The 54,706-nt window shown below is 73.4% G+C and carries 61 protein-coding genes and 1 pseudogene (2 of these 62 running past the window's edge); 32 read left to right on the top strand and 30 right to left on the bottom strand.

Annotated features, from left to right (window positions below):
• From ABD832_RS20515 to ABD832_RS20505, 3 genes are all read left to right on the top strand, one after another.
• Positions 1-1,407 carry the 3' portion of a DUF1349 domain-containing protein gene (locus tag ABD832_RS20515; protein ID WP_344897773.1) on the top strand. 123 nt of this gene lie to the left of the window's left edge, so only the last 1,407 of its 1,530 coding nucleotides appear in the window; its start codon lies off the left edge, out of view; its stop codon occupies positions 1,405-1,407.
• 253 nt (positions 1,408-1,660) lie between these two features.
• Entirely contained in the window at positions 1,661-2,275 is a 615-nt protein-coding gene (locus ABD832_RS20510; RefSeq protein WP_344897770.1) for an acyl-CoA-like ligand-binding transcription factor, read from the top strand.
• Positions 2,276-2,385: 110 nt separating this feature from the next.
• The gene (locus ABD832_RS20505) at positions 2,386-3,954 is read left to right on the top strand and encodes an MDR family MFS transporter (RefSeq protein ID WP_344897768.1); all 1,569 of its coding nucleotides are present in this window, start codon (positions 2,386-2,388) and stop codon (positions 3,952-3,954) included.
• Between the two features lie 15 nt (positions 3,955-3,969).
• Here ABD832_RS20505 and ABD832_RS20500 read toward each other — a convergent pair whose 3' ends face one another.
• The gene (locus ABD832_RS20500) at positions 3,970-4,416 is read right to left on the bottom strand and encodes a hypothetical protein (RefSeq protein ID WP_344897765.1); all 447 of its coding nucleotides are present in this window, start codon (positions 4,414-4,416) and stop codon (positions 3,970-3,972) included.
• 407 nt (positions 4,417-4,823) lie between these two features.
• Entirely contained in the window at positions 4,824-5,099 is a 276-nt protein-coding gene (locus tag ABD832_RS20495) for a hypothetical protein (protein WP_344897762.1), read from the bottom strand.
• Between ABD832_RS20495 and ABD832_RS42195 the strand changes: the two are divergent.
• Positions 4,981-5,226 (top strand): annotated as a pseudogene (locus ABD832_RS42195) (phosphatase PAP2 family protein); the annotation flags it as partial. The gene ABD832_RS20495 and the pseudogene ABD832_RS42195 overlap by 119 nt on opposite strands.
• Positions 5,227-5,313: 87 nt before the next feature.
• Here ABD832_RS42195 and ABD832_RS20490 read toward each other — a convergent pair.
• Positions 5,314-5,985, bottom strand: coding sequence for a response regulator (locus ABD832_RS20490; RefSeq protein WP_344897759.1), 672 nt, complete (start codon positions 5,983-5,985; stop codon positions 5,314-5,316).
• Positions 5,982-7,388, bottom strand: a complete 1,407-nt coding sequence (locus tag ABD832_RS20485) for a sensor histidine kinase (RefSeq protein ID WP_344897756.1) — start codon at positions 7,386-7,388, stop codon at positions 5,982-5,984. Before ABD832_RS20485 ends, ABD832_RS20490 begins: the two co-directional genes overlap by 4 nt.
• Before the next feature lie 290 nt (positions 7,389-7,678).
• On the opposite strand from ABD832_RS20485, the gene ABD832_RS20480 reads away from it, so the two are divergent.
• From ABD832_RS20480 to ABD832_RS20470, 3 genes are read left to right on the top strand one after another with little or no spacing between them, the layout of a single operon-like run.
• On the top strand, positions 7,679-8,005 hold the full coding sequence (locus ABD832_RS20480) for a PadR family transcriptional regulator (protein WP_344897753.1): 327 nt from the start codon (positions 7,679-7,681) through the stop codon (positions 8,003-8,005).
• Complete coding sequence (locus ABD832_RS20475) at positions 8,002-8,358, top strand: DUF1048 domain-containing protein (protein WP_344897750.1); 357 nt, start codon at positions 8,002-8,004, stop codon at positions 8,356-8,358. Before ABD832_RS20480 ends, ABD832_RS20475 begins: the two co-directional genes overlap by 4 nt.
• Before the next feature lies 1 nt (position 8,359).
• A complete protein-coding gene (locus tag ABD832_RS20470) occupies positions 8,360-8,686 on the top strand; it encodes a DUF1048 domain-containing protein (RefSeq protein ID WP_344897747.1) in 327 nt (108 codons plus the stop codon).
• On the opposite strand, the gene ABD832_RS20465 is transcribed toward ABD832_RS20470, so the two are convergent.
• Both ABD832_RS20465 and ABD832_RS20460 read right to left on the bottom strand, forming a co-directional pair.
• Positions 8,641-9,237 (bottom strand): MarR family winged helix-turn-helix transcriptional regulator, encoded by a 597-nt coding sequence (locus tag ABD832_RS20465; protein WP_344897744.1) that lies wholly within the window; start codon positions 9,235-9,237, stop codon positions 8,641-8,643. The genes ABD832_RS20470 and ABD832_RS20465 overlap by 46 nt on opposite strands.
• 97 nt (positions 9,238-9,334) lie before the next feature.
• Complete coding sequence (locus ABD832_RS20460) at positions 9,335-9,781, bottom strand: pyridoxamine 5'-phosphate oxidase family protein (RefSeq protein ID WP_344897741.1); 447 nt, start codon at positions 9,779-9,781, stop codon at positions 9,335-9,337.
• A 298-nt stretch (positions 9,782-10,079) separates the two neighbouring features.
• On the opposite strand from ABD832_RS20460, the gene ABD832_RS20455 reads away from it, so the two are divergent.
• A complete protein-coding gene (locus ABD832_RS20455) occupies positions 10,080-10,409 on the top strand; it encodes a hypothetical protein (RefSeq protein WP_344897738.1) in 330 nt (109 codons plus the stop codon).
• A gap of 9 nt (positions 10,410-10,418) precedes the next feature.
• Here the strand turns inward: ABD832_RS20455 and ABD832_RS20450 are convergent, their stop codons facing one another.
• The 3 genes from ABD832_RS20450 to ABD832_RS20440 form a co-directional block, all read right to left on the bottom strand.
• On the bottom strand, positions 10,419-11,564 hold the full coding sequence (locus ABD832_RS20450; protein ID WP_344897735.1) for an RNA polymerase sigma factor: 1,146 nt from the start codon (positions 11,562-11,564) through the stop codon (positions 10,419-10,421).
• A gap of 6 nt (positions 11,565-11,570) precedes the next feature.
• Positions 11,571-11,978: a YciI family protein gene (locus ABD832_RS20445; protein WP_344897820.1), complete on the bottom strand. Its 408-nt coding sequence runs from the start codon at positions 11,976-11,978 to the stop codon at positions 11,571-11,573.
• A gap of 378 nt (positions 11,979-12,356) precedes the next feature.
• The gene (locus ABD832_RS20440) at positions 12,357-13,301 is read right to left on the bottom strand and encodes an alpha/beta fold hydrolase (RefSeq protein ID WP_344897732.1); all 945 of its coding nucleotides are present in this window, start codon (positions 13,299-13,301) and stop codon (positions 12,357-12,359) included.
• A 185-nt stretch (positions 13,302-13,486) separates the two neighbouring features.
• Between ABD832_RS20440 and ABD832_RS20435 the strand changes: the two genes are divergently transcribed.
• From ABD832_RS20435 to ABD832_RS20425, 3 genes are all read left to right on the top strand, one after another.
• The gene (locus tag ABD832_RS20435) at positions 13,487-14,434 is read left to right on the top strand and encodes a helix-turn-helix transcriptional regulator (RefSeq protein ID WP_344897729.1); all 948 of its coding nucleotides are present in this window, start codon (positions 13,487-13,489) and stop codon (positions 14,432-14,434) included.
• 101 nt (positions 14,435-14,535) lie between these two features.
• On the top strand, positions 14,536-15,042 hold the full coding sequence (locus ABD832_RS20430; protein WP_344897726.1) for a GNAT family N-acetyltransferase: 507 nt from the start codon (positions 14,536-14,538) through the stop codon (positions 15,040-15,042).
• A gap of 247 nt (positions 15,043-15,289) precedes the next feature.
• Entirely contained in the window at positions 15,290-15,832 is a 543-nt protein-coding gene (locus ABD832_RS20425; protein ID WP_344897723.1) for a DUF4396 domain-containing protein, read from the top strand.
• 37 nt (positions 15,833-15,869) lie between these two features.
• Here the strand turns inward: ABD832_RS20425 and rox are convergent, their stop codons facing one another.
• Complete coding sequence (gene rox / locus ABD832_RS20420) at positions 15,870-17,327, bottom strand: rifampin monooxygenase (protein WP_344897720.1); 1,458 nt, start codon at positions 17,325-17,327, stop codon at positions 15,870-15,872.
• Positions 17,328-17,809: 482 nt separating this feature from the next.
• On the opposite strand from rox, the gene ABD832_RS20415 reads away from it, so the two are divergent.
• Positions 17,810-18,532 (top strand): VOC family protein, encoded by a 723-nt coding sequence (locus ABD832_RS20415; protein WP_344897717.1) that lies wholly within the window; start codon positions 17,810-17,812, stop codon positions 18,530-18,532.
• Positions 18,533-18,552: 20 nt separating this feature from the next.
• Here the strand turns inward: ABD832_RS20415 and ABD832_RS20410 are convergent, their stop codons facing one another.
• Complete coding sequence (locus ABD832_RS20410; protein WP_344897714.1) at positions 18,553-19,479, bottom strand: zinc-binding dehydrogenase; 927 nt, start codon at positions 19,477-19,479, stop codon at positions 18,553-18,555.
• A gap of 123 nt (positions 19,480-19,602) precedes the next feature.
• Between ABD832_RS20410 and ABD832_RS20405 the strand changes: the two genes are divergently transcribed.
• Positions 19,603-20,199, top strand: coding sequence for a TetR/AcrR family transcriptional regulator (locus tag ABD832_RS20405; protein WP_344897711.1), 597 nt, complete (start codon positions 19,603-19,605; stop codon positions 20,197-20,199).
• 185 nt (positions 20,200-20,384) lie between these two features.
• Here ABD832_RS20405 and ABD832_RS20400 read toward each other — a convergent pair whose 3' ends face one another.
• The 4 genes from ABD832_RS20400 to ABD832_RS20385 form a co-directional block, all read right to left on the bottom strand.
• Positions 20,385-21,125, bottom strand: coding sequence for an NPP1 family protein (locus ABD832_RS20400; protein ID WP_344897708.1), 741 nt, complete (start codon positions 21,123-21,125; stop codon positions 20,385-20,387).
• A 397-nt stretch (positions 21,126-21,522) separates the two neighbouring features.
• Positions 21,523-22,275 carry a hypothetical protein gene (locus tag ABD832_RS20395; RefSeq protein WP_344897705.1) on the bottom strand — a complete coding sequence of 251 codons (753 nt, stop codon included), beginning with the start codon at positions 22,273-22,275 and terminating at the stop codon, positions 21,523-21,525.
• Positions 22,272-23,189: an ATP-binding cassette domain-containing protein gene (locus tag ABD832_RS20390; protein ID WP_344897702.1), complete on the bottom strand. Its 918-nt coding sequence runs from the start codon at positions 23,187-23,189 to the stop codon at positions 22,272-22,274. The genes ABD832_RS20395 and ABD832_RS20390 overlap by 4 nt, the downstream gene beginning before the upstream one ends.
• Positions 23,186-24,652, bottom strand: a complete 1,467-nt coding sequence (locus ABD832_RS20385; protein WP_344897699.1) for an alpha/beta fold hydrolase — start codon at positions 24,650-24,652, stop codon at positions 23,186-23,188. The genes ABD832_RS20390 and ABD832_RS20385 overlap by 4 nt, the downstream gene beginning before the upstream one ends.
• 167 nt (positions 24,653-24,819) lie before the next feature.
• Between ABD832_RS20385 and ABD832_RS20380 the strand changes: the two genes are divergently transcribed.
• The 4 genes from ABD832_RS20380 to ABD832_RS20365 all read left to right on the top strand — a co-directional run bounded on the left by ABD832_RS20380 (position 24,820) and on the right by ABD832_RS20365 (position 29,663).
• Positions 24,820-25,938, top strand: a complete 1,119-nt coding sequence (locus ABD832_RS20380; protein WP_344897696.1) for a sensor histidine kinase — start codon at positions 24,820-24,822, stop codon at positions 25,936-25,938.
• Entirely contained in the window at positions 25,935-26,573 is a 639-nt protein-coding gene (locus ABD832_RS20375) for a response regulator (protein ID WP_344897693.1), read from the top strand. The genes ABD832_RS20380 and ABD832_RS20375 overlap by 4 nt, the downstream gene beginning before the upstream one ends.
• An 85-nt stretch (positions 26,574-26,658) precedes the next feature.
• A complete protein-coding gene (locus ABD832_RS20370) occupies positions 26,659-27,210 on the top strand; it encodes a PadR family transcriptional regulator (RefSeq protein WP_344897690.1) in 552 nt (183 codons plus the stop codon).
• Entirely contained in the window at positions 27,207-29,663 is a 2,457-nt protein-coding gene (locus ABD832_RS20365) for an excinuclease ABC subunit UvrA (RefSeq protein ID WP_344897687.1), read from the top strand. The genes ABD832_RS20370 and ABD832_RS20365 overlap by 4 nt, the downstream gene beginning before the upstream one ends.
• 17 nt (positions 29,664-29,680) lie before the next feature.
• On the opposite strand, the gene ABD832_RS20360 is transcribed toward ABD832_RS20365, so the two are convergent.
• Genes ABD832_RS20360 through ABD832_RS20350 form a run of 3 tightly spaced genes read right to left on the bottom strand, consistent with a single transcriptional unit; the run spans position 29,681 to position 32,017 of the window.
• Complete coding sequence (locus tag ABD832_RS20360) at positions 29,681-30,244, bottom strand: DUF1707 SHOCT-like domain-containing protein (RefSeq protein WP_344897684.1); 564 nt, start codon at positions 30,242-30,244, stop codon at positions 29,681-29,683.
• Positions 30,245-30,260: 16 nt separating this feature from the next.
• Positions 30,261-31,076 carry an ABC transporter permease gene (locus ABD832_RS20355; RefSeq protein ID WP_344897681.1) on the bottom strand — a complete coding sequence of 272 codons (816 nt, stop codon included), beginning with the start codon at positions 31,074-31,076 and terminating at the stop codon, positions 30,261-30,263.
• Complete coding sequence (locus tag ABD832_RS20350; RefSeq protein ID WP_344897678.1) at positions 31,073-32,017, bottom strand: ATP-binding cassette domain-containing protein; 945 nt, start codon at positions 32,015-32,017, stop codon at positions 31,073-31,075. The genes ABD832_RS20355 and ABD832_RS20350 overlap by 4 nt, the downstream gene beginning before the upstream one ends.
• Positions 32,018-32,102: 85 nt before the next feature.
• Here ABD832_RS20350 and ABD832_RS20345 point away from each other — a divergent pair, with 85 nt between their 5' ends.
• Genes ABD832_RS20345 through ABD832_RS20335 form a run of 3 tightly spaced genes read left to right on the top strand, consistent with a single transcriptional unit; the run spans position 32,103 to position 34,511 of the window.
• Positions 32,103-32,915 carry a TetR/AcrR family transcriptional regulator gene (locus ABD832_RS20345; RefSeq protein WP_344897675.1) on the top strand — a complete coding sequence of 271 codons (813 nt, stop codon included), beginning with the start codon at positions 32,103-32,105 and terminating at the stop codon, positions 32,913-32,915.
• A gap of 59 nt (positions 32,916-32,974) precedes the next feature.
• Positions 32,975-33,910 carry a LysR family transcriptional regulator gene (locus ABD832_RS20340; protein ID WP_344897672.1) on the top strand — a complete coding sequence of 312 codons (936 nt, stop codon included), beginning with the start codon at positions 32,975-32,977 and terminating at the stop codon, positions 33,908-33,910.
• A 58-nt stretch (positions 33,911-33,968) separates the two neighbouring features.
• Positions 33,969-34,511 carry a DapH/DapD/GlmU-related protein gene (locus ABD832_RS20335; protein ID WP_344897669.1) on the top strand — a complete coding sequence of 181 codons (543 nt, stop codon included), beginning with the start codon at positions 33,969-33,971 and terminating at the stop codon, positions 34,509-34,511.
• Positions 34,512-34,577: 66 nt separating this feature from the next.
• Here ABD832_RS20335 and ABD832_RS20330 read toward each other — a convergent pair whose 3' ends face one another.
• The 9 genes from ABD832_RS20330 to rpmG all read right to left on the bottom strand — a co-directional run bounded on the left by ABD832_RS20330 (position 34,578) and on the right by rpmG (position 39,890).
• Entirely contained in the window at positions 34,578-35,255 is a 678-nt protein-coding gene (locus ABD832_RS20330) for a response regulator (protein ID WP_344897666.1), read from the bottom strand.
• A 66-nt stretch (positions 35,256-35,321) separates the two neighbouring features.
• A complete protein-coding gene (locus tag ABD832_RS20325; protein ID WP_344897663.1) occupies positions 35,322-36,626 on the bottom strand; it encodes a sensor histidine kinase in 1,305 nt (434 codons plus the stop codon).
• Positions 36,627-36,672: 46 nt separating this feature from the next.
• The gene (locus ABD832_RS20320) at positions 36,673-37,458 is read right to left on the bottom strand and encodes an ABC transporter permease (RefSeq protein ID WP_344897660.1); all 786 of its coding nucleotides are present in this window, start codon (positions 37,456-37,458) and stop codon (positions 36,673-36,675) included.
• A 161-nt stretch (positions 37,459-37,619) separates the two neighbouring features.
• Positions 37,620-38,537 (bottom strand): ABC transporter ATP-binding protein, encoded by a 918-nt coding sequence (locus ABD832_RS20315; protein WP_344897657.1) that lies wholly within the window; start codon positions 38,535-38,537, stop codon positions 37,620-37,622.
• 232 nt (positions 38,538-38,769) lie between these two features.
• Positions 38,770-38,937, bottom strand: a complete 168-nt coding sequence (rpmF, locus tag ABD832_RS20310) for a 50S ribosomal protein L32 (RefSeq protein WP_344897654.1) — start codon at positions 38,935-38,937, stop codon at positions 38,770-38,772.
• A 3-nt stretch (positions 38,938-38,940) separates the two neighbouring features.
• A complete protein-coding gene (gene rpsN, locus ABD832_RS20305) occupies positions 38,941-39,240 on the bottom strand; it encodes a 30S ribosomal protein S14 (protein WP_344897651.1) in 300 nt (99 codons plus the stop codon).
• On the bottom strand, positions 39,240-39,476 hold the full coding sequence (rpmB, locus tag ABD832_RS20300; protein ID WP_344897647.1) for a 50S ribosomal protein L28: 237 nt from the start codon (positions 39,474-39,476) through the stop codon (positions 39,240-39,242). The genes rpsN and rpmB overlap by 1 nt, the downstream gene beginning before the upstream one ends.
• Entirely contained in the window at positions 39,476-39,721 is a 246-nt protein-coding gene (locus ABD832_RS20295; RefSeq protein WP_344897644.1) for a type B 50S ribosomal protein L31, read from the bottom strand. The genes rpmB and ABD832_RS20295 overlap by 1 nt, the downstream gene beginning before the upstream one ends.
• A gap of 4 nt (positions 39,722-39,725) precedes the next feature.
• Complete coding sequence (gene rpmG / locus ABD832_RS20290) at positions 39,726-39,890, bottom strand: 50S ribosomal protein L33 (RefSeq protein WP_344897641.1); 165 nt, start codon at positions 39,888-39,890, stop codon at positions 39,726-39,728.
• Between the two features lie 120 nt (positions 39,891-40,010).
• On the opposite strand from rpmG, the gene ABD832_RS20285 reads away from it, so the two are divergent.
• The 11 genes from ABD832_RS20285 (at position 40,011) to ABD832_RS20235 (ending at position 51,282) form a co-directional block, all read left to right on the top strand.
• Positions 40,011-41,162 carry a CobW family GTP-binding protein gene (locus tag ABD832_RS20285; protein ID WP_344897638.1) on the top strand — a complete coding sequence of 384 codons (1,152 nt, stop codon included), beginning with the start codon at positions 40,011-40,013 and terminating at the stop codon, positions 41,160-41,162.
• Positions 41,159-41,383 (top strand): 30S ribosomal protein S18, encoded by a 225-nt coding sequence (gene rpsR, locus ABD832_RS20280; RefSeq protein ID WP_344897635.1) that lies wholly within the window; start codon positions 41,159-41,161, stop codon positions 41,381-41,383. The genes ABD832_RS20285 and rpsR overlap by 4 nt, the downstream gene beginning before the upstream one ends.
• A gap of 143 nt (positions 41,384-41,526) precedes the next feature.
• Positions 41,527-41,988, top strand: a complete 462-nt coding sequence (locus tag ABD832_RS20275; RefSeq protein ID WP_344897632.1) for a hypothetical protein — start codon at positions 41,527-41,529, stop codon at positions 41,986-41,988.
• Between the two features lie 3 nt (positions 41,989-41,991).
• Positions 41,992-42,387, top strand: coding sequence for a nuclear transport factor 2 family protein (locus ABD832_RS20270; RefSeq protein ID WP_344897629.1), 396 nt, complete (start codon positions 41,992-41,994; stop codon positions 42,385-42,387).
• On the top strand, positions 42,365-42,922 hold the full coding sequence (locus ABD832_RS20265; protein ID WP_344897626.1) for a CGNR zinc finger domain-containing protein: 558 nt from the start codon (positions 42,365-42,367) through the stop codon (positions 42,920-42,922). The genes ABD832_RS20270 and ABD832_RS20265 overlap by 23 nt, the downstream gene beginning before the upstream one ends.
• A 216-nt stretch (positions 42,923-43,138) precedes the next feature.
• Positions 43,139-43,906 (top strand): DeoR/GlpR family DNA-binding transcription regulator, encoded by a 768-nt coding sequence (locus ABD832_RS20260; protein ID WP_344897623.1) that lies wholly within the window; start codon positions 43,139-43,141, stop codon positions 43,904-43,906.
• 126 nt (positions 43,907-44,032) lie between these two features.
• Positions 44,033-45,634 (top strand): amino acid permease, encoded by a 1,602-nt coding sequence (locus tag ABD832_RS20255; protein WP_344897620.1) that lies wholly within the window; start codon positions 44,033-44,035, stop codon positions 45,632-45,634.
• Positions 45,631-47,064 carry an FGGY family carbohydrate kinase gene (locus tag ABD832_RS20250; RefSeq protein WP_344897617.1) on the top strand — a complete coding sequence of 478 codons (1,434 nt, stop codon included), beginning with the start codon at positions 45,631-45,633 and terminating at the stop codon, positions 47,062-47,064. The genes ABD832_RS20255 and ABD832_RS20250 overlap by 4 nt, the downstream gene beginning before the upstream one ends.
• Complete coding sequence (locus ABD832_RS20245) at positions 47,061-48,545, top strand: NAD(P)/FAD-dependent oxidoreductase (RefSeq protein ID WP_344897614.1); 1,485 nt, start codon at positions 47,061-47,063, stop codon at positions 48,543-48,545. Before ABD832_RS20250 ends, ABD832_RS20245 begins: the two co-directional genes overlap by 4 nt.
• Positions 48,542-49,810 (top strand): NAD(P)/FAD-dependent oxidoreductase, encoded by a 1,269-nt coding sequence (locus tag ABD832_RS20240; protein ID WP_344897611.1) that lies wholly within the window; start codon positions 48,542-48,544, stop codon positions 49,808-49,810. The genes ABD832_RS20245 and ABD832_RS20240 overlap by 4 nt, the downstream gene beginning before the upstream one ends.
• Positions 49,811-49,902: 92 nt before the next feature.
• A complete protein-coding gene (locus ABD832_RS20235) occupies positions 49,903-51,282 on the top strand; it encodes a sensor histidine kinase (RefSeq protein WP_344897608.1) in 1,380 nt (459 codons plus the stop codon).
• Positions 51,283-51,291: 9 nt separating this feature from the next.
• Here ABD832_RS20235 and ABD832_RS20230 read toward each other — a convergent pair whose 3' ends face one another.
• Both ABD832_RS20230 and ABD832_RS20225 read right to left on the bottom strand, forming a co-directional pair.
• Positions 51,292-51,954: a response regulator gene (locus ABD832_RS20230; RefSeq protein ID WP_344897605.1), complete on the bottom strand. Its 663-nt coding sequence runs from the start codon at positions 51,952-51,954 to the stop codon at positions 51,292-51,294.
• A complete protein-coding gene (locus tag ABD832_RS20225; RefSeq protein WP_344897602.1) occupies positions 51,951-53,078 on the bottom strand; it encodes a sensor histidine kinase in 1,128 nt (375 codons plus the stop codon). The genes ABD832_RS20230 and ABD832_RS20225 overlap by 4 nt, the downstream gene beginning before the upstream one ends.
• Positions 53,079-53,294: 216 nt before the next feature.
• Between ABD832_RS20225 and ABD832_RS20220 the strand changes: the two genes are divergently transcribed.
• A complete protein-coding gene (locus ABD832_RS20220) occupies positions 53,295-53,744 on the top strand; it encodes a DUF6223 family protein (protein WP_344897599.1) in 450 nt (149 codons plus the stop codon).
• Positions 53,745-53,886: 142 nt separating this feature from the next.
• Here the strand turns inward: ABD832_RS20220 and ABD832_RS20215 are convergent, their stop codons facing one another.
• Positions 53,887-54,706, bottom strand: the 3' portion of a protein-coding gene (locus ABD832_RS20215) for a PucR family transcriptional regulator (RefSeq protein ID WP_344897596.1). Its footprint extends 215 nt past the window's final position; the window shows 820 of its 1,035 coding nt (coding positions 216-1,035); its start codon lies off the right edge, out of view; the stop codon is at positions 53,887-53,889.

The raw sequence follows: 54,706 nt of genomic DNA, 5'->3' as shown, positions 1-54,706 counted from the left end.
TCCGTGCTGATCACCGTCTCGATCGGGCTGCTGATCGCCGGAGGCGCCCGCAGCACCTGCGTGACCTCGAAGGGCGAGGGCGTCTGCCCCGCGCCGCTGACCGGGCCCGACGGCACGGCGGTGAGGGACAGGTACTACTTCGTGCACCAGCCGCTCACCGGGAACGGCGTCATCACCGCCCGGGTGTCGGACATGACCGGGCAGATGCGGCTGCCGGACGCCGTCCCCGGGGTGCGCAACGTCAAGGAGGGGGTGGTGCCGTGGGCCAAGGCCGGGCTCCTGGTCCGGCAGAGCCTCACGCAGGGCACACCGTACGCCGCCGTCATGATCACCGGTGGTCACGGCGTGCGGATGCAGCACAACTTCGTCCACGACGTGGCGGGCGGTCCCGTACGAGGGCCCGTGTGGCTGCGGCTGACCAGGACGGGCGACACCGTCACCGGCCACGAGTCACCCGACGGCAGGCGCTGGACCGAGGTCGGCACGGTCACGCTGCCCGGCCTGCCCCGGACGGTCGAGATCGGGATGTTCACCACCTCGCCGGGGGTGCTGTGGCAGACGGCGAAGGCCTTCGCCCAGGCCACGGCCACCTTCGACCGGATCGAGCTGCGGGGCGCGAACGGTTCGTGGCGGCGTGACGACGTCGGCGTCTCCCTGGGCCCCGACGGCAGGACCCCGCATCACCCGGGCGGGGTCGCCGAGTCCGGTGACAGGCTCGTCGTGACCGGGAGCGGTGACATCGGGCCCGCCACGGTGGAGGGCGGTCTGCGCGCCGACCTCATGCTGGCCGGTGGGGCCCTGGGGCTGGTCCCGGTGCTCGTGGCGATGGTCTCGTTCATCGCGGCGGGACACCCGCGCGGACCGGCCGGGACCGGCCCGGAGGCCGGGTCGCGTCCGGCGCGCCTGCCGGCGGCCAAGGTCGTGGTGGCCGGTGCGGTCGCGTTCGTGACGGGGCTGGTGGCCTCGGGGGTCGTGGTCCCCGTCGGCCTGGCGCTGTTGCGCGCCAACCGGAACCCGGTCCAGCCGATCACCATGGGTACCGGGCTGCGGGTGGTCATCGGTCATGCGGCGCTGACCGCGGCCGTCGCCGTGCTGGCCCTGGGCCTGGCCGCGCTGGCCGGGCGGCGCGTCGTGGCCGCCGGGCTGGCCGTCGCCCTGGTCGTCGTGCCCCACCTGGTCGCGGCCGCGGGCCTGGCGCCATGGCTGCCGGCGGTCACCCCGGCCGCCGGGTTCGCGATCACGCAGAGCGTTCCCTCGTTCGCGCACGTGGACGTGAACCGGTCACTGCTCGGCGGTCACCACCCGCTCCCGCCCTGGGCGGGCCTGGCCGTGACCTGCGCGTACGCCGCCCTCATCCTGGTCCTCGGCGCGGCGGCGGCCGCGCGCCGCGGGAGGGCGTCCCGCTAGGTCCGGCTCCGCCGAGGGCGGCGAGACCGGTGAGCTTCGGCCCGGGCTGGAGGCCGGGCACGAGTCGATCGTGCTGCTCGCCATGATCGAGGGCCTGGCCTCCGACATCCTGTTCGGCGTGCGCGACCCCGGCCAGGCCATGGCGAGCGTGCTCTACCACCTGGACGGACTGGCCCGTCCGCACATGTGATCCACGACACTTCATAATATGAAACATTGCAGAATATGAAAGTTCTTCCCTACTGTTGGCACCGTGACCACCGCAGAGAGCGCCTACGAGCTCGGCCGTAGGGATCGGAAGAAGCTCGAGACCCGCGCGGCCCTGGAGCACGCCGCCCTCACGCTGGTGGCAGAGCGCGGTCTGGCGGGTGTCACGGTGGAGGACATTGCCGAGGCGGTGGACCTCTCCTCGCGGACGTTCTTCAACTACTTCCCGTCCAAGGAGGACGCGCTCGTCGGCGCGGGCCCGGCGTCCGCCGACGAGCTGCGCGAGAAGCTGGACGCGGTGCCCGCGGATGTGCCCGTCCTGGAGGCGCTGCGCCTGGTGTGGCGGGCCGAGGCCGAGTGCGTCCAGAAAGAGCGCGAGCGGTGGCTGCTGCGGCTGAAGGTGTTCGAGCAGAACCCGTCGCTGCTGCCCCGGCTGGTCGCGGGCGGCACCGAGACCGAGCGCGTCGTCTCGGCCGCCGTCGCGCGCCGGACGGGGGTGGAACCCGGTACGAGCGGCTACCCCGAGCTGGTCACCGCGGTGACCTTGGCGGCCTTCCGGGTGGCGATGATGCGCTGGAGCGCCGCGGACGGCCGCCCGGCGCTGGCCGACCTGGTCGACGACGCCTTCGCCCGGCTCGCCGCCGGACTGCCCGATCCGTGACCGTCCCGGTGACCGCCCGGGTCACCGTCCCGCTCCCACCGTCCCGCTCCGATCATCCCGCTCCGGCCGTCCCGCCGACGCCGGTCCCCACCTGAGAAAATCGAGGAAAGATGACATCCACCAGCGCGCAGCCCGAGTCCGTGGCCGCGGCGCCCGCCTCCAGGAGAAAGGTCCTGCAGGCACTGTCGGGGCTGATGGTGGGCATGTTCGTGTCCATCCTGGCCTCGACCGTCGTGGCCAACGCCCTGCCCCGCATCATCACCGACCTGCGGGGCTCGCAGACCGTCTACACCTGGATCGTCACCTCGGAGCTGCTGGCCATGACGGCCACGGTGCCGCTCTGGGGCAAGATGGCCGACCTCTACAGCAAGAAGCTGCTGATCCAGCTCTCGCTGGGACTGTTCGTGGTGGGCTCGCTGATCGCGGGCCTCACGCCGAACGTGGAGATCCTCATCGTCAGCCGCGTCGTGCAGGGCATCGGCGCCGGAGGCATGACCGCGCTCGCGATGATCGTGATGGCGGCCCTGATCCCGCCGCGTGAGCTGGGCCGCTACGCCGGCATCTTCGGTGCGGTGTTCGGTGTCGGAACGGTGGCGGGCCCGCTCATCGGCGGCCTGCTCGTGGACACCTCCTGGCTCGGCTGGCGCTGGTGCTTCCTCATCGGCGTGCCGTTCACGATCCTGGCCATCGTCCTGCTGCAGCGCACGCTCGACCTGCCGGTGGTCCGCAGGGACGTCAAGGTCGACTACCTGGGCGCCCTGCTGATCACGGTGGGCGTGTCCACGCTGCTGATCTGGTCGTCGCTGGCGGGCAACCAGTTCGAGTGGGGCTCCTGGTGGACCGTCGTCCTGGTGGGCGCCGCCGTGGTCGTCCTCGCGCTGGCCGTCCGGGTGGAGTCGCGCGCGGCCGAGCCGATCATCCCCCTGTACATCCTCAGGAACCGCACCGTCGCCCTGGCCACCGTGGCCAGCGCCCTGGTCGGCGTGGCCATGTTCGGCGGCACGGTCTTCCTGTCGCAGTACTTCCAGGTGGCGCTCGGCAAGTCGCCGACGATCGCCGGCCTGATGAGCCTGCCGATGGTGTTCGGCCTGCTGATCTCCTCCACCGTGGCCGGCCAGCTCATCACCAAGTGGGGCCGGTGGAAGGGCTTCCTGGTGGCCGGCGGCGTCGTCATGCTCGCCGGGATGGGCCTGCTCAGCACCATCGACGGCCAGACCGGCACGCTGCTGCTCGGGATCTACATGGCGGTGCTCGGCGTCGGCGTCGGCATGCTCATGCAGAACCTGGTCCTCGCCGCCCAGAACGACGTGCCCGCCCATGACCTGGGGGTCACCACCTCGGTGCTGACCTTCTTCCGCAGCATGGGCGGTGCCGTCGGCGTCAGCGCCCTGGGAGCGGTGCTGGCCGCGCGGATCACCACGCTCATGACGGAGAAGCTCGGCCCGATGGCCACCGCGGGCGGCGGCGACGCCGTACCCGACATCTCCGCACTGCCCGCTCCCGTCGTCCGCGTCGTCCAGGACGTGTACGCGACCGCCACCGCCGACCTGTTCCTCATCGGCGTGCCGCTCACCGCGCTCGCGCTGCTGGCGGTCCTGTTCATCAAGGAGAAGCCGCTCAACACGCTGTCGGGCGAGGAGAGGCTGGCCCGGGAGCAGGCCGCGTCCGCCGGTCACTGAGCGGGAGGGCGTCCCTCACCCCTCCGCGGCCCTGGCGACCGCGGCGGCGTGCTCGTCGGCCGTCATGCCACGGTCCGGGAAGTTCCGGTTGAGGTCGTACTGGTCGTCGGCCCACCGCCGGTAGTCCCGCCGGACGGTCGTCTCGTCGGAGTCGGTGACGCGGGCGACGTCGGCCCAGGTGACCCCGGCCAGCAGCGCGTGGTGGACGTTGGAGGGGTGGCGCACGGTGCGCGCGATGCTCTCCGCCAGCGCCAGCAGCTCGATGTGCTCGGCCACGGTGAGCGCGGGCCGGTCCCCGGCCCCGTGCCGGGCGGGATCGTAGATCCCCCGGGCCACCAGCTCGATCCGGGCGCGGGACGAGGCGTCCCTGGCGGCCAGCTCGTCGTAGCGCTCCAGCTGCCGGCCGACGGGCATGTCGTAGCGGGCGTCGCGCCAGGTCGTGCCGTGCTCGGGCGTGGTCATGACGGTCTCTCCGGGGGGGCGGGGCGGCGGCCGGGACCTCCGGAGCCCCGGCGACGGCCCGGTCGGGCGCGTCGCCGGCCCTCCGGCCGGGCCGGCAGGGTGAGGATATCCCAGCGTCCCCCCGTACGCGTACCGACGCCACGGGGCCGCGTCGCCGACGTGTCAACCCCGACGTTCGCTTGGTCCCGGATCCGACGTCCGGCAGAGGCGCGGGGGTGGGGTCCGCTCCTACGGTCCTGACCCATGACGACCGATCTGCGGAACGACGTCCGCACGAGGATGCTGTGGCCGGCCGCCCTGCTGGCCGCGGGAGCGGCCGCGGTGGGCCTGCTGTCCCCCGGCGGGCTGGGCACGCCCGAGCCGGTACGGGTCACCACCGGCGCCTCCGCCGAGGCGTACCGGTGGGTTCACGAGGCGATGGGCGGCGTGCCCGGGTGGCTGGAGGTCGCCTCCGGCGGCCCGCTGGTGCTGCTCGGGCTGATCCTCGCCCTGACGTGCTGGAACGCGGTGCGGCGGCGGGAGGCGTACGGCGTCGCGGGAACGATCGTGACCGGCGCCGGCACCGTGGCCGCGTACGCGCTCAGCGAGGCGCTGAAGCTGGCCGTGGACGAGGAGCGGCCGTGCCGGGCGGTGACGGCGATCGCGGGCTGCCCCTCGCCGGGAGACTGGTCGTTCCCCAGCAACCACGCCACCCTGGCCGCCGGGATCGCGGCCGGGCTGGGCGTGTTGCGGCCGAGGCTGGCCGTCCTGACCGTGCCGGTGGCCGTGGCGGCGGGGGCGCTGCGCGTGCTGGCGGGCGCCCACTACCCGCACGACGTGCTGGCGGGAGCCGTCCTCGGCGCCTGCGTCGCGGTGGCGGCGCTCCTGGCGATCACCCCGGCCGTGGCGCGCCCGGTGTCAGCGCTGCTCGGCGACGACGCCCGCCTCGTGCGCCACGACGGCCGCCGCCGCCCGGTTGTCCACGCCCAGCCGCGTCAGGATCGAGCTGACGTGCGCCTTGACGGTGCCCTCGGCGACCCCCAGCCGGCGCGCGATCTGCCCGTTGGACAGGCCGGTCCCCAGGAACCCCAGCACCTCGCGTTCCCTGGCGGTCAGCGTGTCGACCCGGGCGCGGGCGGCGCGGCGGCGGCCGGCCAGGGCCCCGGCGTCACCGGCGGCGAGGTGCGCGACCACCCGGGCCGCGACCCTCGGTGACAGGTACGCCGCGCCGTCGGCCACCGCCCGGACGCCCGCGATCAGTTCCTCCGGGTCACCGGACTTGACCAGGAACCCCGCCGCTCCCCCGCCGAGCGCCCGCAGGATGTAGTCGTCCTCGCCGAACGTGGTCAGGATCACCACACCGGTGGCGGGAACCGTCCTGCGGATCTCGGCCGACGCCTCGATGCCGTCGCCTCCCGGCATGCGGACGTCGAGCACGGCCACGTCGGGGCGGTGCCGCCGGGCCAGGTCCACGGCCTCGCGGCCGCCGGCGGCCTCGGCCACGACGGCGATGCCGGGGTCGGTGGACAGGATCGCCCGCACCCCGGCCCGGATCATGGGCTCGTCGTCGGCGACGAGCACCCGGATCATCTCTCCACCAGGGTGTCGGAGGACACCAGCAGGCCGCCGCGGAAGCACAGGCGGTAGGCGTCCCCGTACCGGTCGTCGAGGAGGTCGGCGGTCATCGCGTAATACTCGCACGTCGCCCCCTGCCCGGCCGGCTCGGGAACGTCCGGGCGGCGCCCGGCCTGCCGTTCCGGCAGCAGGCGCGCCAGCTCCGAGCGCGGCCGGCCGAGGTGCAGGGCGGCGTGGTCCTGCGGCGACAGCACCGACCAGCGGGCGGTCCGCGCCTCCCACAGGCGCAGGCCGCCGCCGATCAGCGCGGCCGTCACGAGGGGCAGCAGGAGGGCGGAGGCGACCGTACGGCGCACGGTGCCGCGGGCCCGCCGGTGCTCCCGCGGCACGGCGGCGTCCCCGGGGAGGCCCGCGGGCACGGCCCGGTCGCGCGGGAGGCGGGCCGAGACGGTGAAGCCCCCGCCGGCAGGACCGTGGGCGAGGATCCCGCCGGCCAGCCGGACGCGTTCGTCCAGCCCGATGAGCCCTCGGCCGCCCGAGGCGACGACCGGGGCGGGACCGGCCGGGGGCCCGTTCTCCACCTCGACCCGCGTCTCCGCCCCGGTGTGCCGTACCCGCACCGACACCGGCGCGCCGGGCGCGTGCCTGGCCGCGTTGGTCAGCGCCTCCTGGACGACGCGGTACGCCGCGCGTCCGGCCACCGGCGCCAGGCCGTCCGCGGTGCCCTCGACGCGCAGGGTGACCGCGAGCCCCGCCGCCGAGGCCCGCTCGACCAGCTCGGTCACGTCCGTGCCCGACGGCCGGACCGGCCCGTCCTCCTCCCGCAGGAGACCGACGACCTCGCCCAGCCGCTCCACGGCCGTCCCGGCCCGCTCCCTGATGTCCTGCGCGCTCGCCCGGTGCTCAGGCGCCAGGCCGGGGGCGAGTTTCAACGCCCCGGCCGACAGCGCGATCAGGCTGAGCTCGTGGCCCAGGACGTCGTGCATGTCCTGGGCGATCCGGGTCCGCTCGCGCAGCCGCGCCTGCTCGGCGACCAGCCGCTGCTCGCGTTCCAGATGCGCGGCCCGCTCCCAGCCCGCCCGTACGAGCGCACGGTACTGCCGGAGGAAACGCCCGGCGAACCAGGCCGTCATGGCGGCGGCCACCACCGCCACGAACCCGTCCCCCAGCGCCGTCCACGCCGGGACCGCGCAGACCGCGAGCACACCGGCCGACACCACCGCGACCAGCGCGAACGCCGCGTTCCTGGCAGGTCCGGGACGCGTCCCGGCCAGGAACGCGGCCGGCACGGCCAGTACCGCCCACCACGGGGTGGCGAGGCCCAGACCGGCGCCTGCCGCGGCCAGCCCGAGCGGCCATCCCGCCGAGACCGCAGGCCACCACCCGTCGCCGTCGCCGTCTGCGCTTCCGACCGGCATCACGGACGTTCTCCCCATGCAACCGCACAATAGGAGAAGACCCTTCGACACTCATATCGGACAGGCCACCCCCTCGTGCGGACGAGCCCCGCCGGGTCGTCGTGTCCGAGCGGGGACATGGGCCGCGTCCGGCCTGCACCACGACGTCCCCTCCGGCAGGCACTCCCCGCCCCCCCGCGCCCGGCACGCGCCGATGACCCGGGCCGCCCGCGGGACACGACCTGCTACTCGGTGATACTGTATAGTGGTACTCGGTGCCACCGGATACCGGGAGAGCGAAGAGGACCACGATGGACGACCTGACGGAGATGCTGAAGGGCACGCTCGAGGGCTGCGTACTGGAGATCATCGGCAGCGAGGAGACCTACGGGTACGCCATCACGCGCCGGCTGAACGAGCTCGGCTTCGCCGACGTCGTCGAGGGGACGGTGTACACCATCCTGCTGCGACTGGAGAGGAACGGGCTCGTCCAGGTGACGAAACGACCGTCCGAGCTCGGCCCGCCGCGCAAGTTCTACGTGCTCAACGACGCGGGACGCGACAAGCTCGCGACGTTCTGGGCGAAATGGGAGTACATCACATCGCGGCTCGAGAAGCTCAGGGAGGGCGGGAGATGAACGTCTGGGAGACCATCACGGGCAGCGATCTCACCAGGGAGTGGAAGGCGTTCGAGGTCCGGGCCCAGGCGTTGCCGGCCGGCCACCGGGCGGCGTGGGAGGAGATCAAGGGTCACCTCTCCCCCTACGCGGACTTCACCGGCCGGAACCTGATGCCGATCCTCGACAACGCCCTCGGGCTGCTCGAGGAGACGGCGGCCGACGGGCAGAGCGTTCACGAGGTGCTGGGGGACGACATCGAGGGCTTCTGCGCGGCGCTGGCCGGCGAGGAAAGGGGCCGGAGCCATCGCGACCGGTGGCGCCGGCAGCTGAACAGGAACGTCGCGAGGAAACTCGACCGGCTGGGAGGCTGACGTGGGCATCCAGGACATCATCGAGGGCAAGAGGCGGTGGCGGGCGCACACGGCGCGGGTCAGGGCGCTCCCGCCGGACTACCGGATCGTCTACACGGAGATCCAGAGGTACCTCTTCAAGGTCGGGCCGGTCGGCCTGCCCGACGGGCCCCTGTTGCCGGGGATCGTCGACTTCTTCGAGGAGGGCGTCGCGGCCGGTACGGGGGTGCGGGAACTTCTCGGCGACGACGTCGCGGCCTTCTGCGACGACCTGATCAAGGACTCGCGCACCCACGCGGACGTCTACCAGGAGTCCGCAGGCGGGAGACCCGGCACGGCCGGGACGTGACCGATCATGAAGCGGCCGGTCACGACGCGGCCGGGGGGTGCGGCGCCTCCCTTGCGGGGGGCGGCGGAGCGGGGTGGCCGGGCGCGCATGTGGTCGCGTACCCGGGTCATGATGTCGCCGAGGTGGTGCAGGTCGTCGTCGGTCAGGGGGTCGAACAGCAGCCGGCGGGTGACCTGGACGTGGCCGGGCAGGACGCGGTCGACGAGCTCCCGGCCGTCGTCGGTGACGGTGACCGCGGTGGCCCGCTCGTCGTCGGGGCTGGGACCGCGGGTGATGAGACCGGCCTTCTCCAGAAGGCCGGCCTGGTAGGTCAGGCCGCTGCGGCTGTAGACGACGCCGTCGGCCAGCTCGGTCATGGTCAGCGGGCCCTGGACGTGGGCGAGGCGCGCCAGCAGCTGGAACTGGACATAGGTGATGCCGCCCTCGGCGCGCAGCTGCTGTTCGACCTGGTACTGGAGCAGGCTGACGGCCTCCATGAGCACGAAGTAGGCGCCCAGCTGGGCGGGGTCGAGCGGCTGGACGCCCTCGGTGTCGGGACGGCTGTCGGTCATGCCCTCACGGTACATGTTGCGAATTCAAAGCGTCACGACGAGCGTCGCCCCTCGGGGCCACAGCTTCGGCGTCACACCCCCTCGCCACGCCCCGGGATCACTTACGCCGGAAGGTCTCCACCGGGTGGCCGGGACGCCAGAGGCGGACGACGAGCTCGTCGCCCTCGACCGCGGTGATCACCGCCTCGTGGACGTCCAGGCGGAACACGTGGGAACCGGCGGGCGACTCCGAACCGGTGGCACGGTCCTGCTCGGGACCGGTCACCTCGACCGCGACCCCGGCCACCTTGGCGTCACCGCCCCGGTACGGGTGGGCGTGGATCGCACACCGGCCGTCCCGCCGGAGGTCCAGGGCCTTGACCGCGTTCGCCATCGAGCCGAACAGCAGGTCCGGGCCCCGGAAACCGACCTCGCTCCCGCTCACCCGAGGTGAGCCGTCCCTGCGCAACGTCGCCAGCACGTGGGTCTCGGCCGCCTCGAACCGGGCCTTCACCGCCGACGCGAGGTCGGCGGCCTCGCTCTCGAACCTCTCCCATGTCGTCATCCCGCCAGTCTCACCGCGAGGACCGACAGAACGAGGCGCGCCGGTCACCGCCGGACGCGGCCCGGACGGATCCGCCCGCCCGGGAGAGGCGCCACCGCGGGCACGCCCGCGTGCCCCTCCAGAACCGTCGACGCGCGCCGCACATTCGCGCGGATCGTAGTAGCGTCGGAGCCGGTCCGCCTGAGCGGCGACGTCGTTCCGGTCCTGTTCCATCGTGCGTGAAGTCGGAGGTGATCACGGTGCATCCGGTCTTGTGACGGCCCCATCCCGGGGTGTCACGGAGCCGAAAGGTGACCGTATGAGCAAGACCGACAAGACCCGGCCCTGGTGGGTGCGGATGGCGGACACACCGATGGTGACCTGCCTGCCCGTTCACGACCACCGGTTCGGGCCCTGCACGCTGCCCGAGGAGATCACCGCCGACAGCGCGTCCCTGAGCCACCGCACGAGCGGTTGCCACTGGAGCGCCGGCACCCACGCCTACCACCTGTTCGGCTACGGCCACGGTGGCCGGGAGTGGTACCGCCTTCGTCGCGACGAGCGCCGCCGCGACCGTCACCGGGCCCGCCGCGAGCTCCGAGAGCTGCGTGAGCTCCGCGAACTCCGCGCCCGCCGGGACCGCAAGTGAGGGGACCGCTCAGCCGCGCAGCAGCACGTTGAGCCGCGCGGCCTGCCGCATGAGGTGGTCGCGTTCGGGGAGGTTGGGCGCCGATCTGGCGGCCTCGGCGTAGAGCCGTGCCGCGGTGACCGGGTCGCCGTCACGCTCGTGCAGGTACGCCGCGACGGCGGCGTGCCGGGGCAGGGCGGGGTCGAGCCGCGCCAGCGCGGCCAGGCCGGCCCGCGGGCCGTCCGCCTCGCCGACCGCGACGGCCCGGTTGAGCCGGGCCACCGGGCTGCCGGTGAGGCGCACCAGTTCGTCGTACCACTCGACGATCTGCACCCAGTCGGTCTCCCCGGCCGTCCGGGCGTCGGCGTGCAGCGCGGCGACGGCCGCCTGGGCCTGGAACTCGCCCAGGCGGTCGCGGGCCAGGGCCGCCTGGAGCACGTCGACGCCCTCGGTGATCAGACGGGTGTCCCACAGGCCGCGGTCCTGCTCGGCGAGCGGCACGAGCCTGCCGTCGGGGCCGGTCCGTGCCGGGCGCCGGGCGTGGTGGAGCAGCATGAGCGCGAGCAGGCCCGCGACCTCCTCGTGGTCGATCCCGGCGGCCAGCCGCCGGGTGAGCCGGATCGCCTCGCCGGCGAGGTCGACGTCACCGGAGTAGCCCTCGTTGAAGACCAGGTAGAGCACCCGCAGCACGGTGGCGACGTCACCGGGCCGGTCGAACCGGACACCCGAGACGGTCCGCTTGGCCCTGCTGATCCGCTGGGCCATGGTCGTCTCCGGCACGAGGTAGGCCTGCGCGATCTGACGTGTGGTCAGGCCGCCGACCGCGCGCAGCGTGAGCGCGACGGCCGAGGCCGGTGTCAGGGACGGGTGCGCGCACAGGAAGTACAGCCGGAGCGTGTCGTCGGCCGCCTCGCCCGGACCGGGAGCGGGCTCGGCCTCGGCGCGCACCTCGCGGTGCCGCCGGGAGGCGTCCGCGCGGGCGGCGTCGAGGAACTTGCGCCAGGCCACGGTGACCAGCCAGCCCTTGGGGTCCCGCGGCGGGTCGCCCGGCCACACCCGCACGGCCTCGACCAGGGCGTCCTGCACGGCGTCCTCGGCCGACGCGAAGTCGGCCCCGCGACGGACGAGGACGCCGATCACGGTGGGGGCGAGGGCCCGTAGCAACCTCTCGTCCACCGCGCGTCACTCCGTGATGGTCGGAAGCTCGGTCAGGAACGGGCGTACCTCCAGCCACTCGTGGATCGGCCTCCCGCCCGCCCCGGGGGCCGCGGACAGTTCGGCGGCCAGCTCGAGCGCCCGCCCGTGGCTCTCGACGTCGATCACCATCCAGCCGGCGATCAGGTCCTTGGTCTCCGCGAACGGGCCGTCGGTGACCGGCGGGCGCCCCTCGCCGTCGTAGCGGACGAACGTGCCCTCCGGGGAGAGCGCCTGGCCGTCGACGAACTCGCCGGTGCTCTCGAGCCGGGCGGCGAACTCCTGCATGTACCGCACGTGGGCCGAGACCTCCTCCGGCGTCCACCGGTCCATCGGCACGTCGTTGACCGGTGCCGGCGCGCCGCGGTAGTGCTTGAGCAGCAGGTACTTCGCCATCGTGTTCTCCTCGGTGCGGTACGGCTCCATTGTGGCCGTGTCCGCCCCGGGGACGGAGCAGCGGGCGGGTTCTCGACGTCCCGCCGCGACTTTTCTCCGCGGATCCCGAGGATTCCGCGTCCCGCAGGGGCCGTGGACGGCCACGGGAGCCGCTCGGTGTCCGGCCGCGGGCCGGTACCGGTCTGGTGCCGGTCCGGTGCCGGCCGGGTCCGGCGGGGCACCGGCCCGGACGGGTCAGGGCCGGTCACGGTGAAGGCGGCCGTTCGTCGCCGCCGATGCCGGCCAGGCCGATGTCTCCGTCGGGCAGTGGCCGGATGTCCGGGCGGGCGCGCAGGCCGCCCGCCGGGCGACCGGCCCACGGCACTCCCAGAACACGCGCTAGATGGCGTCCCGCTCCTCCAGCCACTTCAGAATCGCCTGGTTTGTTTCTTCCGGTTTTTCCTGCTGGATCCAGTGACCGCAATCCAGGCTGACCACTTCCGCGTTGGGCACGAAATCCGTCAGTCTCTCTGACTTCTGGACCGCGTCCCGGTCGCCGTAGATCATGAGCGTGGGCTGTTGGACGATCGGGTTCACGTCCGCCAGCAAGCGCCAGTTGCGGTCAAGGTTTCTGTACCAGTTGACACTGCCCGTGAACCCCGATGATTCGAAGGCGGAGACGAGAACGGCCAGTTCGCCGTCGCTCATCACGGGCTCACCGAGTGGTGTTTCCGCCCTGGCGAGATCGATCAACGCCATACCCGGCCGAGGCTCTGCGGGGGGCTGGTTCTTCCGGTACAGGTTGCGGAGGAACCGGAACGTGTTCTCTTCGAACACCGCGTCCGCGACGCCTGGCCGTCGGTTGAAATGGACGAAGTAGAAATCGCCGCCGAGCACGTCCTCCATGGACTCTATCCAGGGCTTTTCCCCGCGCTCCTGGTAGGGCAGGCTCAGGTTGATCACCTTTTTCACACGGTTCGGATGCAGCAGGGTCAGTCCCCAGACGACCATTGCGCCCCAGTCATGACCGACAAAGACGGCGTCTTCGTATCCGTAGTGATCGAGAAGCGCGATGAGATCACCCGACAGGTGTTCAATGTCGTAGTCCGTTACTTCGGCCGGACGGGACGAGTTTCCGTAACCCCGCTGATTCGGGACGATGACGTGGTAGCCCGCCGCGGCGAGGGCGGGCACCTGATGACGCCAGGAGAAGGCGTGCTCCGGCCAGCCGTGACAGAGCACGATGGGTTTTCCCGCGTTCTGCCGGCCGGCTTCGAAGACTTCGAGTTCCACACCGTTCACCGGGACAAGGGTGGGCTCGGGAAAATCGGCTGGGTCGAACATTGCATTTCCTCTTTGTCTTTTCGGGGTGATCAGGAGACGAAGGTGCCCGGGGACGGCGTCGGCGCCCCCTGGGAGACCGAGGGTCGATACGGTCCTGGGCAGGACTCGTCGGTGAGGTCGTGTCGCCATCTTGCCGACCGAAACCGGTCACCTCATGACCGGTTTCGTGTGAAAGTGTCGTCGGTGTGCGAACCGACCGGCTGGTGGCCGTCCTCCTCTTGCTGCAACGGCGCGAGCAGGTGACAGCGGCGGAGGTCGCCCGGGAACTGGAGATCTCCGAGCGCACCGCCCGTCGCGACCTCGACGCCCTGGCCATGGCCGGGGTGCCCGTGTACTCCATGCAGGGCCGAGGCGGCGGCTGGCGCCTCGTGGGCGGCGCTCGCACCGACCTGTCCGGGTTGACCGCGAGTGAGGCCCGCGCCCTGTTCCTGGTCGCCGGCCAGGCGTCGCCGGCGACGCCGGCCGTGAAAGCGGCTCTGCGCAAGCTCGTCCATGCCCTGCCGGAACCCTTCCGGGTGCAGGCCGAGGCGGCGGCGTCGTCGCTGGTCATGGACCCGCAACGATGGGGGTCGAGCCAGGTCGAGCGCCGGCCACCTCGCTTCCTCGACGAACTCCAGGACGCGGTGATCCGCGGCGTCCAGGTGCGGCTCGGCTACGTCGACCGCGGAGGCGCCGAAACCGAGAGGACCGTCCACCCGCTGGGCCTCGTCGCCAAAGGTCCGTCGTGGTACCTCGTCTCCGACACCGAGACCGGCCGGCGGACCTTCCGGATCGACCGCGTGTCGTCCGCCGACCCGACCGGCGATCCCGTGCACCGGCCCGAGGACTTCGACCTCGCCGAGAGCTGGCGCGAGATCGCCGACGAGGTCGACCGCAGACGAACACCGCTGGTGGTCCAGGCGGTCTGCGTTCCCCACGGGATCGGCATACTCCGGATGGGGCTCGGCGAGCGGCTCGAGGTGGGAGGTTCCACGCCCGACGGCCGCATCGAGGTCGTGATCCGCGGCCACGACGAGTACACGCTCGCCGGCGAGCTCGCCGGACTGGTCGAATGGCTCGAGGTGACCGGCCCTCCGGGTGTGCGGGACCACCTGGCCTCGATCGGCAGCGCGCTCGTCGAGCGATACGGCTGAGACCGGCACGAGCGTCTGCCGGCCGGTCCGCCCGCGAGCCGGCGCGACGTCCGGGAACGATCACCGCGTGGCCGGGCATCGCGGGTGGCAGGATTCGCCGTATGGGCGAAGGCGGATACTCGTTGAGGGCGGCGACGGCCGGTGACGCGGACTTTCTCACGGACATGCTCGTGGCCGCCGTGAACTGGGATCCCGCCCGGGAGGCGGTCGGCCGCGACCGTGTCCTCGCGGACCACCGGACGGCTCACTACGTCGAGGGCTGGCCCCGGCCGGGCGATCTCGGAGTGGTCGCCGTCGAGGCGGGCGGGCGACCGGTCGGCGCGGCCTGGCTACGGCTTTTCGGCCCCGACGACCCCGGCTACGGGTTCGTGTCCGGGGACGTCCCGGAGCTCTCGGTGGGCGTCCTGCCGTCGTGGCGGGGCAGGGGGGTCGGACGAGCCCTGGTGGGCGAGGTCGCCCGCCGGGCGGCGGAAGCCGGTCTCACCCGCATCTGCCTGAGCGTCGAGCGGGCCAACCGCGCGCGCCGCCTCTACGCCGCCGAGGGGTTCACGACCGTCGGATCGGGGCCGGACTCCGACACCATGGTCATGGTCCTCCGCGGGCGATGACACCGGCCGGGCCGCGACGGCGAGCGCGGGACGCCCGTCTCTCCCGGACGGTGACCACCGGCCCCTGAGGGGTTCCGTCACCGCGTCACCGCGTCCCGGCGCCCCGGATCGGATCTCCCGCGAGGCCGCGAAGGCGCCCGCCGGACGGACAGGCGGCCCGGATCGGGGTACGGCGCGTTGCCTACATACCCCCCCTAGGTATATTGTGGGTGAATCGCCGGGAAGAGGCGCGAGCAGGGAGGCCGCGATGGCTGAGTCGACGGGATCCGGTGGTCACACCGGGCACGAGGAGCTTCACGGGCACGACCACCACGGTCACACCGGGCATGCCGGCCACACCGGGCATGCGCGGAAGGCCACCTGGGGAGTGGCGGCGTCGGCGACCCTGCACTGCCTGACCGGGTGCGCCATCGGCGAGGTGCTCGGCATGGTGATCGGCACGGCCCTGGGGTGGGCGAACGTGCCCACCATCGTCCTGGCCGTCGTACTGGCCTTCTTCTTCGGCTACGCGCTCACCCTGGTCGGGCTGCGCAGGGCGGGTGTCGACTGGCGCAAGGCCCTGCGGCTGGCACTGGCGGCCGACACCCTGTCCATCCTCGTCATGGAGATCGTCGACAACGGGGTGATGATCGCGGTTCCCGGCGCCATGGAGGCGGGCCTGACCTCCGGCCTGTTCTGGGGCGCCCTCGCCTTCGCCCTCCTGGTCGCCTTCCTGGTGACCACGCCCGTCAACAAGTGGATCATCGGCCGGGGCAGGGGGCACGCGGTCGTCCACGCCTACCACCACTGACCGGCACCCGCCGGGTGCCCGCCCGGCACCCGGCGGGTCAGTCGTGTGCCCGGCCGGTGGCGGCGCCGAACCACCTCGGCAGGCGTTCGAGCAGGTCCCGCTGGTCCTCGCCGGCCCACGCCACATGACCGTCCGGCCGCAGCAGCACCGCGGGCACGTCCAGCCCCCCGGCGTCCCCGGCGTCCTCGACGTCGTCGACCACGTGGTCGACCCGATCCGCCCAGCCCTCCACCGAGAGCCGGCCGGTCCGGTCGAGCAGCAGCCCGCGGCCGGCGTGCATCAGCCCGTACAGGTGCCCCCGCTTCAGCCTCACGTCCCGCATCCGCCGGCCGAGCAGTTCGTGCCCCTCTCCGACGTCGTAGCGGACCCCGATCGCGACGATCTTCTCGATCAGATGGCGGTTCACGTTCTCGAAGTCCATCAGTTCCGACAGCAGCCGGCGCACCGCCTGCGGTCCCGGCTCGGTGGACAGCAGCGTCATCTGCGCGCGGGTGTTGTCCAGCACGTCGGCGGCCACCGGGTGCCGTTCGGTGTGGTAGCTGTCCAGCAGTCCCTCCGGTGCCCAGCCGGCGACCTCGGCGGCCAGTTTCCAGCCCAGGTTGAAGGCGTCCTGGATGCCGAGGTTGAGTCCCTGCCCGCCGACCGGCGGGTGGACGTGCGCCGCGTCGCCGGCCAGCAGTACCCGGCCGATCCGGTAGCGCTCGGCCTGCCGGGTGGCGTCGCCGAAGCGGGAGAGCCAGCGCGGTGAGTGCGCGCCGAAGTCGGTGCCCGCGCAGTCCCGCAGCCGCCGCTTGAACTCCTCCAGCGTCGGCGGGACCGTACGGTCCTCGGCCACCCCCTCGGCGGGCACGACGACGCGGTACACCCCCTCCCCGAGGGGGCCGGCGCCGAACCGCAGCTGGGTCTTGCGGACCTCCGCGACGATCGCGCCGATCGTCGCCGGGTCCTCGGTCATCTCCATCTCGCCCAGCAGCGTCTCGACCCGGGTGGGCTCACCGGGGAAGCCGACGCCGAGCAGCCTGCGCACCGTGCTGCGGCCGCCGTCGCAGCCGACGAGGTAGCGCGAGCGCAACCGCGTGCCGTCGGCCAGCTCGACGGTCACCCCGTCCTCGTCCTGGCTCAGCCCGGCCAGTTCACGGCCGCGCCGGATCTCGGCGCCGGCCTCGGCGGCGTGCTCGGCCAGCAGCCGATCGGTGACGGTCTGCGGGATGCCGAGGACGTAGCCGTGCGCGGTGTCCAGCCGGTCGGGCGAGGGCTTGGCGAGGCCCGCGAAGAAACCGCCGACCGGGTGCCGCCTGCCGTGCGCGAGGAAACGCTCCAGCAGGCCGCGCTGGTCCATCACCTCGATGCTGCGCACGTGCAGGCCGAGCGCGCGGACGTACCCGGCCGGCTCCGTCTCCTTCTCCAGCACGACCACGCGCACGCCGTGCAGCCGCAGCTCACCGGCCAGCATCAGGCCGGTCGGCCCGGCACCGGCGATGATCACATCGATCATGAGGGTTCCCCGTTCGAGAAGGTCGCGTTCCGGCCGGTCGCACCGCGCGGTCCCGCGGTGCGCACATCCCGTACCTGCGCGCCGGGCCCGGCCCGTGGGTGTGACGACGAGAGATCACTCACGTCGGGGATCCCGGGTTCGCGCAGGTACCGGCCTCGGCCGATGATTCTGCAGCACGCCCGGGGTCTTGCCGCAAGCCCCCCGGTGCGCTATACGTTGAGAGTGGAGAGGAGTGAGCGACCTCCTCGTCTCCCGCCGGGATCCGGCACCGGCCGCCCGCGCACGATCACCGCGCCTCACCTCACCTCACCTCACCTCACCTCACCTCGCGTCGTCCTGATCGCGGAGCGCGCACCGCGGGCGTCGTCCCCGGACGTAAATGCGTTGGCGTCGCGGTCGCCGGGCGGGCTAGCGTTGCTCCCGTCATGGCCGGAGGGACGTGTCCCGTCCGCGCCCGTGAGCCGACGAATGGGAGACACGGGATGACCGCTCGGCTCGTCGCCCTCTGCTTCGATGCGAACGACCCGCTCCGTCTCGCCCGCTTCTGGGCCGGGGTCCTGGGCCGGGAGACGACCGACGACCCACGCGACGGCGTCACGCTCCTGCCGGACGACGACACCGGGTTCCTGATCCGGTGTCTTCCGACGCGGGAGAGGAAGACCGGCCCGAACCAGATGCACTTCGACCTGACGAGCACGTCCCTGGAGGACCAGCGGCGGACGGTGGAGAGGGCGCTCGGCCTCGGCGCGCGGCACATCGACGTCGGGCAGCTCCCGCAGGAGGGTCATGTGGTGCTCGCCGACCCCGAGGGCAACGAGTTCTGCGTCATCGAGCCGGGCAACGCGTTCCTCGCCGGGTGCGGGTTCATCGGAGCGCTCGCGAGCGACGGTTCGCAGGAGGTCGGGTACTTCTGGAGCGAGGCGCTGGGCTGGCCGCTGGTCTGGGACCGGGACCAGGAGACCGCGGTCCGCTCGCCGCACGGCGGCCCGAAGGTCACGTGGGGCGGTCCGCCGGTGGCGCCGAAGACCGGGAGGAACCGGCTGCACTTCGACCTCGCTCCCCCGGCGGACGGTGACCAGCAGGCCGAGGTCGACCGTCTCGTCTCCCTCGGAGCGACCCGGATCGACATCGACCCGCACGATCCCGGCCAGGTGACGATGGCCGACCCCGACGGCAACGAGTTCTGCGTGCTGACCCCCCGGTAGGGTGACCGGCGGGGCGCCGGTCAGCCGGTCGCGGCCGGTTCCACGTCCAGTACGGCCTTGCCCGCGACGCGCCTGTCCAGCAGCGCCTGGGCGGCCTCGGCGACGCGTTCCCAGGAACCGCGCCAGCCGACCTCCGGGGAGAGCCTCCCGGCCGCCGCGAACCCCAGCAGGGTGGCCAGATCCGGGCCGACCTCGCGGGCGTCGCCGAACACGCTCATCGTCCTGGACGGGCCGGCGGAGAACAGCGAGTACGGCGCGAGCACCGTCGGCTCACCCGACGCCCAGCCGATGCTCTGCACGTCCCCGCCCGGCGCGAGGAGCCGCCAGGCCTCGGCCAGCTGCGGGCCGCCCACGTTGTCGAGGACGAGGTCGACCGGCCGGTCGATGCCCTCCAGGCCGACCACCACCTCGTGGGCTCCCAGGCCGGCCAGACCCTCGGCGCGGGCCTGCGACCCGACCGAGGCGATGACATGGGCGCCGCCCAGGGCCGCCAGCTGGACCGCGTAACGGCCGACGCCGCCGGCCGCCCCGGTGACCAGCACGCGCCGGCCCAGGATGGGACGGGAACGCACCGTGCGCAGCGCGGTGACACCGGCCATCGGCAGCGCGGCGGCGTCGGCGAGGTCCACCCCGACGGGGACCTCGGCCACCGCGGTGGTGTCCACGGCCATCCGCTGCGCCCAGGCCCCGGCGCCCATGGCCGCGACCCTGGCGCCCACGGCGGGTCCTTCGCCGTCGGTCGCGGCGTGGACGACCACGCCGGCGGCGTCGTAACCGTGCACGGTTCCGGCCGGGCGTCCACCGGCGAAGACCACCTCGCCCCGGTTGAGCGAGACGTGCCGGACGTCGAGCACCAGCCGGCCGGGCCCGGGCCGGGGCTCTGCGGCCGTCCCCAGGCGCAGGAACCCCGGGGCGCCGGGATCGATGACGAGCGCGCGCATGGCCATGAAAGACTCCTTCGCGAACAGGCGAACAGGCGAACAGACGGACAGGCAAGCATGCGGACCGACGGTCCGCTTCACGAACGGTAACATACACGGACCGACGGTCCGCAACAGGAAGGCGGCTCGATGGCCCAGCAGCGCGCCGAGCGCGCCGACGCGACCCGCAACCGCCGCGCGGTGCTCGACGCCACCGAGCGGCTCCTGGCCGAGGGCGGCGGGGACCACGTGTCGCTCGACCGCGTCGCCGCCCTCGCCGGAGTCGGCAAGGGCACCGTGTTCCGTCGCTTCGGCAACCGCGCCGGGCTGCTGCAGGCACTGCTGGAGGAGAGGTCGCGCGAGCTGCGTGACGCGGTCGAGAACGGCCCCCCGCCCCTGGGCCCCGGGGCGCCTCCCCGGGAACGGATGCTCGCCTTCCTCGACGGTCTCGGCGCGATCGCCGAGGGCAACGCCGTCCTGCTCTCCGCGCACGATCAGGCGTGCGCGCAGGACAGGTACGACGATCCCAGTTACCGGTTCTGGCACCGGCATCTCGGCACCCTGTTCGCCGAGGGACGGCCCGATCTCGACGCCGGCTTCCTGGCCCACGCCCTGCTCGCCGTCTTCGACGGCGACCTGATCCGTCACATGACGCCGCCCGGCGACCCGCGCCGCTTCACCCGGTCGGTCCGTCAGATGGCCGCGGCGCTGCTCGATCGCGACGGCCCGCAGGGTACCGGCCCCTGAACAGGGTCACCCGAGGGTCTTCCGGCCGTCCGTCTCGGCCCGGCACCTTCACCGTCACGGCTGCGGAGGACGTGGCGGTGATCCACCCCCTCGTCACAGAGGGTCGCCGGCGAGCCTACGCCGCCGGGATCCGGAAACCGGCGGCCGCCGGAGCCGCACCCCGTCGTGCGGCTCTGTCGGGCTCGTCAGGCCGAGGGGTTGAAGGGGATGGCCGCGGGCTTGGCGCGCGAGAGGAGATCCGTGAACCTGCCGTCATTGATCTTGATGGTCGCGGAGCCGAAGCCGGCGCTCATCAGCCGGTCGCGCAGCGAGGTGCTGGGCCAGCCGTTCCAGTCCACCAGCGGGGGGTAGCGCCAGTTGTGGTAGTGGTTCTCCGGCGGCTCGTCGTTGCCGTTGGCGAGCCGGATGAAGTGCGTGGACACCCCGTCCTTGTGATAGACGACCTTGGGGTGCGACCCGTCGAAACGCACCTGCGAGCGCGTGTAGGTGACGACGTTGCTGTGCTGCGTGGTCGAGACGTACTCCACCTGGTTGGACGCCTGGTTGACCCAGGAGATGACGTGCTCCCAGTCGTGGCGGTGGCCGCCGAGGCTGATGCCCGGCAGCGCCTGGTCCTTCTCGAAGTAGCTGGCGTACACGATGGCGCACCAGCCGTTGTTGCACTTGGAACGGGCGTAGGTCTGCGAGTTGTCCAGGTCCGACTGGTCACGGCAGTTGCCGTTGACCGCGCCGGTCGGGTTCAGCCCGGTGGCGAGGGTCCCGTCCGGGCCGATGGCCGGGGTGGCGTAGCAGCCGTCGCCGTCGTAGTCGTAGGCCGGTGAGAACGACGTCTCGTACTGTCCGGCCGACTGGGGCAGGTTGCGCGGTGGGTCGGCATGGGCCGCCGACGCGGGGATCACGACCCCCAGGGCGGCGATGCCGAGCACGATCCCGAGCCGGGAACGCCTGTGCCTGAAGGATGTGCGGGAGGACGTGCTCCCCCCTGACACGGTCGCTGACTTCGATGCTCTCGCGGTGGACGTGAACGACGACAGCTTTCGCACTCTTCCGCCTTCTCGAAGGAATGGCTCATGACCTGACGGCGCGTCGGCGTGGTGGGGATCACGGGCATTCTCCACGCCGAAATGGGGATGCTTCACGCTTTTCCGGCACCACGGAATCACGGAACCGACGCTTGATCAAGGTCCTTGAATCACATGACGCGGACATGTATCGGCGACGGTCGACAGGTGAACCGGGCGTCAATGCTCATGAGCCGCGCCTTCCCGACGATGCGGGCGGCCGGTGGACGAGACCGAGGCCGTCCCGTCCGGACGGCCGTGGTCAGGCGTCGCGCTTGGTGATCGCCAGGATCGCCGCGAGGAGAAGGAGGGTGACGTGAACCGCCAGGACGGCGACGGCCGTGGAGGGGCCGAAGGCACCGGAGCCGGGGACCCCGGCCAGCTGCTCCGCCAGCGACGACAGCGTCAGGGAGGCCACCAGGTCGTTCCAGGGGGCGGGCAGGAAGCGCTCGACACCGGCCGGGACCAGCAGGAGGGCGACCAGCGCGACGAGCGCCCCCGGTGTCGAACGCAGGATCGTGGCCAGGCTCAGCCCCGTCACCGCGGCGACGGCACAGCAGACGCCCGCCGCCGGTATCTGGGTCAGGACGGCCGGTTCGGAGAGCGAGGCGCCGATCGGGCGCCCGCCCACCACCGCCTGCGCGGTCAGGTAGGTGGCGAACGCCAGCAGCTGGCCCGCGATCGCGGCGACGGCGGCGACCACGACGGCCTTGGCCGCCACGACGATCCATGGGCGCCGGACCGTGGTCAGGGTGAGCCGGATCATGCCGGTGCCGTACTCGCCGGAGATGGCGAGCACCCCCAGCACGCCGAACAGGACCGGGGGGATGTCGGCGCCGAGCGCGAGTCCGGTGCCGACGGGCTCGGTGCCGGGCCCCTTGGTGTCGAAGTACTTCGAGATCGAGAAGGCCGCGAAGCCGGTGAGCGCCAGGGCCGAGAGCGTGGAGGCCAGGACGTGGTAGGTGGATCGGAGCGAGCGCAGCTTGAGCCACTCCGACGCGACGGCGTCGATCATCGGGTCGTCTCCATGAAGGCCTCTTCCAGCGACGGCCGACGCGTCGCGAGTTCGTGGACGGCGCAGCCGTTCGCCAGGGCGATGTCCCCGGTGGCGGCCGCGGACAGGCCGGTCACCAGCAGTTCTCCCCCGGCTCCCGGGACGGGGGCGGACGCGGCGGGCGTGCCCTCTCCCGGCGCGCGGCGCACGGTCGCTCCCGCCGCCTCGAGCGCCGCGGCCAGGTGGTCCGCGTGAGGTGACCGGACCAGTACCTCGCCCTGGAAGCGGGCCAGCAGTGCCGCGGTCGTGGTGTCCTCGATGAGCCGGCCGCGGCCGATGATGACGAGCCGGTCGGCGGTGAGGGACATCTCGGTCATCAGATGGCTCGACAGCAGGACGGTCCGTCCCTCGGCGGCCAGGGATCTCAGCAGCGTCCTGAGCCAGCGGATGCCGTCGGGGTCGAGGCCGTTGACGGGCTCGTCGAGGATGAGGACCCCCGGGTCGCCGAGCAGTGCCGCCGCGATGCCGAGGCGCTGGCGCATCCCCTGGGAGAACCCGGCGATCCGCCTGCGCGCCGCCCCGGCCAGGCCGACCTCCTCGAGGACCTGGACGACCCTGCGCCGCGGGATCCCGCCGGCGTACGCCAGCGCCTGGAGGTGGGCGAGCGCGCTGCGCCCGCCCTGCACCTCGGCGGCGTCGAGCATGGCGCCGACCTCGCGCATGGGGTCCCGCAGGTCGCGCCTGCGGACGCCGTTGATCAGGGCCGTGCCCGAGGTGGGCGCGTGAAGGCCGAGGACCATGCGCATGGTGGTGGACTTGCCCGCCCCGTTGTGCCCGAGGAAGCCGGTGACCTGCCCGGGGACGACGTCGAACGTCAGGTGCGAGACCGCCCGCGTGGCGCCGTAGGTCTTCGTCAGTTCGATGACCTGGATCATTTTCCCACCCGGTGGATCCGTTCGGCCGGGCAGCGCGTGCCCGGCGCGGGCAGCGTCCCCGTCGTGAGGTAGGCGTGGACGTGCCGGCGCAGGCAGGTGTTGCCCGCCCAGGAGGCATGGCCGTCGCCGTGCCACAGGACGTGTGCGGAGGGGATCTGCCCGGCCACGTGCCGCTGCCCGAGATGGTTGGTGTTGTTGTCCAGCTCCCCGATCGCGAACAGGACCGGCGGGAGGTTCCCCACCCGCAGCGGGTGCGGCGCCCAGGACGCACCCCCGTCGCGTCCCCAGCACCGTCCGAGCTGGTGGCGTCCCTCGATCCAGCCGAACCTCGGTGCGATCTCGCGGAGCCCGGCCTCGATGACCTGGAACTCCTCGTACGTCGGGAGTTCGGGCATGAAGTCGTTGCACAGGGAGTCCCCACCCACCGACGAGCCGCCCGGATCCGGCGCGAGCTCGGTCAGGAAGGTCGCGGCGTCGCCGTCGAGGGCCTTGCGGACGGCGGTCGCGAACAGCGGCCACAGCGCCGGGTTCATGCCCCTGACCGCGCCCGCGTACAGCTGTCCCTCGTGCACCGTCCTGCCGGCCGACGCCGGCAGGGGCGCGCGGCGGGCCCGCGCGGCCAGCTCGTCCCAGGCCCTGCCCGCGTCCCTGCCGTGCAAGGCGCAGTCGCGGCGGCGGGCGCACCAGTCGCGGAAGAGGGTGAGGTGCCGTTCCTGGGTGAGCGCGTAGTTGCGCAGCCAGGGTTCGAGCCCGGGCTGGGTGTGGTCGGCGGTCCCGTCGAAGTACATCCGCTCCACCCGGTGCGGGAACAGCTCCAGGTAGGCCTGGGCGTAGACGGTCCCGTAGGAGTTGCCCGCGTAGCGGATCCGGTCCTGGCCGAGCGCGGCGCGCAGCGCGTCGAGGTCGTGCGCCACGTTCCACGACGTCAGCCCGTACCACGCCGACCTGGCCGTCGTGCGGCAGCTCGCCTGATGGGCCGCGTTCCGGGCCGCGTGGGCGTCCCAGTCCCGCCTCGTCCGCGCCGTGACCAGCCCGAAGGGGGAGGCCCCGGGCTCGGCGCAGCTCACCGCCCTGCCGCTCGCGGGCTCGGACATGCCGCGCGGGTCGACGGCGATGACGTCGAAGCGGGTGCGCAGCTCCTTGAGCAGGAGCGGCAGCTCGGCCGGGAAGTCCGGGTCGCCGGACGGCCTGAGCATCGACGTGCTGGTGCCGGGGCCGCCGAAGTTGACGATCAGCGGGCCGATGCTCTCGCCCGTCGCGGGCAGTTTGGCCACGTGCACCGAGGTCCTCGGTCCTGCCGGGTCGGCCCAGTTCACGGGGACCACCAGCTCCGCGCATCGCAGGCCGTCCCCGCAGTCCCTCCACAGCAGGTGGTACGCCCGCGCCGAGGCCACGGCCAGGCCGCCGAGCGACGCGACCAGGCAGACGGCCAGGCACAGCGCGATGAGTGTACGTCGGTTCATGCCGGCAACGATCCCGCCCGGCGACGGGCCCGCGCATCGGAGCCGGATCCGGTCCTGCCGGTCGGAGCGGGGTCGTACGGCGCGGGACGCGCGGCGGGAGGGTAGGACCGTGCTCCGACGGCTCGTGCTCCGATCCGCCCGCGGTCGCGGCCCGATACCGTCGGGACGTGAACCTGCTCGCCCGGCGGCCCCCGCGGTGGTCGCTCGTCCTGGCCGACACCGCCGTCGCGGTGCTGCTCGCGCTGGCGTCCACGACGGACCGGCCGGGACTGAACGTGAGCACCGCCTCGGCGCTGGTGTGCCTGCTGCCGGTGGCGGCGCGGCGGATGTGGCCGGTGCCCGCGTACTGCGGCGCGCTGCTGGCCGGTCCCCTGGTGCTCGCGTCGCCGGTGAACCGGATGGCCGTGATCGCGGTGGTGGCGCTGGCCCTCTACCCGGTGTCGGCCGCCCTGCCGGTGCGGCGGTCGGCGATCGCCCTGGGGGCGGGCCTGCTCGTCACCGGCGGCATGCTGCTGGTCTCGGTGACGAGCGCGCCGCCGCGGGTGGACGGCTGGCCCGACCCCGTCCTCATCGTCGGGACGGCCTGGCTGGTCGTGGGGGCGAGCTGGAGTCTCGGGTCGGCGGCGCGTACCCGCCGCGAGGCCGCCGCGCACGAGGCCGCCAGACGGGCCGAGCAGGCGGCGGCCGACGAGAGGCTGCGCATCGTGCGCGAGCTGCACGACGTCGTGGCGCATTCGATGAGCGTGATCACGGTCAGGGCGGGGGTCGCGGCCAAGGTGCTGGACAGGCACCCGGAGGAGGGGCGCGAGGCGTTGCGGGCCATCGAGGAGATCGGGCGCGGCTCGCTGGTGGAGATGCGCCGCTTCCTGGGCGTGCTGCGCTCGCCCGGCGGCACGGCCGAGAGCGCCCCGCCGCCCGGCCTCGCCGACCTGCCGTCCCTGGCGCGGCGTGCGGCCGAGGCCGGTGTGCGGGTCGACCTGTCGGTGAGCGGGGCCGTGCCCGGCGGCATGGAGCCGTCCGTCTACCGCATCGTCCAGGAGGCGATCACCAACGTCGTCAGGCACGCCGCTCCGGCCCGCTGCCGGGCCACCGTGTCGGTCACCGGCGGGAGGGTGCGGATCTCCGTGGTCGACGACGGGCCCGGCCGCCGGGTGCCACCGGGCGGGACGGGCGGGCACGGCCTGGTGGGGATGCGCGAACGGGTCATGATGTACGGCGGCGCCTTCGAGGCCGGGCCCCTGCCGGAGGGCGGGTTCGGCGTGCACGCCTCGTGGGAGGTCTCGTGATCCGGGTGCTCGTCGCCGACGACCAGGCGCTGCTGCGCGGCAGCTTCCGCCTGCTGATCGACTCGGAGGACGACCTCGTCGTGGTCGGGGAGGCGGCCGACGGACGGCAGGCGGTGTCGCTCGCGCGGACGCTGGCACCCGACGTGGTGCTCATGGACGTCAGGATGCCGGAGATGGACGGCATCACCGCGACCGGGCAGATCACCGGGGACACCCGGGTGCTCATCCTGACCACGTTCGACCTCGACGAGTACGTCTACGCGGCGCTGCGGGCGGGCGCCAGCGGGTTCCTGCTCAAGGACGCGCCGCCGGACGACCTGCTGCGGGCGATCCGGGTGGTCGCGTCGGGCGAGACGCTGCTCGCGCCGAGCGTCACCACACGGCTGATCGCGGAGTTCGTCCGGCGGCCGGCCCGGCAGGTCTTCCACGGGCTCGGCACGCTGACGGACCGGGAGCGCGAGGTGCTCACGCTCGTCGCCCAGGGGTTGTCCAACGCCGAGCTCGGCGCCCACCTGCGGTTGAGCCCGGGGACGGTGAAGACGCACATCGGCCGTCTGCTGTCCAAGCTGGGGGCCCGCGACCGGGCCCAGCTCGTCATCGCCGCCTACGAGGCCGGCCTGGTCACGCCGGAGTAGGACCCGCTCACCGGGCGGCGCGTCCGAAAGGCCCGACGACCGCCTTCCACTTGATCCACACGATTGGATTCATGATACTAGATTCATGAATCTAACCCGGTTGATGATCCTCGGCCTGATGGCGGCCCAGGGCCCGCTGCACGGTCACGAGATCAAACGGATCGCCGCGTACACCGACGTGTCGGAGTGGGGCGGGGTCGGCGTCGGCGCCATCAACCGCGAGCTGCGGCAGGCCGACGAGGCCGGGCTGATCCGGCAGGTCGCGGTGGAGCAGGTCGGGCGCAGGCCGGTGCGCACCGTGTACGAGATCACCGGCACCGGCCGCCGGGAGCTGGCGGCGTTGCGCGAGGCGGCGATCTGCGAGCTGCGCTTCGGCCCCGACGCGCTGGCGGTGGCCCTGCTGTTCGGCCGGGCGCAGGATCCGGCCGAGCTGGCCGGGCTGCTGGCCAGGCGCCGCGAGCAGCTCGCCTCCACGATCTCCGACCTCGACGCCGAACGTGCCCAGCTCCTCGGGGAGGGCCGCATCGGCACGCTGGACGCGGCACTGTTCCGGCGCCAGGCGACACTGCTCGAGGCGGAGATCCGCTGGCTGGACGAGCACGCCCCCGCCATCACCGCAGGCCCGGAGGAGCGATGAGCGCCGTCGGGGCCACGGGCTGGATCGAGCTGACCGGCGTGCGCACGCACAACCTGCGCGGCGTGGACGTCAGGGTCCCCCACAACGCCATCACCGCGTTCACCGGCGTCAGCGGGAGCGGCAAGAGCTCGCTGGTCATCGACACCCTGCACGCCGAGGCGCAGCTGCGGTACGTGGAGGGCTTCGACCCCTACGTCCGCAAGTTCCTCACGCCGCGCGACCGGCCCCGCATCGACCGGGTCCGCGGGCTGACCGCGACCCTGGCCGTCGACCAGCGCAACGGCAACCGCAACCCGAACTCCACGCTCGGCACGCTGACCGGCGTGGAGGCCTACCTCGGCCTGGTCTTCGCCAGGCTGGCGCCGCTGGCGGCCGGGAGCACCCGGACGGGCCCGCTGCACCCCGCCCAGTTCGACCCCTGGACCCGCGACGGCATCTGCCCGGCGTGCGTCGGGGCACGCGAGGTCGTCACGGCCCGGCCGGAGCTCGTCGTACCGGAGCCGGGGCTGCCGCTGACGCGGGGCGCCTCCCCCTGGTTCGGCGGGAACCTGTCCGGCGAGGCCGCGTTCCTCCCCTCGCTGGCCGCGCACCACGGCACCGACCCGGCCCTGCCCTGGAACGAGCAGCCCGAGGAGTTCCGGCGGGCCGTCCTGTACGGCACGGCGGGCGAGACCGTCGACGTGACCGTCACCGGCACGAACGCCAAGAAGGGCACCGAGTTCTCCTACCGGGCCAGGCGGGCGCTGGACGGGGCGATCGCCGAGATCGAGAAGGCCTATGCGGCGGCCGTCACCGACGAGGCCAAACGGCTCTACCACCCCTTCGTGGACAGGCACGCGTGCCCGGCCTGCGAGGGCACCGGGCTCGGCACGATCGCGCGCACCGTGAAACTGCGGCAGGAGACCTTCCGCGACGTGGTCCACAGCCAGGTGCGGCAGGTCCGCGCGTGGATCGACGCGGTCGAGGCCGACCTCGGCGAGGCCCAGCGGGAGGTCGGCGCGATCCTCGTCCCCGAGCTGCGCGACCGGCTCGACCTGCTGATCCGCCTCGGCCTCGGGCACGTGGAACTGTGGCGGAGCGCGCCGACCCTGTCGGGGGGAGAGCTGCAGCGGGCCCGGCTGTCGGCCCAGATCAGCACGGCGCTGACCGGCCTCACCTACGTCTTCGACGAGCCCGGCGCCGGGCTGCACCCGGCCGACAAGGACCACCTGTTCGAGATCCTGCGGGGGCTGCGCGACGCCGGGAACACCGTCCTGCTCGTGGAGCACGACCCCGACCTGGTCGCCCGCGCCGACTGGGTCGTCGACCTGGGTCCCGGCGGCGGGCGCGACGGCGGGCGGCTGGTCGCCGCCGGGACGCCCGCCGCGATCGCCGCGCACCCGCGCTCGGTGACCGGCCGCTACCTGCGCGAGCCCGGCTACCTGCTGGAACGCGCCGGACGGGCACCGGACGACGACACCGGCTGGCTGACGTTGCACAACGCGTCCGCCCACAACGTCACGGCCGACGAGATCCGCGTCCCGCTGAACCGGCTCACCTGCCTGACCGGCATCAGCGGCAGCGGCAAGAGCAGCCTGCTGAACCGGATCCTGGCCGACTCCGTGGCGGCCGGGCTGGCCGGCAGGCCGTTCACCACGGTGGAGAGGGTGTCGGGACTGGCCGCCCTGCGCTGGGTCACCGTCGTGGACCAGACCCCGATCGGCCGGACCCCGCGGTCGAACCCGGCGACGTACACCAAGGCGTTCGACCTGATCCGCAGGCTCTTCGCGGACACGGACGCCGCCGCGAGCCGGGGGCTCGGCGACCCGTCGGCCTTCTCCTTCAACTCCCCCGGCGGCCGGTGCGAGCCCTGCCAGGGCCTCGGCCGGATCAAGCTCGACATGCACTTCCTCGGCGACACCTACCTCACCTGCCGGACCTGCGACGGGCGCCGCTACACCCCGGAGGTCCTGGCGGTGACCTGTCACGGCCTCGCGATCGACGAGGTGCTGGGCCTCACGGTGGCCGAGGCCGCCCGGGTGTTCGACGGGCCGCGGACGCTGACGGCGCTGCTGGAGGCGATGGCCGGGATCGGGCTGGGTTACCTCACCCTCGGCGAGAGCGGCACCGCCCTGTCCGGCGGCGAGGCCCAGCGGATCAAGCTCGCCAAGGCCACCGTGCGCGGCCGCCGGGGCGACGAGCCGGGTCTCGTCGTCCTCGACGAGCCCGTCACCGGCCTGCACCCCGACGACGCGCAGCGGCTCGTGCGGGGCCTGGACCTGCTCCTGGAACGCGGTCACACCGTCGTGATCGCCGAGCACGACGTCCACGCGGCGGCCGGCGCGGACTGGATCATCGACATGGGCCCGGGGGCCGGGAAGGCCGGCGGCCGGATCGTCGACGCGGGCACCCCCGCGCACGTCGCGTCCGGGAACGGGCCCACCGCCCCGTTCCTGCGACGGCTCCTCACCTGACCCGCCCGGGGTGGGCCTCACCACCACGCGTGGCGGACCGTCAGCCGTCCCAGCCCCATGGTCCCGGAGACGCGGATCCTCGGCCCGCCGGGGCGGGGGCGGCGCCGGGCCCGATGAAGCGGCTGCCTCCACCCGGCGCGCAGGTCCTCCAGGTCGACGACCGCGTCGCGGGGCACCGTGATCGTGGCCCCGCCCGTGCCGAGGTGCACCTCGATGTCCACCACCGGATGCTCGACGACCGCCCGGGACAGGTCCAGGTGCACCCGCGCGAGCGGGGACTCGATCCTGAGGGTCCGGGGGACCCGCCACGCGCCGCGCCGCCGGATCCGCCCGCCGGCCGCGGTGATCGTGGACGTGGTGCCCGCGTCCCGTTCCGGCAGCGGGGCCAGGGCCGACGCGAGCTCGCCGCGCGTCGTGGCGGTGAGCACCCGGTGGAGACGTTCGTCCAGCTCCTCGTACGGGATCTGCCCCTGGGCGTACGCCTCCCGCACGCGCCGCACGGCCGCCTCGCGGTCGTCCTCGCCGGCCCGCAGGTGGTCCGGCCCGCCGGGCCGGGCACCCACAGCACCCACAGCGCTCACAGCACCCACAGTGCCCTCACCGTCCTCTGCGCCTGTAGGCGCGGACCGACAGCGGGACGAACACCACCAGCAGTCCGGCCGACCAGAGCAGGACGGTGACCACCGGATGGGCGAGCGGCCAGACCGGGTCCCCGGACGGCGCCCCCGGGTTGCCGAACAGCTCCCGGGAGGCGGCGGTGAGCGCGCTCACCGGGTTCCAGTCGGCCAGGAACCGCAGCCATCCCGGCATGCCGTCGGTCGGGACGAACGAGTTGGACAGCATCGTGAACGGCAGGAACAGCGGCACCAGCTGCGCGACGACCTGCTCGTTCCGCACCGCCAGGCCCACGTAGACGCCCACCCAGCTCAGCGCGTACCGCAGCACCGCCATCAGCAGGAACGCCTGGACCGTGGGGACGAGGCCGAGGTGCGGCCGCCAGCCCACCAGCAGGCCCACCCCCACCATGACGGCCATCAACGGCAGGCCGACCAGGGAGTCGGCGCCGGTCTGCCCGAACGGCACCGCCAGGCGCGCCATCGGCATGGAGCGGAACCGGTCCATCACCCCCAGGGAGGCGTCGGCGGCCACCCGCGTCATGACCCCCATCAGCGCCGAGAAGGTGACCATCGAGAACAACCCGGGCATGAGGTACTCGCGGTAGTCGCCGCCGCCCGGCACCTGGATCGCGCTGCCGAAGACGTACCCGAACAGCACCACCATGATGGCCGGGAAGACCAGCGCGGCGACGAGCTCCCCGGGGTCCTGCCGCAGCCGTCCCAGCTCGCGGCCGACCAGGGTCAGCCCGTCGGTGACCGTCCAGCGCAGGCGGGACGCAGGGGCCAGGGTCGTCATCGGACGGTCTCCTTCGGGTCGGTGAGGCGCAGGAACACCTCGTCGAGGGTGGGACGGCGCAGGCTCACGTCGGCCGCGGCGACCCCGGCGCGGTCGAGCTCGCGCACGACGCCGGCGAGCCGCAGGCCGCCGCCGGGCAGGGCGACGCTGAGCCGGTCGGCGCCCGTCACCGCGGGGCCGGTGCCGGCCAGGGACGTCAGCACGGCCGCCGCCGAGGACAGCGCGGCCGGGTCCTCGACGACGACGTCGAGGCGGTCCCCGATCGTGGCCTTCAGCTCGTCGGGGGTGCCCGTGGCGATCACCCGTCCCTGGTCGACGACGGCGATGTCGTCGGCCAGCCGGTCGGCCTCGTCCAGGTACTGCGTGGTGAGCAGCACCGTGGTGCCGTCCGCCACCAGCGCGCGGACGCCGTCCCAGATCTCGCCGCGGCTGCGCGGGTCCAGGCCGGTGGTCGGCTCGTCCAGGAAGAGCACCTGGGGACGCTGGATGAGGCAGGTGATCAGGTCGAGGCGGCGCCGCATGCCGCCGGAGTAGCCGGCGACCTGCCGATCGGCCGCGTCCGCCAGGCCGAAGCGTTCGAGCAGCTCGTCGGCCCGCGCGTGCGCCTCGCGCCGGGACAGGTGGCACAGGCGCCCGAACATGCGCAGGTTGCCGCGGCCGGTGAGCTTCTCGTCCACGGCGGCGTACTGGCCCGCGAGCCCGATCCTGGCCCACACCTCGCCCGCGTCGCGGACGACGTCGTATCCGGCGATGCGGGCGTGCCCGGCATCGGGATCGGACAGGGTCGCCAGGATGCGCACCGCGGTCGTCTTGCCCGCGCCGTTCGGCCCGAGCACGCCGCAGACCGTTCCCGCCGGGACGGCGAGATCCAGGCCCCGTAACGCGCGGGTCTCGCCGAAGGACTTGTGCAGCCCCTCGGCGAGCACGATCGGATCCGTCATGAACCCTCCACTGGGTACGTTGTACGCGGTTACGGCGGCCAGACTAGATTACTGGGTACCATGTACGCAAGTAGGGGGTGGAGCGGTGACCGACACCGAGTACGTGAACATCTGGATGCGGCCCGAGCGCCCGGCCCGCGGCCCGCGACCGGCCTACAGCCGCGCGCAGATCACCGAGGCGGCGGTCCGGATCGCCGACGCCGAGGGGCTGGAGGCCGCCACCATGCGGCGGATCGCCGCCGAGATCGGCGCGGGCGCCATGTCCCTCTACCGCTACGTCCCCAGCCGCGACGACCTCATAGAGCTCATGGCCGACCGGCTGATGGGCGAGATCGACGTCACGGGCCTGCCGTCGGGCGACTGGCGCGCCGACCTGACGCGCTACGCCGACGGCATGCGGGCGATGTGGCTGCGCCACCCGTGGATCGCCACCGTGCACCGGTCACTGCCCGGCTACGGCCCCAACCAGCTGCTCCTGATCGAACGGGTGATGGGGGTCCTCGACGCCCACGTCTCCATCGACGAGAACCTCGGCCTGCTGGCCATCCTCAACGGCTACGTCGAGGGCGCCGTCCGCGAGGAGGTCAGCCAGGCCCAGGAGGTCCGCCGCAGCGGGCTCAGTGAGTCGGAGTGGGCGGCGCGGAGCCTGCCGCGCATCCGGCAGGTGCTGGAGAGCGGGGAGTACCCCATCTTCACCAGGATCGCGATGGAGGCGCGCCAGCCGCGCCTCGGCCGCGACGACCGGTTCCGGTACGGGCTGGAGCGCGTCCTCGACTGCATCGCCGCCGCCCTCCCTCCGACGACCGGCCCCGCGGCGACGGCGCGCCGGGGAGGGCGGCAGGACCGCGCCGACCGGCCGCGGGAGGCCGGGACGTCCCGGTCACGCGCCGGGGCGTGACCGGACAACCGGCCCGCGGCGAGCCACAACGATCGGTTGTGCGCACCTAAGGTGAGCCGGTGGACACCGAGGCATTGCGATCGTTCGTCCGGGCGGCCGAGCTCGGGCAGTTGCGGCACGCGGCCGACGAGCTGGGCGTGACGCAGCAGGCCGTCTCCAAGCGGATCGCCGCCCTGGAGCGCGAGCTGGGGGTCCGCCTGTTCGCCCGTACCGCCCGGGGGGTCGAGCCGACGCCCGACGGACAGGCGTTCCTGCCGCACGCGCGGAGCATCGTCGCGGGTGTCGAGCGCGCCGTCGCCGCGGTCCGGCCGGGCTCCCGGGCCCTGCGGATCGACGTCCTCGGCCTGCGGAGCGCGCAGGCCGTCGTCCTGCACGACTACTGGCGGTCGCGTCCCGGAACCGCCCTCGACGTGGTGACCCTCCGGGTCGACGACCCGCGCGTGGCGGCCGCGGCCGTCGAGGCGGGCGACGTCGACGCCTCGTTCCGCACCGTCGTCGCCCCGGGCGCTGCGCGGCCCGGCCTGCGGACGGTCCGCGCGTTCGACTCCCCGCTGGAGCTGCTCGTCGGCCCCGCGCATCCGCTCGCCTCCGCGCGGGAACTGACGCCCGCGCAGCTGCGCAGGCACCGGATATGGGTTCCGGGCATCGCTCCCCGCAGCGAGTGGGCGGAGTTCTACGACCAGCTCGCCACCGCGTTCGACCTGCGCATCGACGCGGCGGGCCCGCACTTCGGCGACGAGGTGCTCCTGGACGTCCTCGCGGGCTCCGCGGACGTGGCCACCCTCGTCGGGGCACGCGACCGGTACGTCTGGCCGGCCGGGCACGACCTGCGCCGCATCCCCGTCGTGAACCCGGCCCTCGCCTACCCGCTCTCCCTCATCCTTCCCGGGACGAACCCGCATCCGGGACTCCGGGGAGTCATCGCCCACCTCGAAGGCCTGCCCGGGCTGCCGGGGAGGGTCTGGCTCCCGTCCTGGGCCACGACACCGCGGTGACCACCGCCGCCCGGCGGGTCCCGCCCGATCACCGGCACACCAGAGAAAGGACCACGGCATGTCCGGCGACCGTCTCATGCGCGTTCACAGCACCGAGTTCCAGAACATGGCCGCGAGGGTCCTGCGGGTCACCGAGCTCACCTCCCGCCTGAACGTCCTGCCCTTCGAGGACGAGGCGGGCAGGGCGGAGCTGTTCGAGAGGATCCTCGGCAGGCCACTGCCGGCGACGGTCACGATCTATCCGCCCTTCTACACCGACCACGGCCTTCGCCTCGACCTGGCGGAGCGCGTGTTCATCAACCAGAACTGCACGTTCCTGGACTACGCGGGCATCCGGCTCGGCGAGCGCGTGATGGTCGGGCCGAAGGTCACGTTCATCACTTCCGGCCACCCGGTCGACCCCGGGGAGCGACGGGAGTGGCTGAGCGGCGCGCCCATCGACGTGGCGGAGAACGTGTGGATCGGCGCCGGTGCCACGATCCTTCCCGGCGTCAGCATCGGCCGTGACGCCGTGGTCGCCGCCGGCGCGGTCGTGGCCGACGACGTTCCACCGGCGAGCCTGGTGACCGGCGGCAAGGCGGCCGTGCGGCGGCGGTGGTGACGGTGGTGACGACCTCTCCGGGGACGGGGACGCCCTCGGCGCGGCCCGCCGGCGTGGGCGCGAGGGTCAGGGCCGTTCGGACGCTCGCGGGACGAGCAGCCTCCGGTTGAACGCCTCGGTGACGGCCGCGGCGCGGTCGTTCACACCGAGCTTGGCGTAGATGTTCAGCAGGTGACTCTTGACCGTGGCCTCGGTGATGAACAGCCGGGCGGCCACCTCGCGGTTGGTGTTCCCGGCCGCCACGAGTTCGAGGACCTCCAGCTCCCGCCCGCTGAGCAGCTGCGGCGCGGGGGTCCTGACCCGGTTCATCAGCCGTGCCGCCACCGAGGGGGACAGCACGCTCTCGCCTCTGGCGGCGGCGCGCGCGGCACGCAGCAGGTCCTGCCGGGGGGAGTCCTTGAGCAGGTAGCCGGTCGCGCCCGCCTCGATGGCCGGGAGCACGTGGGTGTCGGTGTCGTAGGTCGTCAGGACCAGCACGCGCGCGTCGATCCCCAGCCTGGCGAGCTCGGTGATGGCGGTCAGCCCGTCCATGCCCGGCATGCGCAGGTCCATCAGGATCACGTCGGGCCGCAGCTCCCGGGCGAGCCGTACGGCCGCGGCGCCGTCAGCGGCCTCGCCCAGCACCTCGAATCCGGGGGCGGAGGCGAACATGCTGCTCAGCCCGTCCCTGACGATGGGATGGTCGTCCGCGATCAGCAACCGGATCGGGGGCTCGGCCGCGTGGTCGGCCGCGTGGTCGGTCATGTGCGGCTCCCGGCGGGCAGAAAAGGGTCGGTCATGTCCGGCTCCCGGCCGGCAGGAAGGGGTCGGTCATGTAAGGCTCCCGGCCGGCAGGAAGGGGAGGCAGGCCGAGATCCCGGTGCCGGCGCCGGGCTCGGACTCGATCCGCAGGCTCCCGGAGAGCCCTTCGATGCGCTGGCGCATGATGGTCAGGCCGAACCCGCCGTCGCGGGACGGCGGGTTCGGCTTACCATCCGCGGCCGTTCCGGCTTCGGGCCCCGCGAGGTCGAAACCCCTGCCGTCGTCGCGTACGTCCAGCGCCACCTCGTGTTCCAGGTAGGACAGCGTCACCCCGGCCCTGGTCGCGTGCGCGTGCCTGGCCACGTTGGCCAGGGCCTCCTGTGCCGTGCGCAGCAGCGCGAACTCGGCCTCCGGCGCCATCGGCCGTACCGTACCGGTCGTCGTCACCCGGACGGCGATCCCGTGCAGCTTCGACCACCGGTCGGCCACGTCGGCGAGCGCGTCGCTCAGGCGTGAGGTCTCCAGCGGCTCGGGCCGCAGCGCGTCGACCGAGCGCCGCGCCTCGGCCAGGCTCTCCCTGGCCAGGGTCTTGACGGCTCCGAAGGGCCGGCGCCACTGCTCCGGGACCTCGTGCATCTGCTCGGCCGCCTGGAGCTGCGCGATGATCCCGGTGAGCCCCTGGGCCAGGGTGTCGTGGATCTCGCGGGCCATCCGCTGGCGCTCGTCGAGGATCCCCGCCTCCCGGGCCTGGGCGAGCAGCTGGGCGTGCAGGCCGGCGTTCTCGGCGAGCGTCGCCTCCAGCAGCCGGTTCGTCCGGCTCAGCTCGGCGAGGGCCTGCTCGCGCTGCTCCTCCTCCCGCTCGGCGAGCCGGAGCACCCAGGCGGTGCCGCCCATGAGGACGACGTTGGCGACGACGATGGCCGCCGACAGCACCAGGCCGGACGTCGTCGTCCTGTCCACGCTGGAGGCCTGCGCGGCACCGGCCACGACCGCCACGGCGGCCACGCCCAGGAGCCGCCACGGCCAGCGCAGGACGGTGAAGGCGTAGATGTAGGGCACCGGGGTGAGCAGCCCGAAGGCGGGGTCCCGCACCACCAGGACCGCGGTGATCACCAGGATCCCGGCGAAGAACACCGCCATGAGCCGGGGCCGTTCCCACCGGTCGGGCCGCAGGGTGAACATGCCGAGCATCCACGCCGCGGCCAGCCCGCACAGGCCGAGGTCGATGAGCGGTGAGCCGCCCGCCCCGAGCTCCCTGACCGTCTTGAGGACGGCGAGAGCGGCCAGCAGCGTGTAGGGCACCGCGGTGACGAGGAGGAACGGTGGCCGTGTCCCCGCCGGGCGCCGGTACTCCGGCCGCCTCTGCCTGCTCACGATCTTCCTCCTTCGTACCGAGTCTATTGCCGGGGAACCCGCGGATCTATTCCCAGCGGAACCAGCGGACCGCGACGAGCGCGCACCCGGCCGCGTAGGCCGCCAGCGTCAGGAGGGGGACGGCGGACGGGAAGTGGCCCAGGTAGGCGTCCTGGAAGGCCTGCATGCCGGCGCCGAGCGGGGTGTAGTGGCTGATGGTCTGCAGCAGCGGCGGCATCTGCGTGATCGGCACCCAGAGCCCGGCGAAGAACATCATCGGGAAGAACAGCGCCGTGCCGGTCGCCGAGGCCGCGTTGCGTCCGGGTACCAGTGCGGTGACCAGCAGGCCGATGGCGAGCAGCGCGGCGGCGCCGAGCAGCCAGGCGACGGTGAAGCCGAACAGGTGCCTCGGCAGTTGCACGCCGAAGCCGAACCCGGCCACCGCGAGGAACAGGAGCATCGCGACGAGCGCGATGGCGAAGTTGGCCACGAGCTGGGCGGCGAGCAGGCGGACCGGACCGATCGGCGTGGTCCGCATGCGGCGCAGCACGCCGTTCTCCCGGTATCCCGCGAGCGTGGTCGGCAGGGCGGTCATGGCCAGGATGGCCAGGTTGAACAGGATCAGGACAGGCACGTAGAGGTCGAAGATCGTCAGTCCGCCGGCGGCCTCCTGGCGTTCCCGCAGGGCGGGGATGCTGCCGAGGATGATCAGCACGAGCAGCGGGCAGCCGACGCCCCAGATGGGGCCGACCTTGTCGCGGAGGCACAGCCTGCTCTCGGCCTTGATGAGCTTCCACGTTATGGAACCGCGCTTGGCGGTGACGGGGGCCGTGGCGGTGGTCAGAGCTGACATGGGGGGTTTCCTCTCGCTGGTCTTCGTCGGGCAGGTTCGGTGGGGGGTCGGGTCGAGTCGGTGCGGCTCGGTGCGGGTTGGTTCGGAGCGGTTCGCTGCGGTTCCCTGTGGTTCGCTGCGATTCGGGCCGGTCCGGGCCGCTCCGGACGAGCCGGCCCGGGTCAGGCGGTGGTGTCGAGGCGTTTGCCGGTCAGCTCGACGAACGCGTCCTCCAGGCTCGCCTGCTCGACGCGCAGCCGTTCGGCCACGATCTGGTTGCGGGCCAGCACGGCGGTGACGGCGTTGAGCGCGTTGTCGTTGCCGTTGACGACGACGAACTCCCCCCGGCGGGTGACGCGGGAGACGTCGGGCAGGTCCGCCAGCAGGCGCTCGTCCATCGGCCTGGAGGGGCAGAACTGGATGCGCTGCTCGATGCGGGCCCGTTCGGTGAGGCCGGCCGGGGTGTCCACCGCGACGACGCGGCCCGCGTCGATCAGCGCCAGCCGGTCGCACAACCGCTCGGCCTCCTCCATGAAGTGGGTGACCAGCACGATCGTCACCCCGCGGGAGCGCACGCCCTCGATCAGGTCCCAGGTGTCGCGCCGTGCCTGCGGGTCGAGGCCGGTGGTGAGCTCGTCGAGGATCGCCACCCGGGGGTTGCCGACGAGGGCCAGCGCGATCGACAGCCGCTGCTTCTGGCCACCGGACAGCTTGGCGTACCCGGTCTTCGCCTTGTCGGCCAGGCCGAGTCCGTCCATCAGCGCGCGCCAGTCGGCCGGCTCGGGATAGAAGGAGCTGTACAGCTCCAGGGCCTCGGCGACCTGAAGCCGGTCGGGGAGCTGGCCGGCCTGCAGCTGGACGCCCAGACGCCGGGTCAGCTCGGCGCGGTCCCGGTGGGGGTCGAGCCCGAGCACCCTGATCTCGCCCCGGTCCGGCGTGCGGAGGCCCTCGATGCACTCCACGGTCGTCGTCTTGCCGGCGCCGTTGGGGCCGAGGATCCCGAAGATCTCGCCCTCCTGCACGGTGAGCGAGACGTCATCGACCGCGATCTTGTCGTCGTAGCGCTTGTGGAGGTTGCGTACCTCGATCACTGGCGGCATGCGGTGTCCTTCCGGGTTCGTCTCAGCGGGGGGATCGACTGCCTTCAGCCTGCTGGACCAGCCCTTTTTCCGGCACCGGCCAGGGGACGGGACCCGGCCGCCGAACGGTGGGGACGCCGAGTCAGCCGATCGGCTGATCGCCGGCCGGACGCGGGCATCGGCGTCGCGCGGCCGGACACGCCCGGCCGCGCGGTCACGCCGTCACCGCGTCGTCACGGGGCCGGGACGCGGTTCATCTCGGGGTGAGCAGGCCGCGCCGGTAGGCGCGGACCAGGGGGCGGGGCACCAGCAGCTCCCGTCCCTCGACGGTGATCGGCACCAGGTCGGGGGCGGTGGCCTTCCACTGCGATCGGCGGTGGCGGGTGTTGCTGCGCGACATCTTGCGCTTGGGGACGGCCACGGCTCACCAGCTCGCCTTCGTGATGCCGGGCAGCTCGCCGCGGTGGGCCATCTCGCGGAAGCGGATGCGCGACAGGCCGAACTTCGTCAGGTGGCCGCGGGGGCGGCCGTCGACGGTGTCGCGGTTGCGCACTCGGGTGGCGGAGGCGTCGCGCGGCTGGCGGGCCAGTGCCCGTACGGCCTGCTCGCGCTGTTCGGCGGTGCCGGTGCGGACGAGCTCCTTGAGCTCGGCCCGGCGCGCGGCGTGGCGGGCCACGACGGCCTTGCGGCGCTCGTTGGCGGCGATCTTGCTCTTCTTGGCCATCAGACCTTTCCTCCCCGGGCGCGGATGCGGGCCACGGCCGCCTCGACGCCGATCTTGTCGACGGTCTTGACCGCCCTGGCGCTGAGCGTGAGCCGTACGAAGCGGTTCTCGGTGGGCAGCCAGTAGCGGTGGTGCTGGATGTTGGGGTTCCAGCGGCGGCGGGTGCGCCGGTGGGAGTGGGAGACGTTGTTGCCGAAGACCGGCGCGGTGCCGGTGAGCTGGCAGTGGGCGGACATCAGTTCCTCCCGTAGCGCTGCTTGAAGCGCTCGACGCGGCCGGCGGTGTCCAGCACGCGGCTGCGGCCGGTGTAGAAGGGGTGGCCGGCCGAGGAGACGTCGACGTCGACGACGGGGTAGGTGTTGCCGTCCTCCCACTCGATGGTCTTGGTGCTGGTCATGGTGGATCGGGTCAGGAACGCGAAGCCCGCGCCGGGGTCGCGGAAGACCACGGGGCGGTAGTCGGGATGGACGCCCTTCTTCACGGGGTCATCGCTCCTCTCGGAAGAGCACGTGCCTGCGCAGGGTCGGGTCGTACTTGCGCAGGGTGAGGCGGTCGGGGTCGTTGCGCCGGTTCTTGCGGGTCACGTAGGTGTGGCCGGTGCCCTCGGTGGATCTGAGTTTGATCACGGGGCGGAGCTCGTTTCTGGCCATGGCGTTCCTCTCTGGCGGCCGAGGCATGCAATGATAACGGGAACGATTTTCATTTCGCACATCGGAGACCGGTGCCGCGAGACCGGGCACGAGACCGTGCCCGCACCCGGAAGGAGACCCGTGTCCACCCCCGTCGTCCTCGTCGCCGGCCTGCACGCGCCCGCCCGCACCGCCGCCGTCGACCGGCTGCTGCACGACCATCCCGGCTCCGTCGCCGTCCACCACGACCTGCGCTCGGTGGCCGGCGGCCGCGTCGAGCGCGTGGTCCGCGACCGCTCCGGCGTCCTCGACCTGGCCGAGGTACGGCTCGCGCACGGCTGCGTCACCTGCACCGTCCGCGAGGACCTGCTCCCCGAGCTCGTCCGGCGCGCCCCGGCCGCCTCCCTGCTGGTCGTGGACCTGTGGGACTCGGTCGAGCCCCGGCCGGTGGCCGAGGCGATCGACTGCGACGAGGCCCGTGACACGCTGCGCCTGACCGCCGTGCTCACCGCGCTGGACGCCGAGCACATGCCGGTCGACATCACCCGCGGCGACCGCCTCGCCGAGACCGGCCAGATCGCGGCCCTCGGCGACGAGCGCCACCTGGCCGAGGTGCTGGCCCGGCAGATCGAGTACGCCACCGGCCTGGTGCTGCACGGCGGTGACGCCGGGGACCCCGAGGACATCGAGCTGACCCGCGCCGTGCTCGGCCACCTGGCGCCCGTCACCCCGGTCTTCGACGCCGGCGCGCCTCCCGTGGTGACCGGCGCCGCCCTGTGCACCGTCACGCTGGCCGAGCGGGTCGACCCGGCCACCGCCCAGCTGCCCGTCGACGCCCGTACCGACGAGATCACCACCGTGGTCTGGCACCGGCTGCGCCCGCTGCACCCCGGGCGCCTGTTCGACGCCGTGGACGAGCTGGTCACCGGGTCGGTCCGCTCCCGCGGCCGGTTCTGGCTGGCCACCCGCCACGAGCGCCTGCTGGCCTGGGACGCGGTGGCCGGCGTCGTCTCGGTCGAGGACGCCGGGCCGTGGCTGGCCGCGCTTCCCGAGGCCGCCTGGGAGATGGTCTCCCCCGCCCGCCGCAGCGCGGCCACCCTCGACTGGAACGACATCACCGGCGACCGGGTGCAGCACCTGGTCTTCACCGGCCCCGACCTCGACCGCGAGCGCCTGCACGCCCTGCTCGACTCCTGCCTGCTCACCCAGGAGGAGAGCCTGGCCGGCTCCGACGTCTGGGCCGGCTACGACGACCCGTTCGCCCACCTCCTCGACCTGAGGGAGATCGCATGAGGACCCGCACCCCCCGTAAGAAGAGCAACCCGCTGCGCGGGGCGACCTACGTCGACTACAAGGACACCGACCTGCTGCGCAGGTTCATCTCCGACCGCGGCAAGATCCGCAGCCGCCGCGTCACCGGCGTCACCGTCCAGCAGCAACGACAGCTCGCCCGGGCCGTCAAGAACGCCCGGGAGATGGCCCTGCTGCCCTACGCCACCCGCCCCCGCGGCTGACGCCGCCCTCCGCTCCCCGCCACCGGCCGCGTGCGCGAGGGCGGACCCGGCGCACCTTCCCGAGGCTCCACCGCCCGGCGGCCTTGCCGGAGACGTTCGACACCTGTTATCTATTTAACAGGTGTCGCCATGGGAGGGCCGCGATGAGCGTTCGATATCGACCCCGCACGATCGGCTTTCACGGCGTCGAGCCGGTCGGCGGCGGGTGGGCGGTGAAGATGTACGGCATCGCCGCGCACGCCGAGGCCCCGCGTGCCGCCCTGCTGACCGCGACCGCGAAGATCGCGGCCTCGGCGCTGCCGAGGCGGGCGCACGGCGGCGGACGGCACGGCGTCGGCTTCGCCGTCGCGCACGACGCGGCCGACCTCTGCTTCGCGCTGATCGACTGGTGGTCCGGCGACAACGAGCTGCATCAGCGACTGTTCTCCTCACCGCTGGACCGGCCCTCGGAGCTGCGCCCCCATCCGGGCCGGGCCATCGGGTGCGTCTGGGAACTGGAGGCCACCGACTTCGAGCGGCGGGCCTGGCTGCGGCACGTGCTGGCCAATCCGGAGGGACCGGATCTGGACGCCTACATGGCGGACCACTTCGAAGGAAGGATCTGAGCGATGGGAATGACACCGGAGAGGCTGGCCGGATTCGGCGCGGCGTGGAGGAGGAAGGACCTCGACCTGCTCATGGACTTCATGACGGACGACTGCGTCTTCGTGGCCTCCGTCGGCGCCGAGCCCGGAACCACCTTCCGCGGGCGGGAGGAGGTACGGCGCGGCTTCGCGCTGATGCTCGCCCACGACGAGGGGTACGAGTCACGGGGCGGCGAGGCGTTCGTCGCCGGTGACCGCGGCGCCTCGACATGGTCCTACACGCGTACGGACGAGGACGGGCGGGTGCACGAGGTGCACGGCTGCGACCTCTTCGCGTTCGACGGTGACCGCATCCGGGTGAAGGACGCCTATCGCAGGGTGCGCGGGGACATCGGCGATGTTGCCACCGGCCACTCCTGAGGAGGTCACCGGCCTGCCCGACGCCGTCGCGCTGATCCACCGTTTCACCAACACCGACGACCGGCGCACCTTCGTCGTCCACGGCCGGCGCCTCGAGGCGAACGACCGCCTGGCCACACCCGCCGACCTGGAACGCTGGTTGCGCGAGCACGACCTGCCGGATCCCGGCGGTGCGGCCGGCCACACCGACCTCGCCCGTGCCCGCGACCTGCGCGCGGCCCTTCGCCGGGCCCTCGGGGAGCGGGGCGAGGTCCTGCTCGACCTCCCCGTGCGGGTCAGGCTGACCGCGCGCGGCGCCGAGCCGGTGGCCCTCGGCGACCCGGTGACCGTCGCGCTCGGCCGGATCGTCGCGGCGGCGGTCACCGCCACGGCGGACGGCACCTGGCGGCGGCTCGGCATCTGCCCCGCCCCCGACTGCCAGTGGGTCTTCTACGACCGGTCCCGTCCCGGCCGGGCCCGGTGGTGCTCACCGCACCTGTGCGGCAACCGCATGAAGACGCAGGCCTATCGCCGCCGGACCCCGGAGGAGACCTGACCCGGGCCCGACCCTGACCCCGGGCCCGCCCTGACCCTGACCCCGGCCCCGGCCCCGGCCCCGGCGCCCATGATCGGGCCGTGGAGGCCCGGGCCGGCGCCGGTCGCGTCCGGCCAGGTAAAAAATCCAGTTGTGACACGGGTGCATTGACCCTGTCACAACATCAGCGCATACTTTTCCTCATGGAGCCACAGAAGTCCACAGAAGTGGTCATCAGTGCTGCCCACTGAGCGGCACGCGCGGATCGGTGAGGCGCTCCGGGCCTCCCGGGTCGTCAGCACCGACGACCTCGCGCGCGAGCTGGGCGTGTCGGCGGAGACGATCCGCCGCGACCTCGTGCTGCTCGAACGCCGGGGCATGCTGGCGCGCGTCCACGGAGGGGCGACGATCGCGCTCGGGCAGGCCGCGGGCGAGGAGGCCCCGTTCGCCGAGCGCACCGGGACCGCCGCGGAGGCCAAGAGCCGCATCGGGCGTGCCGCGGCGGGGCTGGCGCGTCCCGGCCAGACGGTCGTGATCGACGTGGGGACCACCGCCGTGCAGGTCGCCCGGGCCCTGCCGCTGGACTTCTCCGGGATCGTCGCCACCTGTTCCCTGCTGGTCGCCGCGGAGCTGTCCGAGCGGCCGGGCGTCGAGGTCCTGGTCTGCGGGGGCAGGCTCAGGGCCGGGGATCTCGCGCTCTCGAACTCGCTCGCCCAGGCGTTCTTCGCCGACCTGAACCCGGACGTCGCCTTCCTCGGCTCCGGCGGCGTCGACGCGGTGGCCGGGCTGACCGACTACTACCTGGACGAGATCGCGACGCGGAGGATCATCCTCAGGAACGCGACGCGCTCGTACGCGCTCGCCGATTCGAGCAAGTTCGGGCTGGTCGCCCGGCACCGGGTCGCCGGCCTGGGAGAGCTCGCCGGGCTCGTCACCGAGACCGAACCGCCGTCCGCCGTCCGGGACGCCGTCACCCGCGAGGGAGGGGTGATCGTCCTGCCGTGACCGCCACCCGTCGACCATGAAGCTCTCCGGCAGCGAACGAGCGAGCCGGGCGGCGCGGCAACGCCACCCGGCTCGGATCACCACACCGATGCGCCATCTGACAGGAAACACAGGAGCTGGTAATCCATGACCCATTATTCACCCCCCGCGGGGGGAGATCGCGAAACCGGCGGAAACGTCGAGGAGTTCGGCTACCGGCAGGCGATGCAGCGCGGCACCGGGCGTTTCGCCTCGTTCGCGGTGGCGTTCGCCTTCGTCTCGATCGCCACCGGCATCTTCACCACGTACGGCGCGGTGCTGAACAGCTCGGGGCCGGCCGGTATCTGGACCTGGCCGATCGTGATCGTCGGGCAGCTCGCCGTCGCGTTCATCTTCGGCTCGCTGGCCGCGCGCATCCCGGTGACCGGGTACTCCTACCAGTGGATGTCCCGGCTGGCGAACCCCGTCCTCGGCTGGATCATCGGCTGGATCTCGTTCACGTTCCTGGCGATCGTGGTCGTGGCCGTGGACTACACGATCGCCTCCACCGTCATGCCCGTGCTGCTGGGGTACGAGGGGACGCCGCTGAACGCGTGGGTGATCACCAGCGTGGTCCTCCTGGCCCAGGCCGTCCTGGTGGCGCTGTCCACGAAGTGGACCGAGCGCGTCAACAACTTCGCGGTGACCGCCGAGCTCATCGGCATGATCGCCCTCGTCCTGCTGCTGCTGGGCGTCGGCTTCGTCGCCAAGGAGGTCAACGTCGCGAACCTGTTCAGCACCGGCGCCGTGTCGTCCGAGGGCTACCTCGGCTTCGGCACGCTGACCTCGGCCGGGCCGTGGATGCTGGGGTTCCTGCTGGGCGCGTTCACGATCGTCGGCTTCGAGTCGGCGGCCAACCTCGCCGAGGAGACCAAGGACCCCGCCCGCGTCGTCCCCCGCGCCATGTGGCAGGCGGTGCTCGCCTCCGGGGTGCTCGGCTTCCTGTTCCTGGTCGCGGTCACCCTGCTGGCCGGTGACCCGGTCGAGCTGGCGAAGTCCGGGACGCCGGTGGCGGACGTGATCAGCCGGGTTCTCGGCCCCGTCGTGGGCACGGCCCTGCTCGTGCTCGTGGTGATCGCGATCTTCGCCTGCGGGATGGTGATCCTGATGACCGGGGTGCGCCTGGTCTGGGCGATGTCCCGCGACCGGCGGTTCCCCGGCTGGCAGGCCCTGAGCCAGGTCTCGCCGCGCTTCGGCACGCCGCTGAAGGCCACCGTGTTCATGCTCGTCGTCGGCGAGCTGATCCTGGCGATCTTCTCCACCCGGACCGACGCCCTCTTCGGGCTGTTCGCCGCCGCCACCCTGCTGCCGGCGATCATCTACACCGGGACCGTCGTCATGTACGTGGTCAAGCGCAGGACGCTGCCGCCGAGCAAGGGCTTCGACCTGGGACGGTGGGAGATCCCGGTGATCGTCGTCGCCCTGGTCTGGCTCGTGTTCGAGCTGCTGCTGTTCCGCGACGCCTCGTTCGTGGAACCGTGGATCTACGTCCTCATCATGCTCGCCCTGGGGGCCGCGTACCTGGCCTACCTGCTCGCCACCAAGGGCGTCAGGGGCCTGGCGATGCCGGACATGCACTCCATCGACGCGGCGCTGACCGCGGACACGACCGGCACAGCGACCGGGACCGGGGCCGGGACCGCGGCCGAGAACGGGAGCGGGAGCGGGAGCGTCCGGGACGGACGCGCGGAGGGGAGACACCAGCGGTGACCACCGTACTGGCGATAGACCAGGGCACCTCCGCCACCAAGGCGATCGTCGTCGACGCCGGTGGCGAGGTGCTGGGCCTCGCCGAGCTGCCGGTCCGCCCCTCCTACCTGCCGGGGGGCGGGGTCGAGCAGGACCCGCGGGAACTGCTCGACTCGGTCCTCGACGCCGGCCGCCAGGCCGTCGCGCGGGCCGGGGTGCCGGTCGACGCCGTCACGCTGGCCAACCAGGGCGAGACCGTGCTGGCCTGGGACCCGGCGACGGGCACCCCCCTGTCCCCCGCCGTCGTCTGGCAGGACCGCAGGTCGGAGGGCATCTGCACGGAGCTGGGCGGGTCCGCGGAGCACATCGCCGCCACCACGGGCCTGGTCCTCGACCCGTACTTCTCCGCGCCGAAGATGGCCTGGCTGCGCCGGAACGTGACCCGGGAAGGGGTGGTCACCACCTCCGACTCCTGGATCGTGCACCACCTGACCGGGGAGTTCGTCACCGACGTCGCCACGGCGAGCCGGTCGCTGGTCACCCGGCTCGACGACGGCGAGTGGGATCCGGAGCTGCTGGAGCTGTTCGGCCTCGGCACCGAACCCCTGCCGCGGATCGTCTCCTCCGACGAGGTGGCCGGTCACACCTCCGCGTTCGGCGGGCACGTCCCCGTCGCCGGGCTGGTGGTCGACCAGCAGGCGGCGCTGCTCGCCGAGAACTGCCTGCGGGCCGGCGAGGCCAAGTGCACCTTCGGCACCGGTGCGTTCCTGCTCGCCAACACCGGCGCCTCGGCCGCGCGCTCCACCGCCGGGCTGGCCGCCTCGATCGCCTGGCGGGTCCGGGGCGAGACCTCGTACTGCTTCGACGGCCAGGTCTACACGGCCGCCTCGGCCGTGCGGTGGCTGCAGGACCTCGGCCTCGTCCGCACCGCCGCGGACCTGGACGCGGTCGCGGCCGGCGACGCCGAGGGGGTGCTGTGCGTCCCGGCGCTGGCGGGCCTGGCCGCCCCGTGGTGGCGTCCCGACGCCAGGGCCTCGTTCTCCGGGATGACCCTCTCCACCGGCCCGGGGCACCTCGTGCTGGCCGTCCTCGAAGGGATCGCGGCCCAGGTCGCCGAACTGGGCGACCTGGTCGCCGCGGACCTCGGGCGGCCGCTGACCCGGCTGCGGGTGGACGGCGGGCTCACCCGCAGCAGGGTCCTCATGCAGGCGGTCGCCGATCTGATGCGGATCCGGATCGACGTCTACCCCTCCCAGCACGCCACCCCGATGGGCGCGGTGGCACTGGCCCGCACCGCGCTCGACCCGTCGCTCTCCCTGCAGGACGCGGTGAACGCGTGGGAGCCCAGCACGACGTACGAACCCCGATGGTCCGCGGACCGGGCGGCGGACTTCCGCTCCCGCTGGAGGGACGCCGTCGCCACCGCCCTGACCCAGGAGGCAAGCCAGTGAACGACACCACGGGCACGACCACCGGTACGCCCACCGCCACGGACACCACCGTGTTCGACGTGGTGGTGATCGGCGCCGGCATCGTCGGCTCGGCCGTCGCCAGGAAGCTGGCGTCCTACGAGCTGAGCGTCGCGCTGCTGGACGCGCGGGACGACGTCGGTGACGGCACGAGCAAGGCGAACACCGCCATCCTGCACACCGGCTTCGACGCCACGCCCGGCACGCTCGAGTCCCGGCTGGTCCGCGAGGGCTACCACCTGCTGTCGGACTACGCGGAGCGGACCGGCATCCCCGTGGAGCGCACCGGGGCCGTGCTGGTGGCCTGGACCGACGAGGAGCTCGGCGCGCTGCCGGGCCTGCGGGAGAAGGCGGAACGGAACGGCTACGACCGGACGGAGATCATCGACTCCGCCGAGGTGTACCGGCAGCTCCCCCACCTCGGCGAGGGGGTCCTGGGAGGCCTCACCGTCCCCGACGAGTCCATCGTCTGCACCTGGACCACCAACCTCGCCCTGGCCACCGACGCCGTCGGCCGCGGGGTGACGCTGCTGCTGAACCGGGCGGTCCGCTCGGCCGAGGACCTCGGCGGCACGACCGTGCTGCACACCTCCTCCGGGGACGTGAACACCCGCTGGGTCGTCAACGCGGCCGGGCTCGGCGCCGACGTCGTCGACCGGCTGTTCGGCCACGACCGCTTCACCGTCACGCCGCGGCGCGGCGAGCTGGTGGTCTACGACAAGCTCGCCCGCCCGCTGGTCAGCAAGATCATCCTTCCGGTGCCCAGCTCCCGGGGCAAGGGCGTGCTGATCAGTCCCACCGTCTACGGCAACGTGCTGCTCGGCCCCACCGCCGAGGACCTCGTCGACCGCACCGACACCGGGACCTCGGAGAAGGGGCTGGAGTTCCTGATGGCCAAGGGCGAGAGGCTGATGCCCGACCTGTTGCGGGAGGAGGTCACCGCCACCTACGCCGGGCTGCGCGCGGCGAGCGACCACCCGGACTACCTCATCGAGGCCGACCCCGGGCGGCGCTACGTCCTGGTCGGCGGGATCCGCTCGACCGGCCTGACCGCGGGGATCGCCATCGCCGAGTACGTCGCCGACCTGGCCCGCGACGCCGGGCTGGCGCTCGTGTCCCGCGAGGACCTGCCGGAGCCGCCCCGCATGCCCAACCTCGGGGAGGCGTACCCGCGCCCGTACCAGGACGCCGCCCGGATCGCCGCCGACCCCGCGTACGGCAAGGTGGTCTGCTTCTGCGAGCGGGTGACCGCGGGCGAGATCCGCGACGCCTTCCGCTCCCCGATCCCACCGGTCGGCCTGGACGGGCTGCGCCGCCGCACCCGGGCGATGAACGGGCGCTGCCAGGGGTTCTACTGCGGCGCCGAGATCGGCGGGCTGCTGGAGCGCCGGGGCGAGATCCGCGACGGCGGGGACGAGAGCACCGGCGGACATCCCCGCGTACCGCTGGAGGCCCGGCGATGACGTCCACCGACCTGACCGGCGTCACCGTCCTGACCCCGTCCGTCGTCATCGTCGGCGGCGGACCGGCCGGGCTGAGCGCCGCCCGCGAGCTCGCGCCGAGGGTCGAGGGCGACGTGCTCGTCCTGGACCGGGAGAGCACGGCCGGGGGCATCCCCCGCCACAGTGACCACCCCGGCTACGGGATCAGGGACATGTGGCGCTTCATGAGCGGGCCCGCCTACGCCAGGAGGCTCGTGCGGGAGGCCGAGGCCGCCGGGGCGACGATCCGGACGGAGGCCACCGTGACGAACTGGGCCGGTGACCTCACGATCGAGGCCACCACCCCGCAGGGCCGCATCCGGGTGGAGGCGCGGGCCGTCGTGCTGGCCACCGGCGCCCGCGAGCGCCCGCGCCCGGCCCGTCTCATCCCCGGGGACCGCGCCCACGGCGTCTACACCACCGGCCACCTGCAGAACCTCGTCCACCTGCGGCACGGCAGGGTCGGCCGCAGGGCCGTCATCGTCGGCGCGGAGCTCGTCAGCTGGTCGGCCGCGCTGACGCTGCGCGAGGCCGGTTGCCGGACCGTCCTGATGACCACCGAGTACCCGCGGGCCGACTCCTACGCCCTGTTCAGCGTCCCCGGCAGGATCCTGTTCCGGACCCGGGTCGCCACCCGCACCCGCGTGACGAGGGTCATCGGCCGGCCGGAGCTCGAAGCGGTCGAGATCGAGAACGTCGACACCGGCGTGAGACGGGTCGTCGCGTGCGACACGCTCGTCCTCACCGGCGGCTGGATCCCCGACCACGAGCTGGCGCGCGCCGCGGGGATCACCCTGGACCCGGGCACGAACGGCCCCCTGGTCGACGGCGCCATGCGGACCGAACGGCCCGGGGTGTTCGCCGCGGGCAACCTGCTCCACCCGGTCGACACGGCCGACATCGCGGCGATCGACGGTGCCCACGTGGCCCGCTCGGTCGTCGCCTGGCTGGACGGCGTGACCCCACCGGCCGAGCAGGTACGGCTCCTCGCCGACGCGCCCTTCCGCTGGGTGTCGCCGGAGGTCTTCCGCCCCGGGGACCCCGCCCCGGCCCGCGACCGGCTCCTGCTGTGGAGCGACCGCTACATCCCCTTCCCCCGGATCGTCCTGCGGCAGGGGGGAAGGGTCGTCGCCCGCAGGCGGGTGTGGTGGCCCGCGGCCCCGGGCCGGGTGTTCCGCGTCCCGGCGGGCATCCTGGCCGCGATCGACCCCGACGACGGTCCCGTGCACATCGGCGTGGACTCCTGACGCCCACGGTATTTATGCCGCCTTGAACGTTCGCCGGGCCCTTCCGGCACGACACCCGTTTAGCGTGATCACCAGGGGCGGGGGAGGTGGGCGTGCGACGGTACTGGTCGCTGCGGACTCGGATGGCCGTGTGGTGCGGTGCCGTGATGGCGCTGGTGTGCGGGGGCTTCTGCGCGCTCACCCTGATGAACGCCCATCACCACGTCACCGAGGACCGGAGAGGCCGGATCCTGGCGACGCAGCTGGGGGTGGCCCCCCTCATCCCGGCCGACCGGCGGCTGCCGGCCGTGCTCCCCGGCTCGGGGATGCCGATCCTGCAGGTGGTGGACTCCCGGGGGCAGGTCGTCTCGGCGAGCAGGGAACTGGCCGGCAAGGCGCGCATCGCCTCCTTCCTGCCACCGGAGGACAACAGGTACGCGGACCGGACCGTCTGCGACGCGCCGGGCCTCGCCGGGACGTGCGTGATCGTGGTGGCCCTGCGGGTGCCCGAGGCCGGAGGGGACTGGATCGTCTACGGCGCCGACCACGCCGTCCCCTGGTACACCGACCTCCGGCTGCTGGCCGCCCTGCTGGCCGGTTCCGCCCTCCTGACCGGGCTCAGCGCGCTCGGCGCCTACCGCGCCGTCGCGAGCTCCCTCGACCCGGTGGAGGCGATCTGCGCGGAACTGGCCGAGATCACCGCGACCGACCTGGGCCGCCGGGTCCCCGTCCCCGCGTCCCCCGACGAGATCCAGAAGCTGGCGCGGACCGTGAACCAGACCCTGGACCGGCTGGAGGCGGCCGTCGAGCGGGAGCGGCGCTTCGCCGCCGACGCCTCGCACGACCTGCGCAGCCCCATCACCGCCATGCGCGTCCAGGTGGAGGAGGCGCTGCTGCACCCGCGGGAGACCGACTGGCCCGCCGTCTCGGCGGCCCTGCTCGCCGATCTCCACCGGCTGCAGGCCATCGTCACCGACCTGCTCACGCTCGCCCGCCTCGACGCGGACCTCGGGGGTTCCGACGGCACCGGGGACGGCACGGACCTGGGCGAGCTGGTCTCCTCCGAGCTCACCCACCGCGGCCATCAGGCGCGGATCACGGCGAACCTCGCGCCCGGCGTGACGGTCACCGGGGACCCGCTCCAGCTCACCCGGCTGCTCGGCAACCTCCTGGACAACGCCGAGCGGCACGCCGCCCACACGGTGACGGTCTCGGTCCGCGGCGAGGGCCCCGACGCCCTGCTGGAGGTGAGCGACGACGGCCCCGGAATCCCCGCCGACCAGCGGGAGGTCGTGTTCCAGCGTTTCACCCGGCTGGATTCGGCCCGCAGCAAGGACGAGGGCGGCACGGGCCTGGGCCTGGCGATCGCCAGGGGGATCGCCGAGCAGCACGGCGGGACGCTGACCGTGGAGGACTCCGAACGGGGCGCGCGGTTCGTGGCGAGGCTCCCCCTCCGCACGGCCGAGGAGGCGGGGCGGCGCCCCCCTCCCTGAGCTCCCGGCTCAGAAGGTGCGCGGGACCACCAGGCCGGACTCGTAGGCGAGGACCACGAGCTGGGCGCGGTCACGGGCGTGCAGCTTGGTCATGGCCCGGTTGACGTGGGTCTTCGCGGTCAGCGAGCTGATCACCATGCGGTCGGCGATCTGGTCGTTGGACAGGCCCTGCGCGACCAGGGCGACGGCCTCGCGTTCGCGGTTGGTCAGCTCCTTCAGCCCGGTGCCGGTGCCGGTGTGGAGCGGCCGGCTGACGTACCGGTCGATCAGCCTGCGGGTGATCGACGGTGCGAGCAGCGCGTCGCCGCGCGCGGCGACGCGGACGGCGTGCAGGAAGTCCTCCGGCACGATGTCCTTGACGAGGAACCCGGCCGCGCCGGCGCGCAGCGCGTCGAAGACGTGCTCGTCCAGGCCGTAGTTGGTCAGGATGACGACGTGCACCCCGGCCAGGGCCGGGTCCGCGGCGATGCGCCGGGTCGCCTCGATGCCGTCGACGACCGGCATCGAGATGTCGATGAGCGCGATGTCGGGCAGGTACCGCCTGGCCAGCTCCACGCCCTCACCGCCGTCGGCGGCCTCGGCCACCACCTCGATGTCGTCCTCGAGGTCGAGGAGCGCGCGGAACCCGCTGCGGATGAGCGCCTGGTCGTCGACCAGCAGGACGCGGATCACGGCGTCCGGTCCACGGGAAGCTCGGCGTGGACGGTGAAGCCGCCCTCGCTGCGCGGTGCCGCGCGCAGCCGCCCGCCCAGGGCGGTGACCCGCTCGCGCATCCCGAGAAGCCCGACGCCGGGCACCGGCACGGTGCCGGCCGCGGCCTCGCCGTCGTCGTCGACCCGTACGACCAGGGTGTCGGGACGGTAGTCGATGCTGACCGACGCCGTGGCCGCGGCGGCGTGACGGGCGACGTTGGTCAGCGACTCCTGGACGATCCGGTAGACGGTGCGGTCCACCGCGGCCGGGACGTCGTGCCGCTGTCCCTCGATCGTCAGCTTCGCGTCCAGGCCGGTCGTCCGGGCCCGTTCCACCAGCTCGGCGACGTGGTCGAGGCCGCGCCGCGGGGTCGTGTCGTCGTCGCGCAGCGCCTCCAGGGTCGCCCGCAGCTCCCGGGCCGCCTCGCGACCGGCCTCCCGGATCGCCAGCAGGGCCTCGGGCACCTGTTCCCCCCGCCTGCGGGCCACGTGGACGGCGACCTCGGCCTGCACCTTGATGATCGAGATCTGGTGGGTGAGCGAGTCGTGCAGTTCCCGCGCGATGTGCAGCCGCTCCTCGTCGGCGCGGCGCCGCGCGGTCTCCTCCCGGGTGCGCTCGGCCTCGTCGGCCCGCCGCTCGGCCTGGCGCAGCGCCTCCCCCGCGGCGCCGGCCGCGATCAGCCAGGCCAGCTCCAGGGCGCCCCGGGCCCGGGCGAACGCCTCACCGGTGTCGTGCAGGCCCGAGGCCATGGCCGCGAGGGGGAGAACGGCCAGCATGGCCACGCTCGCCGCCACCGTGACGGCGCGGTGGCCCGCCCGCACGGCCGCGTACACCGCGAACAGGTACGCGACCGCGGGCACGTCGAAACCGGCCGCCTGGTACCCCACCGCGCACAGCCCGGTGACGGCCAGGACGGCGACCGGTGCCCGGCGGCGCGCGGCCAGCGCCAGGCCGCCGACCGCCAGCAGCGCGTGGCCGAGCAGGTCCGGGTGGCTTCCGGGGTGCCTCCCGGACAGCCCGGTGACCAGCAGCGCCGCCGCCACGCCGGCGGCGATCGCCCAGTCCGTGACGCCCGCCCGGAGACCGGGCCGTCCTGTGCTCATGGGCGCACCCTAACCGGATGTGCGCCCGGGCGACTCCCGCGTACGGACGAGGGTCCGCCTACCGCGGCCGCGGTAGGCGCCCGGATCCTGCGGCGCCCGCGGTGGCCGGGGTCCGCCGCCGGTGGCAGCGCGAACCGTCCGCGCCCGGGGGACGACCCGGGGCCGGTCCGGCGGACATGATCGGGCCACGTCCATCCGCAGGGAGAAGGAGTACCCATGCCCGTCCGACATCTGCTCGCCACCGCCGCCGCGGCCGTCCTGCTCGCCGGTCTCGCGCTCGCCACACCGGCGGCCGCGCACGTCCTGGCCCAGCCGGAGCCCGTCGGGTCGTACACCCTGACCGCCGGGCGGGCCTGGTCCATGGTGGGCGGGGCGCTGGGGCTGGCCGGCGCGGTCGCCGGCGGGCTGGCGCTGGCCCGCTCCACCGGCCGGATCGGCAACGGCGACGGCAGGAGGGGGGCGATCGCGGCCCTGGTGGCGGGGCCGGCCGGCGTGGTCGTCGGCGGCCTGGTCGTGGCCGCCGCCGAGGGCGGTCCCGGCACCGGCTACGGGATCGTCGGGGGCTACATCTCGCTGGTGATCGGGCTGGTCGCCACGGCCCTGGGCGGGCTGGTCCTGGCCCGCTCCCGCCGCTCGTCCACGTCCTCCGGCGGCGGCACCGCCTGACCTCGCGCCCGCCCCGATCCGCCCCTGCTCCCGTGCCGGCGACACGATCGCGTCGCCGGCACGATCGCGCCGCGGGCGGGACGGTCCACGGGGGCCGGGGCGGGACGAACCAGGGGCGGGCCGGGGGCGGGACGGGCCGTCCTCAGTCGTCGAGCAGCCGCCACGCGGTGAGGGCGACCCTGGCCCGTACCAGCCCGGCGGGCTCGGTGAGGTCGAGGCCCAGCTCCCTCCCGAGCTGCTCGACGCGGCGGGCGACGCTGCTGTGGTGCAGGTGGAGAAGGTCGGCGGCCCGGCGCAGGGAGCCGGTCTCGCAGTAGGCCTCCAGGGTCTCCAGGTCCTCCGGGTTCGCGGCCGTCCGGGCGATCGCGGCCACGTCGGGATTGCCACGCACGACCTCCCGGGGGACCTGCGCGAGCAGCGCCATCGCACCCAGGTCGTCGTAGGGGACGACCGGCCTGCGCGGGGTGGTGAAGCGCAGGGCGGTGCGGGCCTCCCGCCACGACCGGTCGGGGCTCTCGGCGGCGCCGATGCCCGCGCGTACGTCCTCGGGGAAGCGGGCCGGGTCCACGGTGGTGGCCAGCAGCACGCCCGTGCCGGCGATCGACGCCGCCTTCACCAGGCGGGTCGGGCAGACCAGGCCGCCGATCCGGTCCAGCGGAAGCGGCGACCGTACGGCGACGACGCGGACCGGCAGGCCGGCGGCGAACCCGAGCAGCCGCAACGCGCGGGCCCTGGCGGCCTCGTCCCCTCCGGAGCTGATCACCAGCTCGATCAGGGCGGGGTCGGCCATGGTGGTACGGGCCGGGCCGTACCGCTCGACGACCGCCGCCGAGGCGATGGCGAGCCGGTCCAGCAGCAGGTCGTCCAGCGGGTTCGGCGGGCCGGGGCGTTCCAGCCACACCGTGCCGATCTCCTCCTCGTCGAGCGTGACCGGCGCCGCGCTGGACGCGGGGGACGCCGGG

It is taken from the genome of Streptosporangium longisporum, from assembly GCF_039534895.1.
GTDB classification, from domain to species: domain Bacteria; phylum Actinomycetota; class Actinomycetes; order Streptosporangiales; family Streptosporangiaceae; genus Streptosporangium; species Streptosporangium longisporum.
This window is presented reverse-complemented; position numbering and strand designations above follow the sequence as displayed.

Bases quoted from the DNA above. Each gene is read 5' to 3' on its own strand.
- ABD832_RS20505 (WP_344897768.1), top strand. From the start codon at position 2,386: ATGACATCCACCAGCGCGCAGCCCGAGTCCGTGGCCGCGGCGCCCGCC.
- ABD832_RS20500 (WP_344897765.1), bottom strand. From the start codon at position 4,416: ATGACCACGCCCGAGCACGGCACGACCTGGCGCGACGCCCGCTACGAC.
- ABD832_RS20490 (WP_344897759.1), bottom strand. From the start codon at position 5,985: ATGATCCGGGTGCTCGTCGCCGACGACGAGCCCATGATCCGGGCCGGG.
- ABD832_RS20485 (WP_344897756.1), bottom strand. From the start codon at position 7,388: ATGCCGGTCGGAAGCGCAGACGGCGACGGCGACGGGTGGTGGCCTGCG.
- ABD832_RS20480 (WP_344897753.1), top strand. From the start codon at position 7,679: ATGGACGACCTGACGGAGATGCTGAAGGGCACGCTCGAGGGCTGCGTA.
- ABD832_RS20475 (WP_344897750.1), top strand. From the start codon at position 8,002: ATGAACGTCTGGGAGACCATCACGGGCAGCGATCTCACCAGGGAGTGG.
- ABD832_RS20465 (WP_344897744.1), bottom strand. From the start codon at position 9,237: ATGACCGACAGCCGTCCCGACACCGAGGGCGTCCAGCCGCTCGACCCC.
- ABD832_RS20460 (WP_344897741.1), bottom strand. From the start codon at position 9,781: ATGACGACATGGGAGAGGTTCGAGAGCGAGGCCGCCGACCTCGCGTCG.
- ABD832_RS20455 (WP_344897738.1), top strand. From the start codon at position 10,080: ATGAGCAAGACCGACAAGACCCGGCCCTGGTGGGTGCGGATGGCGGAC.
- ABD832_RS20445 (WP_344897820.1), bottom strand. From the start codon at position 11,978: ATGGCGAAGTACCTGCTGCTCAAGCACTACCGCGGCGCGCCGGCACCG.
- ABD832_RS20440 (WP_344897732.1), bottom strand. From the start codon at position 13,301: ATGTTCGACCCAGCCGATTTTCCCGAGCCCACCCTTGTCCCGGTGAAC.
- ABD832_RS20430 (WP_344897726.1), top strand. From the start codon at position 14,536: ATGGGCGAAGGCGGATACTCGTTGAGGGCGGCGACGGCCGGTGACGCG.
- ABD832_RS20425 (WP_344897723.1), top strand. From the start codon at position 15,290: ATGGCTGAGTCGACGGGATCCGGTGGTCACACCGGGCACGAGGAGCTT.
- rox (WP_344897720.1), bottom strand. From the start codon at position 17,327: ATGATCGATGTGATCATCGCCGGTGCCGGGCCGACCGGCCTGATGCTG.
- ABD832_RS20415 (WP_344897717.1), top strand. From the start codon at position 17,810: ATGACCGCTCGGCTCGTCGCCCTCTGCTTCGATGCGAACGACCCGCTC.
- ABD832_RS20410 (WP_344897714.1), bottom strand. From the start codon at position 19,479: ATGGCCATGCGCGCGCTCGTCATCGATCCCGGCGCCCCGGGGTTCCTG.
- ABD832_RS20405 (WP_344897711.1), top strand. From the start codon at position 19,603: ATGGCCCAGCAGCGCGCCGAGCGCGCCGACGCGACCCGCAACCGCCGC.
- ABD832_RS20395 (WP_344897705.1), bottom strand. From the start codon at position 22,275: ATGATCGACGCCGTCGCGTCGGAGTGGCTCAAGCTGCGCTCGCTCCGA.
- ABD832_RS20390 (WP_344897702.1), bottom strand. From the start codon at position 23,189: ATGATCCAGGTCATCGAACTGACGAAGACCTACGGCGCCACGCGGGCG.
- ABD832_RS20385 (WP_344897699.1), bottom strand. From the start codon at position 24,652: ATGAACCGACGTACACTCATCGCGCTGTGCCTGGCCGTCTGCCTGGTC.
- ABD832_RS20370 (WP_344897690.1), top strand. From the start codon at position 26,659: ATGAATCTAACCCGGTTGATGATCCTCGGCCTGATGGCGGCCCAGGGC.
- ABD832_RS20365 (WP_344897687.1), top strand. From the start codon at position 27,207: ATGAGCGCCGTCGGGGCCACGGGCTGGATCGAGCTGACCGGCGTGCGC.
- ABD832_RS20355 (WP_344897681.1), bottom strand. From the start codon at position 31,076: ATGACGACCCTGGCCCCTGCGTCCCGCCTGCGCTGGACGGTCACCGAC.
- ABD832_RS20350 (WP_344897678.1), bottom strand. From the start codon at position 32,017: ATGACGGATCCGATCGTGCTCGCCGAGGGGCTGCACAAGTCCTTCGGC.
- ABD832_RS20335 (WP_344897669.1), top strand. From the start codon at position 33,969: ATGTCCGGCGACCGTCTCATGCGCGTTCACAGCACCGAGTTCCAGAAC.
- ABD832_RS20330 (WP_344897666.1), bottom strand. From the start codon at position 35,255: ATGACCGACCACGCGGCCGACCACGCGGCCGAGCCCCCGATCCGGTTG.
- ABD832_RS20320 (WP_344897660.1), bottom strand. From the start codon at position 37,458: ATGTCAGCTCTGACCACCGCCACGGCCCCCGTCACCGCCAAGCGCGGT.
- ABD832_RS20315 (WP_344897657.1), bottom strand. From the start codon at position 38,537: ATGCCGCCAGTGATCGAGGTACGCAACCTCCACAAGCGCTACGACGAC.
- rpsN (WP_344897651.1), bottom strand. From the start codon at position 39,240: ATGGCCAAGAAGAGCAAGATCGCCGCCAACGAGCGCCGCAAGGCCGTC.
- rpmB (WP_344897647.1), bottom strand. From the start codon at position 39,476: ATGTCCGCCCACTGCCAGCTCACCGGCACCGCGCCGGTCTTCGGCAAC.
- rpmG (WP_344897641.1), bottom strand. From the start codon at position 39,890: ATGGCCAGAAACGAGCTCCGCCCCGTGATCAAACTCAGATCCACCGAG.
- rpsR (WP_344897635.1), top strand. From the start codon at position 41,159: ATGAGGACCCGCACCCCCCGTAAGAAGAGCAACCCGCTGCGCGGGGCG.
- ABD832_RS20275 (WP_344897632.1), top strand. From the start codon at position 41,527: ATGAGCGTTCGATATCGACCCCGCACGATCGGCTTTCACGGCGTCGAG.
- ABD832_RS20270 (WP_344897629.1), top strand. From the start codon at position 41,992: ATGGGAATGACACCGGAGAGGCTGGCCGGATTCGGCGCGGCGTGGAGG.
- ABD832_RS20265 (WP_344897626.1), top strand. From the start codon at position 42,365: ATGTTGCCACCGGCCACTCCTGAGGAGGTCACCGGCCTGCCCGACGCC.
- ABD832_RS20255 (WP_344897620.1), top strand. From the start codon at position 44,033: ATGACCCATTATTCACCCCCCGCGGGGGGAGATCGCGAAACCGGCGGA.
- ABD832_RS20240 (WP_344897611.1), top strand. From the start codon at position 48,542: ATGACGTCCACCGACCTGACCGGCGTCACCGTCCTGACCCCGTCCGTC.
- ABD832_RS20225 (WP_344897602.1), bottom strand. From the start codon at position 53,078: ATGAGCACAGGACGGCCCGGTCTCCGGGCGGGCGTCACGGACTGGGCG.
- ABD832_RS20220 (WP_344897599.1), top strand. From the start codon at position 53,295: ATGCCCGTCCGACATCTGCTCGCCACCGCCGCCGCGGCCGTCCTGCTC.